Genomic DNA, 55,478 nt, shown 5'->3' with positions numbered 1-55,478 from the left:
CGCTGGCAGCCGGTGGGCTGCGATTGCTATCCCTACACCGCCAGCTCCTCCACGCTCGACCTGAAGCAGGTCACCAGCGATTTCGACATCATGGTGACCTGGTCCGAGCCGCACCCCGAGATGGGCGGGCGCCTGCTGGCCGATATCGCCGCCGAGTGGGAGCTAGGGCTCGAAGACGCCGCGCGCCGCCTGCAACCCGCCGGCGCGGTCTATCACTGCATGGAAGACGCGGACGTGGACCGCATCCTGAGCCATCCCGCCACGGTGGTGGGATCCGATGGCCTGCCCAACGATCCGCTGCCGCATCCGCGCCTGTGGGGCGCCTTTCCTCGCGTGCTGGGCCACTACGCCCGTGACCGCGAACTGTTCCCGCTGACGGTCGCGATCAACAAGATGACGGGCCTGTCGGCCGAGCGCTTCGGCCTGGCCGGGCGCGGCCTGGTGCGCGAAGGCTACTGGGCCGACCTGGTCCTGTTCGACGCCGCCACCATCCGCGACGCGGCCAGCTTCACCGATCCCATGCAGCCCGCCGAGGGCATCGCTTGCGTGTGGGTCAACGGCGAGCTGTCGTGGCAGCAGCGCAAGCCCACCGGCGCGCGGGCCGGCCGCTTCCTCGCGCGCACAAAGCCTGCCGGGGCCAGCGCGGCGCCGGCACAGTAACCACCTATTTCCCAATTTGCAATCTGCTTCAGGAGTCCCCATGGATATCAAACGATTTGGCGTCGAGGGCGGCGCCGGCACCGGCGGCCAGCACATGCCGTTTTCCCGTGCCGTGCAAGCCGACGGCTGGCTCTACGTGTCCGGCCAGGTGCCGATGGTGGCCGGCGAGGTGATCGACGGTGGCATCGTTGCGCAGACCCACCAGGCCATCAAGAACGTACTGGCCATCCTGGCCGAAGCCGGCTACGGCACCGAGCACATCGTGCGCTGCGGCGTGTGGCTGGACGATGCCCGCGACTTCGCGTCGTTCAACAAGATCTTCAAGGAATACTTCGGCGCCAACCCGCCCGCGCGCGCCTGCGTGCAATCGAGCATGGTGGTGGACTGCAAGGTCGAAGTGGACTGCATCGCCTACAAGAAGCCGGCTGCCTGATCCCGGGCCAGCCAGCCACGAAGACCTGAACCGGCCGCCGACAGCGCGGCCCTTTTCATAGCGGACGCGAGGGAGCCCCGCCGGAGTCCCGGCGGACCTCGCACAAAGGAGACAACATGGGCGCCGTAACCGGAACCACCCTTTTGCTTTACGCGTTGATCGCGGTGATCGCACTGGTCGTGCTGATCGCGAAATTCAAGCTCAATCCCTTTATCACCCTGGTAGTCGTCTCGGTACTGCTCGGCTTTGCCGTGGGCATGCCGATGGGCGACATCGTCAAATCGTTCGAGGCCGGCGTAGGTGGCACGCTCGGCCACATCGCGCTGGTGGTGGGCCTGGGCACCATGCTCGGCAAGATGATGGCGGAGTCCGGCGGCGCCGAGCGCATCGCGCGCACGCTGATCGACGCCTTCGGCGAGAAGAACGTGCACTGGGCCATGGTGACCATCGCCTTTATCGTCGGCCTGCCCGTGTTCTTCGAAGTGGGCTTCGTGCTGCTGGTGCCGATCGCCTTCAACGTGGCCAAGCGTACCGGCACCTCCATGGTGCTGGTGGGCATCCCGATGGTGGCCGGCCTTTCGGTGGTGCACGGCCTGATCCCCCCGCACCCCGCCGCGCTGCTGGCGGTCACCGCCTACAAGGCGGATATCGGCAAGACCATCCTGTACGCGCTGATCGTGGGCATTCCCACGGCGGCGATCGCTGGACCGCTGTTCGCCAAGCTGATGACGCGCTACGTGACGCTGCCGGATGTGAATCCGCTGGCCGCGCAGTTCACCGAGGAAGACGAACGCGTGCAGGCCTCGCATGAGCTGCCGGGCTTCGGCATCACGCTGTTCACCATCCTGCTGCCCGTGATCCTGATGCTGATCGGCAGCTGGGCCGACCTCATCACCACGCCCAAGAGCTTTGCCAACGACTTCCTCAAGCTGATCGGCAACTCGGTGATCGCGCTGCTGATCGCCGCGCTGGTGAGCTTCTACACCTTCGGCAAGCGCCGCGGCTTCACCCGGGAAAACATCCTGAAGTTCACCAACGAGTGCGTGGCGCCGACCGCCATCATCACGCTGGTGGTCGGCGCGGGCGGCGGCTTTGGCCGCGTGCTGCGCGACTCGGGCATCTCCAACGCCATCGTCGACGTAGCCACCGGCGCCCATGTGTCGGTGCTGCTGCTGGGCTGGCTGGTCGCCGTGCTGATCCGGATCGCCACCGGCTCCGCCACCGTGGCCATGACCACGGCTGCCGGCATCGTCGCGCCGATCGCCGCCAGCGTGCCCGGCACCCGGCCCGAGCTGCTGGTGCTGACCACCGGCGCCGGCTCGCTGATCCTCTCGCACGTGAACGACGGCGGCTTCTGGCTGGTCAAGGAGTACTTCAACATGACCGTGGCCCAGACCTTCAAGACCTGGTCGGTGTGCGAAACGCTCATCTCGGTGATCGCCCTGCTTCTGACCCTGGCGCTTGCCACGGTAGTCTGACCATCCGGGCAGGCTCGGACCGGGTGCCCGCACGGCGCCCGCCGAAAGGGAGGAGGCACATGCGGTGTCCCTCCCTTTTTTATGCTGCCGGCAATGTGCTATTGTGTGCACCGCAGCAAATCATCGGCGCCCTGCGTTTTTCCTGCCGCTGCCATAGACCGGGCATCACCCGTCGCGCTGACAAGGTGTCACAAATCTTTCATACTGGGAAGCAGGTCCGGGTTTCCCCCTAGCGCTAGAATCGAGCCCCAACCGGAGGAAAAGAGCCATGCCCAAGAAACTCAGGAAAACCGAGGACGCTGTCCCGGCCACCACGACCGCGCCGGGCCTGATCGCCCTGCTCGACCACATCGCCAATGCCACGGCGCAAGGCCAGCTCGATCCCGAGTTCGCCCGCAAGCTGGGCAAGCGCGTGCGCAAGGAAGCCGACGCGCTGATCGAAGACCAGGCGTACTCGAACGCCCACGGCACGCAGATCAGGGCCGCTCTTGCCACGCTGGAAGAAGCCGTATCGGATAGCGAAGGCGGGCTGCTGGGCAAAGCCGTCAAGCGCCTGCGCGATGCCGACAAGCGCGCCGCGGAATCCACCACCACCAAGTAGAACTGCCTCAGAAGCGCATCGTTGCCGAAAGCAGCAGCGTGCGCGGCTCGGCTTGCGCCAGCCCGCCGTAGGCGTCAACCGCCGCCCAGTCATGCTTGTCAAAGACATTGCGGACATTGAGGCGGAAGGTGGTTTGCTTGCGCGCCACGGTAGTCTGGTAGCGCGCACCGATGTCGACGCGGGTCCAGTGCGGGATACTTTGCGTATTGGCCTGGTCGACATATTGCCGTCCCGTGTAGGCCAGCGCACCGGCCAGCGTCAGGCCTGGCGCGAAGCCGGCATCCCATTCGGCGCCCAGGTTGGCTTGCAGCGTCGGCGCGCCTACAGCCGCGTTGCCGGCCGACTCGGGGCTACTGCCGCGAACAATCCTGGCATCGAGCACGGTAGCGCTGGCCAGCAGCCGCACTCCGGCAACCACCTCACCAACTAGCCCGAACTCCAGCCCGCGATTGCGCTGCTCGCCGTCCGCCGCGAACAGCGTCCCGGACATCTGACCGCTTGCCTTCGATATCTGGAATGCGCTGACGGTCGCCATCACCCCGCCCTGCTCGACCTTCACGCCGAACTCAAGCTGCCTTGACTTGTAAGGCGCGAATACCTCGCCAGCATTGCTGGCGCTGCCGGGGGCAGTGTCGCCCTTGCTCAACCCTTCCGCGCGGTTGGCATACAGCGTGACGTGTTGCCAGGGCTTCACCACCAGACCGAGCATTGGCGTCCAGGCGCCCTGGTCGTAGTGCGAAGCTATGGCGCCGCCGGCGCTGAAATTGTCGGTCGTGACCTGCTGATGGCGCAGCCCCAGCGTCAGCTGCACGCGCTTGTCCAGCACCGACAGCGTATCGGCCAGGGCCGCGCCGGACAGCCGCGTCTGGGAGACCTTCGGCACGCCGGCGGGCGCCGCGATGTACTGCACCGGCAGCGACACGGGCTGGTAGAGGTTGGTCAGCGAGGTGGTCGTGGCGTTGTTGAAGCTGCGCTCCAGCTGGTCCCGATAGTCGCTCACGAGCATGCTCAGGTGATGGCTCACCGCCCCGGTGTCGAAGCGGGCGCGCAGGCCCGTGTCCACGGTGGTGCGGGCTACGTTGAACCGGTAGTTCGAGTCCAGCACGGCAATATCGCCCGCCTCGTTGATGATGGTGGGCGTGATGGCAAAGAGCCTGGCCACCCGGGTACGGCCGCCGCCGCCGGCAATGAACCAGGTGAGCTTGTCGCCGATGTCATACTCCGCCCGCACCAGCAGGGACTGGTCGCGGATGCTGGAGTGTTCCCAGGGTTGCGAGACATTGCGCCGCCCGTTGGGCGCATCGGGTACGTTGATGCCGGACGCGATATGCAAGAGGCGCGATGGCGCTGCGACCCTCTCCTGCTGGCCAATGAAATCCAGCGTCGCGCGCAGGCGCTCGCCCTGGTAGTCCAGTGCCAGCGCGCCGGCACCGGCGCGGCGCGACTGGTTGTCCAGGTTGGTGTCGCCCGCCCGATAGTTGCCATTGAAGCGAATGCCGAACTGCCGCTGCGCGCCAAACCGCCGGCTTACGTCAAGGTTGCCGCCCAGCTGCGATGACGCGGCATAGTCGGCCGTGACCTGGGTCAGGTCGGGACCGGTCGCCCGCTTGGGCACGATATTGATGCCACCGCCGACACTGCCGCTGGGCGCCATGCCGATCAGCATGGCGGTCGGGCCCTTGATCAGTTCGACCCGTTCGATGTAGCCGGTCGATACCCGATAGTTGGAGGCCACGCCGTACATGCCGTCGAAGGCGATCTCGCCGAAGTTGCCATTGCCAACGGGAAACCCGCGGATCGTGAAGGCGTCCAGGATGCCGCCAGGCTGGCTGACATAGCGCACGGACGAATCAACGGCCACCATATCGCCCACCGTGCGCGCCTGCTGGTCCTCGATCGCCTTGGCGGTGTAGCTGGTGATGCTGAACGGCGCGTCCATGATGTCGATGTTGCCCAGCAGCCCAAGCCTCGCGCCGCGCGCGACCTGCTCGCCGGCGAGAGCCGGGGGCAGCTCGCTCGCAGCCGCTGCCGCCCCGAAGATCGTGACCGTGGGCAGCAACGGCGCGGCCTGGGCGCCGGAGACCGCCTGTGCCTTGCGCAATGCGTACCCGCCTCCCGGCACTTCCACCGCTTCCAGGCCGCTGCCCGCCAACAGCGCCCTCAACCCGTCCGGCACGGTATAGAGGCCATTCAGTCCCGGGCTTTGGGCGCTGCCGAGCAGTGCGGCATCATAGGAAAGATCGATGCCGCCGACACTGGCAAAGCGATTGAGGACCGCGTAAAGCGGGCCGGGCGCGATGGCGAACATCCGCGCCTGGCCCGTGCTCGCCATCAGGCTTACCACCGGGCTTACCACCGGGCTCGCCTGCGCGAGCACCGCATCCGGCGCAATGCCCAAACCCAGGGCCAGACAAGCGAAGGCGCTGCAAAGCGCGAGGCGTCGTGCGGCCAATGCTTAGAAATCCACGCTCATGGAAGCCATGAAGGTCCGCGGCGCGCCGAGCGAGATCGTGCCGTAGGATGCCACCCCGGACCAGTACTTCCGGTTGAACGCATTGAACAAACCGGCCCGGAACGTCGTGGACTTGCCGTACATCGATGTCTTGTAGCGCGCGCCGAGATCAACGGTTGTCCACGACGGCACCTGCTGCGTGTTCGCCTGGTTGACGTACTCGCTGCCCGTGTAGTTGACCGCGCTGGTCAGCGTCAGGCCCGGAACCCACGGCAGGTCCCACTCGCCGCCGAGGTTGGCCATGACGGTAGGCACGCCCACGGGGCGGTTGCCAAGTGTGGCTGCGCTGTTGGTCTTGGTCAGCTCGCCGTCAAGCAAGGTCAGCCCGCCGAGCAGGCGCACGCCCTTGTAGGGCTGCCCCGATACGGTCAGCTCCAGCCCCTGGTTGCGTTGCTCGCTGTCGATGGCATAGACCGTCCCGTACAACTGGCCGCTGGGCTTGGTCATGCGGAACGCGGCGAGCGTCGCCATCACCTTGCCCGAGTCGAGCTTGATGCCCACCTCCTGCTGCTTGGTCTTGTACGGCGCAAAGACCTGCCCCGCATTCGACGCGGTCGCCGGCGCGATGTCTCCCTTGCTCAGCCCTTCCACGTAGTTGGCATAGAGCGAGATGTTGCGCCAGGGCTTGAAGACGATGCCGGCCAGCGGCGTGACGGCGCTTTCGTCGTACGAAGCTGTCTTCGCGCCGGTGGCAGCATAGTTGCTCGACTTGACCTGCTGGTAGCGCAGGCCAAGGGTGAACTGCAGGCGGTCGTCCAGCACGCTCAAGGTATCGGCCAGCGACAGGCCCGACAGCGTGGAGTCGGACACCTTCGGCACGCTTTGCGGGGCGGCAATGTTCTGCGCCGGGCGGTCGGCCGGGGCGTAAATATTGGATGTGACAGGCGTGCCGGACACGTTGGCGCTGGCGAAACGGTCCATATACAGGTTGGCCTGCAGCGCCAGCGCGTGCTTGACCGGCCCGGTCTCGAACTTGCTCCTGACACCGGTATCGAAGCTCGAGCGGTTGACCTGGAACTTCCAATTCTGCACGGCCGACGAAGTCGCGCCGGCCGAATTCAGGATGGTTGGCGTCTGGTCGGACAAGCGCGCCACGTCCGAGCGGGTACCGCCGGCATCGGCAAACACCGTCACGTTGTCGGTGAGGTCGTATTCCGCGTGCAGCAGCGTCGACACATCGTTGGACTTCCACCAGCCCCAGGGCTGGCTGACATTGCGCCTGCCGTCCGGCGCCGACGGTACCTGCACGCCGGCTGTGATCAGGAAGGGACGCGTGGGAGCATCGACCCACTGGTATTGCTCGATCAGGTCGAGCGAGGCCCGCAGGCGCTCGCCGCGGTAGTCGAGCGACAGTGCCGCCACCTCGGCGCGTGACTTCTGGTTGTCGAGCGCCGTCGGTCCCTGCCGGTGTAGGCCGTTGAAGCGAATGCCCCACTCTCGGTCTTCGCCGAAACGGCGGCTCAGGTCCACCGCGCCGCCCACCTGCGCGTCGGACGCATAGTCGAGCGTGAAACGCGTCAGGTCCGTCGCCAGCGCGCGCTTGGGCACGACATTGACCACGCCGCCGACACCGCTGTTCGGCGACATGCCGTACAGCAAGGCGGCCGGCCCCTTCAGCACTTCGACCCGCTCCAGGTACTCGGTAAACAGATGGTAGTTCGGCGACACGCCGTACACGCCGTCGAATGCGATCTCGGACAGGTTGCCCTCATTGATCGGGAAGCCGCGAATATAGAAAGAGTCGGTCACGCCGCCAACCTGGCCCGTGAAGCGCGTGGACGGATCGCTGTTCAGTACTTCGGCCAGCGTGGTGGCCTGTTGGTCCTCCAGGCGCTGCGCGGTGTAGTTGGTGACGGCGAACGGCGTGTCCATGACGCTCTTGTTGCCCAGCAGCCCCAGGCGGCCACCGCGCGCCACCTGGCCGCCCGCGTAGGGTTGCGCAAGCTCACCCGGCGTCTCGGCGCCGGCGGTGACGGTTACCGCCGGCAGGGTCGGCGCGGCGTCCGCGGGGCCTGCCTGCGATTGTGCCCTCACGGCAAACGGCGCCACTGTTGCGCCCATGGCAAGGCAGACCATAGCGTGGTGCACGGCGAGCGCAAACGGCTTGGGTCGGGGTGGGCGCGCAGCGGCGATGACAGTGGCATAACGAGTTGCAGACATGATTCCTTTCTCCGGCAGCGTTTGTTTAATTTGAGTTCCTACGCTGTAGGCCGGTCGAGAATCGAAATCCCCTCAATCTTCCTGACATATTTTTTCGGACACGCCTGGCATGGAGTCAATGCCCTCCCGCCGGGCCAACCGAAACCCAGAAGCGCGTGCGATAGACCACGGTGATCGGCTGCGCCTGCATCAGGAAGCGCAGCACCCGATCGGTGTCGCGCACGTGATACGCGCCCGAGATACGCAAATCGGCCACGCGCGGATCGCAGGCGATGTGGCCGGTGCGGTAGCGCGACAGCTCGGCCAGCACGTCCGCCAGCCGCATGTCCTTGCCCGCGATGACGCCATCGGCCCAGCCGTCCGCCTCGAACGGCTGCGGCGGCGCCGGCATGCTGCCGGCCTTGGCGAGCCGCCAGGTCGTCCCCGCACGCGCTACGTCGGTCGCCCCGCACGCAGCCGGGTGCAGTTCCACGGCGCCCTCCTGCACGGTAACGCGGGCGCGTTCGTCCTCGATGCGCACCACAAAGCGCGTGCCCAACGCACGCAGGCTGCCAAACGGCGTCTGTACCCAGAACGGCCGCACCGCTGCGCTGCTGGCCGCGAAGCCAGCATCATGTCCCGTGGTCACCAGGATCTCCCCGCGCCGCAGCGTGACCAAACGGCGCTCAGTGCCCAGCGCGGTACTGATGGCGGTATCGGTGTTGAGCACGATGGTGCTGCCATCGGCCAGGCGCAGGGTGCGCTGCTCGCCGGTGGCCGTGCTCGCGTCGGCGACCAGGCGCTGCCATGGCGCCAGTTCGCGCACGCTTGCCGCCGTGGCCACCGAGATGCCGGCCAATGCCAGCACCTTGAGCACCTGCCTGCGCTTTAGCCCGCCCACGCCACGCCGGGCGTCGGCAGCTTGCAGGGTACGCAGCGCCAGTGCCGGCGGCATGCCGGAGAAATCGGTGCGCAGTGCCTGCACGCGTTGCCAGGCAACCGCGTGCAGCGGGTTGGCGTCGTGCCATTGGGCGAATGCCTTGCGCGTGCTGGCGCTGGCCTCGCCGAAGTCGAGCTTGACCATCCAATGGATGGCCTGGTCGACGATGCGCGCGGGGATCGGGGGTTGCGGCCCGGCCGTAGCCGTCGGCTCGCCTGGCCTGGCTGGATCACGCACGGGCATCAGCCACCGAAACGCAAGCTGTAGCAATGGCGCAGCGCCGCCGCGACATAGCGCTCGGCGGTAGCCAGCGACACGCCGAGGCGCTCCGCGATCTGCCGGCAGGTCAGCCCTTCGAGCTGGGCCCACAGGAATGCTTTGCGCACCTGCGGCTTCAGCGCATCCAGGATGCGGTCGATGGCGATCAGGGTTTCCAGGAAAAGCAGCCGGCTCTCGGGCGACGGCGCCTGCGGCGCGGGCAGTTGCGCCAGCGTCTCCAGCCAGGCCAGCTCCAGCTCCCGGCGGCGCCAGTGCTCGATGACAAGGCCGCGCGCGATCGTGCTCAGGTAGGTGCGCGGTTCCCTGATATCGCACGGCTCGCGATGAAGCAAGCGGAGAAACACATCCTGTGCCAGGTCGGCGGCGTCAAACGCGTTGCCAAGCTGACGCCGCAGCCAGCCCTGCAGCCAGCGATGGTGATCGCTGTAGAGGGCATGGACATGCTGCTGTGACTGCTGTAACGCGGATTCTGCGGCGGCCATCGCTTCCCTTGCGTAGTGAAGTGTCTGGCACGGCCAAACTTAAATGAGAATGGTTCGCATTATATGGCACGGAAAATGATTAGTGCAACCAACCGCACAGCCAGGCGCACATATTGCAACGCAGCATCTGACGTAGAATCGACGCGATAGCCCGGCAAAGCCATCTAGTCCCGACATACCCGCCATTCTTTGATGCTTAACGTGTTTTTATCTGCTCACGCCAGCCTGCAGGTGCTACTACCCGACGCCAGTTGACCTGCCCATGGACCTGCTTTTTTCCTTAGACCCGTTGCGCCGGCTGGTCACCACTTCGCTGCTGGTGGCCGCCTCGGTGCCCAGCCCGCAGGCACAGACCGCCCCCGAAGCATTCCCACAGCGGACCGTGCACCTCGTGGTCCCTTTCACGGCGGGCGGCACCACCGACATCATTGCCCGTGTCATTGCCGATAAGCTGCGCACCCGACTGGGCCAGCCCGTGGTAGTCGACAACCGGCCGGGTGCCTCCACGATGATCGCGGCGGAGCTGGTCGCCAAGGCGCCCGCCGACGGATACACGCTGCTACTCGCCAGTTCCACCACGTTCAGCATGCTCCCCGCGCTGCGCACCAGCCTGCCCATCCCGGCGGAAGGCGCCTGGGCGCCGATCGGCATCATCGCGCAGGCGCCGGTCATGCTCACCACCCGATCGGACTCCGGCATCAAGTCGTTCGCGGACATGCTGGCGCGAGCAAGCGCCCAACCGGGCACCGTCACCTACGGCACCACCGGCCCGGGCACCGCGCAGTACATTGTGGGCGCCATGATCGAGGCCGACCTGCATGCGGACATCACGCCCGTGTCATATCGCGGCAGCACGCAGATCCTCGCCGACGTCATTGGCGGGCAGATCGACCTGAGCCTCGACCCCATCGCCGTTGCCCAGCCTTACCTCGAGTCTGGCAAGTTGCGCCCGCTGGCGATCAGTGCCGGGGCGCGCTCCCCGCAGTATCCGGGCGTGCCAACCTTTGCCGAACTCGGCATCGCCATGCCCGGCAATGCATTCTGGTTCGGCATTGCCGCGCCGCGCGCCACGCCGCAAGCGGTGGTGGAGCGGCTGGAAAAGGAATTGCAGGGGGTGCTTCTGGACCCTTCCGTGGAGGCAGTCTTCCAGCGGCAGTCGATCTGGGTCATGCGCGGCAACGCGGAGGATTTCCGCCGGCGCGTGCAGGGCGAGATAACGCAATATCGTCGGCTCGCAAAGGACGGCAGGGTGAAGCTCGAATAGCAGAAGCCCCGGGTACCTGTTACCAGGTACCCGGGGCTCCCATGGCAGCTCGCCTTTCCCAACGCGTGGCTGCCGCCGGCGGCCGCCCTGCGTGACAGGGCGGCCAGGCTTGCATCGATTACGCCTTGACGGCTGCCAGCGCGGCGTTCAGCGTCTTGCTGGGGCGCATCACGATGTCCAGCTTGGCAAAGTCGGGCTTGTAGTAGCCGCCGATATCGGCTTCCTTGCCTTGCACGGCCGACAGCTCGCCAACGATGACCTGCTCGTTGTCGGCCAGTTGCTTGGCCAGCGGCGCGAACTGCGCTGCCAGGGCAGCATCGTCGGTCTGTGCCGCCAGTTCCTGGGCCCAGTACATGGCCAGGTAGAACTGGCTGCCGCGGTTGTCCAGCTGGCCGGTCTTGGGCGACGGGTTCTTGTTGTTGTCCAGCAGCTTGCCAGTGGCGGCGTCCAGCGTCTTGGCCAGGATCTTGGCCTTTTCGTTGCTGGTCTTGATGCCGAGTTCTTCCAGCGACACCGCCAGCGCCAGGAATTCACCCAGCGAATCCCAGCGCAGGTGGTTTTCTTCCACCAGTTGCTTGACGTGCTTAGGCGCCGAGCCGCCCGCGCCGGTTTCATACATGCCGCCGCCGGCCATCAGCGGGACGATGGAGAGCATCTTGGCGCTGGTGCCCAGTTCCATGATCGGGAACAGGTCGGTCAGGTAGTCGCGCAGGATGTTGCCGGTCACCGAGATGGTGTCCAGGCCGCGGATGACGCGTTCCAGCGTGTAACGCATGGCGCGCACTTGCGACATGATCTGGATGTCCAGGCCGGTGGTGTCGTGATCCTTCAGGTAGGTCTCGACCTTCTTGATCATCTCGGCTTCGTGCGGGCGGTACGGGTCCAGCCAGAAAATGGCCGGCATGCCGGAGTTGCGCGCGCGCGTGACGGCCAGCTTGACCCAGTCGCGGATCGGTGCGTCCTTGACCTGGCACATGCGCCAGATGTCGCCCTCTTCCACGTTCTGCACCAGCAGCACTTCGCCGGTGGCGATGTCAACGATGCGGGCTTCGCCGGCCTCGGGCACTTCAAAGGTCTTGTCGTGCGAGCCGTACTCCTCGGCTTGCTGCGCCATCAGGCCGACGTTGGGCACGGTGCCCATGGTGACCGGGTCGAAGTTGCCGTTGGTCTTGCAGAAGTTGATGATTTCCTGGTAGATGCGGGCAAACGTGCTCTCCGGGATCACGGCCTTGGTGTCCTTCGGACGGCCATCGGCGCCCCACATCTTGCCGCCAATGCGGATCATGGCCGGCATCGAGGCGTCCACGATCACGTCGTTGGGCGCGTGCAGGTTGGAGATGCCCTTGGCCGAATCCACCATCGCCAGCTCGGGACGGTGTTCGTGGCAAGCGTGCATGTCGCGGATGATTTCTTCGCGCTTGGAGCTCGGCAGGCTTTCCAGCTTGTCGTACAGGTTGACCAGGCCGTTGTTGACGTTCACGCCCAGTTCGTCGAACAGCTTGCTGTGCTTCTCGAAGGCTTCCTTGTAGAAAATCTTCACGGCGTGGCCGAACACGATGGGGTGCGAGACCTTCATCATGGTGGCCTTCACGTGCAGCGACAGCATCACGCCGGTCTTGCGCGCGTCTTCCATCTGTTCTTCGTAGAAGTCGCACAGCGCCTTCTTGCTCATGAACATGCTGTCGATGATCTCGCCGTCCAGCAGCGACACCTTCGGCTTGAGCACGATGGTCTTGCCGCTCTTGGTGACCAGCTCCATCTTGACATCGCGGGCGCGGTCCAGGGTCATGGACTTTTCGCCATGATAGAAGTCGCCGTGCTTCATGTGCGCCACGTGCGTGCGCGAAGCCATGCTCCACTCACCCATGCTGTGCGGGTTCTTGCGTGCGTAGTTCTTGACGGCAGCCGGCGCGCGGCGGTCCGAGTTGCCTTCGCGCAGGACCGGGTTCACGGCGCTGCCCAGGCACTTCGAATAGCGTTGGCGGATGGCCTTCTCGGCATCGGTCTTCGGGTCTTCCGGGAAATCGGGAACCTTGTAGCCCTTGGCCTGCAGTTCCTTGATCGCGCTGACCAGCTGGTGCACGGAGGCGCTGATGTTGGGCAGCTTGATGATGTTGGTGTCCGGCTGCAGGGTCAGTCGGCCCAGTTCGGCCAGGTTGTCGGGCACGCGTTGTGCCTCGGTCAGGAATTCGGGGAATTCGCCCAGGATACGGCCCGCCACCGAGATGTCGCTGGTCGTCACGTTGATGCCGGCCGGGGCGGTGAAGGTGCGGATGATGGGCAAAAAGGCACTGGTCGCCAGCAGCGGAGCTTCGTCGGTCAGCGTGTAGATGATGGTGGGTTGCTGGGTACTCATTGCTTATCTCAGGATCAAGAAATAGGTTGGAGAACGCCACCGGCTGGGTCACAGCCCGGCAGGAATGCCCGAATTTTGCCTGAATTTTCTCCAGGGGGGTCTGAACCGCACGGGGTTTTTGCTTCGCAATCGCAAAACGCAAGTTCTGCGTGGGGGCAAGGCTAGCGCTGCGTGGCGCGTGCAGGGGCGGACAGCGCGCCGGCATTTGCCCCCACGCCGCGCCCATCTGGCGGGCCAACGGGCTTAACTGCGCTTAAAGCCAGCTAACATGCACAAAACCGCTGCGCTAGTCCCAAAAACTGCGGAATGCGGCGGCAGCGATCACGGGGACCGTCAGCACCAGCGGAATGGCAAAGTACGGAACTTCGAGATCTACGCGCCACTTGTAGATAAGCCAGGCGATGCCGGCCGCGAGCGTAACCAGGCCCACGAGCGCCGCGAGAACGTTCAGTACCCTGTCGGACGGGCGCCTGCGCGTCCGTTCTTTGGTGGAAAGCGCTTTCATCCCAGCTCCAATGCAGATCGTGACGGGCATTTGTTCTATTTTGCTCTATTAAAGGCTACTCCGGCGCCCTGCGTAAGGGCGAGTCATGGCGGGCAGCATGGTGAGAGTCTTGGCGCTTTGTGGGCCGCATTGGCCGGATCATGGGCGCCTTAGGGCAAAATACCGCCTTGAGCGGCCCGGCCGGGCCCGAAGAACAAGATGCTGACGGGCGAGCCCGCCACTGCGCGCACCACGCCGTTGCCTGCCGGCAAGCGCCTGCGCTACGGCAGGGCGGGCCCAGTACAGCATCGCCAGGGGACAGCTCGTCCTTCAACAGAGCACATCTGGAGCCATTGATGACCGACTCGAACATGTCTTTCCTAGGCAGGATTTCCCTTGCCGTGGGCACGTTTTTCAACATCCTGGGCGACCGCGAGCTTGCCGCGGGCGTGCGGCGCCTGCGTGACGGCACGGGGCCTGGCGCAAGTCCAGCGCCCGCTGCACCCGTTCCTGCCCCCATGGCCGCGGCACCGGCCCCGAGCGCGCTGAAAGAAGCGAGCCCCGAGGCCGCGCTCCAGCTGCTGGGCCTGCTCCAGCGCGACGCGCGCTTCATCGATTTTGTCGAGGAAGACATCGCCGGCTATTCCGACACGGAAATCGGTGCCGCCGCCCGGCTGGTGCATGACGGTTGCCGCGCCGTGCTGCGCGAGCATTTCACCATCCGGCCGGTGCGCGAGGAAGCCGAGGGCAGCCGCGTAACGGTGCCCGACGGGTTCGATGCCACCGCCATCCGGCTGACCGGCAACGTGGTCGGCAGCGCGCCGTTCAACGGCAGCATCAGCCACCGTGGCTGGCGCGTGGCGGAAGTCCGCCTGCCCCGGCTGGCCGAGCGCCATGACGCCACCGTGATCGCCCCGGCCGAGGTCGAGCTATGAGCGACCCCCGCTACTCGATCGGCATCGACCTGGGCACGACGCATTGCGCCCTCTCCTACGTCGACCTCACCGCCAGTGACGGCGAGAAGACCACCCAGGGCGTCCTGCCCATCACACAGCTCACCGCACCAGGCGCGATCGAAGATTGCGACCTGCTGCCGTCGTTCTTGTACCTGCCGCATCCGAGCGAGCTGGCTCCGGGCGACCTGGCCTTGCCGTGGAACGCCGCGCGGGACTTCGCCGTGGGCGAGCTGGCGCGCAGCCGTGGCGCGGCCACGCCGATCCGGCTGGTATCGAGCGCGAAGAGCTGGCTTTGCCACCCCGGGGTAGACCGCCGCGCGGCGATCCTGCCGAACGACGCGCCGGCGGAAGTGCCGCGCGTGTCGCCGCTCGAGACTTCCGTGCGCTATCTCTCGCACCTGCGCGAAGCGTGGGACCACGCGCATCCCGACGCCCCGTTCGGTGAGCAGGACATCACCGTCACCATTCCCGCGTCGTTCGATCCGGCCGCGCGGGAACTGACGGCAGAAGCCGCCGAATCCGCGGGCTATGCCCGCATGACCCTGCTGGAGGAGCCTCAGGCCGCGCTCTATAGCTGGATTCAGAACAGCGGCGGCCAGTGGCGCAAAGAGGTCAAGGTGGGCGACATCATCCTGGTCGTCGACGTGGGTGGTGGCACCACCGATCTTTCGCTGATCGCCGTGATCGAGCGCGAGGGCAACCTGGAGCTGCACCGCGTCGCCGTCGGCGAGCACATCCTGCTGGGCGGCGACAACATGGACCTGGCGCTGGCCCACGTGGTGGCGCGCAAGCTCGCGGCCCAAGGCACGCAGGCCGACCCGTGGCAACTGCGCGCGCTCACCTATGCCTGCCGCAGCGCCAAGGAAACCCTGCTCAGCGACCCAACCACGGACGCGGTGCCGCTGGTCGTGCCGAGCCGCGGCTCCAAGCTCATCGGCGGCTCGATCCGCACGGAGCTGACCCGCGCCGAGCTCACCCAGATCATCCTGGAAGGCTTTTTCCCGCAGGTGGATGGCTCTGCCCGCCCGGTCAGCCGGGCACGCGCCGGGCTGACGCAACTGGGCCTGCCGTACGCGCAGGACCCGGCCATCACACGACATCTGGCGGCGTTCCTGGGCCGCCAGGTGGCAGCGCTGGCCGAGATGGAAGGCCTGGCAGGCAAGGCGGCGCCGGGCGCGACCTTCCTGCATCCCACGGCGGTGCTGTTCAACGGCGGCGTGTTCAAGTCCGCCCTGCTGGTCGAGCGCATCCTGCAGACGCTCAACGGCTGGCTCGCCGCGGAAGGCGCGGCCCCCGCGCGCCTGCTGGGGGGCGCCGACCTGGACCTGGCTGTCGCGCGTGGCGCCGCCTACTACGGCTACGTGCGCCGCGGCAAGGGCGTGCGCATTCGCGGCGGCACCGCGCGGGCCTACTACATTGCGGTGGAATCGGCGATGCCCGCCATCCCGGGCTTCGAGCCGCCCATCCAGGCGCTGTGCGTGGCGCCCTTCGGCATGGAGGAAGGCACCGAGGCGCCGTTGCCGGAGCAGGAATTCGGGCTCGTGGTCGGCGAACCCGTGCACTTCCGCTTCTTCGGCTCGTCGGTGCGCCGCCAGGACCAGGTAGGCACCCTGCTCGACTTCTGGGGGCCCGAAGACCTGCAAGAGCTCGATGAAATCCAGGCCACGCTGCCGTCCGAAGGCCGCACGCCTGGCGAAGTCGTGCCGGTGAAGCTGCATGCCCGCATCACGGAGGCCGGCACGCTGGAGCTGGAAGCCGTGCCCCGTGGCACAGGCGAGCGCTGGAAGGTCGAGTTCGACGTGCGCGGCAACGCGAATGCCTGAGTGCCATGCATGAAGCGGTATAGCGTCGGCATTGACCTGGGCACGAGCAACACGGTCGTCGCCTATGGCGAGGCAGGGTCGGAGGACATCCGCGTCTTCGACATCGATCAACTGGTGAGCCTGGGAGAGGTGGCCACGCGGCCACTCCTGCCGTCCGTGCGGTACCACGCGGCGCCGGGGGAGCTGAATGCCAGCGATCTGCAGTTGCCGTGGCAAGTTGCCAATGGGACGGATGGTGCCGATGGAGCCGCATCGGGCCATGTCGTGGTGGGCCGCCTTGCGCGCACGCTGGGCGCGCAAGTGCCCGGCAGGCTGGTCGCCAGCGCCAAAAGCTGGCTGTCGCATGCGTCGGTCGACCGCGTGGCGCCGATCCTGCCGTGGGGCGCCGCCGACGAAGTCGGCAAGGTGTCGCCGGTGGCGGCCAGCGCCAGCTACCTGGCGCATGTGCGCGCGGCATGGAACCACCGTTTCCCCGATGCGCGGCTCGAGGATCAGGACGTGGTGCTCACCGTGCCCGCCTCGTTCGATGAAGGCGCGCGCGCCCTCACGCTGGAAGCCGCGCGCATGGCCGGACTGCCCGCGCTGCGCATGCTGGAGGAGCCCCAGGCGGCCTTCTACGACTGGGTGTTCCATCATCGCGAAACGCTAGCGGCCGACCTGGCGCAAACGCGGCTGGTGTTGATCTGCGATGTCGGCGGCGGCACCACCGACCTGACCCTGATCAAGGTGGAGGTGCAGGACGGCCAGCCGCAATTGACCCGGATCGGGGTTGGCAATCACCTGATGCTCGGCGGCGACAACATGGACCTCGCCCTCGCGCATCTGGTCGAGTCGCGCATCGCCACGGCGCACTCGCGCTTGTCGGCGGGCAGCCTGTCGCAGTTGGTCGAGCGATGCCGTGCCGCCAAGGAGCAACTGCTCAGCGCGCAGGCGCCGGAGGCGGTCACGATCACGCTGCTCGGTTCGGGCTCCCGGCTGATCGGCGGCGCGCGCTCCGTCGAAGTCACCCGGCAGGAGATCGAGCAGATCATTGTCGAGGGGTTTTTCCCAGCCGTCTCGGCCGGCGAAAGACCGGGGCGCTCACGGGGCGGCATCGTCGAATTTGGCCTGCCCTATGCGGCCGACCCGGCGATCACCCGGCACGTTGCGGCCTTCCTGGGCCAGCACGCGGCCCAGTCGCGCATCGCGAACGCACAGGATGCAAGAGAAGCGCCAGACGACGCGCCACCGATGCCCGACACCTTGCTGCTCAACGGCGGCGTGTTCCGCGCCGAGGCGCTGACGGGGCGTTTGTCGAGCACGCTTGGCGCCTGGCGCCGAGCGCCCTTGCATGTGCTGCACAACGACAACCCCGACGTGGCGGTCGCCCGTGGCGCGGTGGCGTTCGCGCTTGCCCGCGCCGGGCATGCGCCGCGCATCGGCGGGGGCTCGCCGCGCAGCTATTTCCTCGTGCTGGACAACGGTGATGCCGCGCAGGCACAGCGCGGCATTTGCCTGTTGCCGCGCGGCACCGAAGACGGCCAGGAGATCCATCTCAAGGATCGCACCTTCTCCCTGCGCCTCGGGCATCCGGTACGCTTCCACCTGGTCTCCTCCGTCGCCGACACGCCCTATCAGCCGGGCGAACTGGCCGACCTCGCCAGCGGCGATTTCGTCCGCCTGCCGCCGATCGCCACCGTGGTGCAACCGCGCGGCGCCAGCGACGCGCGAGACACGCTGGTGCAACTCACCACATCGCTTACCGAAGTCGGCACGCTGGAGGTGCACTGCAGCGAGATCGCCAATCCTTCGCAGCGCTGGCTGCTCGAGTTCCAGTTGCGCGGCGATGCCCCGGCGGCAGACACGGCGACCCACGCGCCGCATCCCTCCCTGGCCCAGGCCGTCGAATGCATCGACCGTACCTTTGGCGCCCGCTCGCAAGACGTTGGCCCCAAGGAAGTCAAGCGGCTGCGCGCGCAACTGGAGCAACTGCTGGGCGCGCGCGACCAATGGGACAGCGCGCTGCTGCGCGCCCTGTTCGGCACGTTGTGGGAACGCGCGCGCCGCCGCCGCCGCACGGCAGACCATGAACGCCTCTGGCTCAACCTTGCCGGCTATTGCATGCGGCCTGGGTTCGGCTACCCGCTGGACGAGTGGCGCGCCGGGCAGCTCTGGTCATTGTTCGAGCAGGGCATCCAGTACGTCAACGAGAGCCAGATCTGGTCGGAATGGTGGACGCTGTGGCGCCGCACCGCCGGCGGCCTGGACGAAAGCGCGCAGTTGCGATTGCTGGACGACATCGCCTTCTACCTGCAGCCCCCCGGCACGGCGCGCTACAAGCGCCCCGCCGGCGCCGCCAAGGCCGGCTACGCCGACATGGTGCGGCTCGCGGGATCGCTGGAACGCGTGCCTGTCGAGCGCAAGATCGAAGTCGCCGAGTGGCTGCTCGCCCGGCTCAAGAAACCCTCGGAGAACCTTCAAAGCTGGTGGGCCGTGGGCCGCATCGGCGCGCGCCGGCCGTTCTACGGCAGCGCGCACAGCGTCGTGCCGCCAGAGGCTGGCTCGCAATGGCTGGAGGCGATTCTTGCGCTCGACTGGAAGAAGGTCGAGCCGGGCGCCTTCGCCGCCGTGCAGATTGCCCGCATGACGGGGGACCGGTCGCGGGACCTGCCGCTGGATATCCGCATGCGCGTGGTCAGCCGGCTCGAAGCCGTCAACGCGCCACGTAGCTGGATCGACATGGTGCGCACAACGGTGGAACTCGATGAGGCCGATGAAGGACGGGTCTTTGGCGAGTCGCTGCCAGCGGGGTTGACGCTGATCGTAGCCTGAGTGCGATCGCGGCGGGCCGGCAAATGACCTAGCCGACCTCCGCGAATCTTCGCAGCGACGCGAGATCCAGGATCTCGATGGACCCCCGCGTGCGCTGCACCAGGCCCTGCGCCTCGAAATCCCGGAGAATCTGGTTCACCGTTTGCCGCGAAACCGACAGCATCAAGCCGAGTTGCTCTTGCTGCACGTTGATCACCCGCTTGCTCAGGCCATGGCGCTCGCCATAGCCGCCGGCGATGGCCAGCAAGCGGCGCGCCAGCCTGACCGGCACAGGCATCAGCACCGACGACTCAATCGCTTCAAACGCCAGCCTGAGCTTTGGGGCCATCAGCAAGCCCACCGCTTTCCAGTGCACCGGATTTTCGTCGAGAAACCGCACCGCATCCTGCTGGTCGATATGCAGCAGCACCACGTCGGACTCGATCCAGGCATCGTGGGCGCGCGGCAAGGCGTCAAACAAGGCAACCTCGCCGAACCATTGCGGCGTTTCCGCAAAAGCCAGCAGTGCCTCCTTGCCATCGGCGGAGGAACTGGTCATGCGGATGGCGCCAGCCACCACAAAGTACAGGCCATCCGCCGGGTCCCCGTGCGCGAACAAGCGTTGGCCCGCAGCTAGCGACCTGACCTTGGCGTGCGCGACGATCCACCGTTGAAAATCAGCGGCAAGACCGGCGAACCATACGCTGGATCGCAGGGCAGCGAGGTGGTCTTCGGGGGTGGATGACTTTGACACAGCGCCAATCGTAGTCTTATGTCAGGAAGACGACATTGTAGTCCGCCATTCCCTGCAAAGATCGCTCATTGCGATCAGGGACCTGGATGAAAACCCTGGACACCCTGATAACCCCGCAAGCCCTGAAGACCCGAAGCACCGGCGACTTCGCCATCCCGGCAACAACCGCCGGCAACAAACCCGATAAGAGGAACGAGGCAATGGACGTAGCGACCTCCCCCGCTCTGTATAAGCGTGACTTTCCAGCCGCATTCCGTGCGATCCGCAAGCTGCTGGCAAACGGAGACGACACCACGCAAGTGTTTCTCATCATGCGCGCCCTCAACGGCCCGTCCGCGCCAAAGAACTACGCGCGGCTCCTGAGGACCACGAGCGGGCGGCGGCTGGCTTATCTTCGCGTCGAACTGACGGAGCGCTTCTCCGACCCGGCGTTCATCGCCAGCTTCGCACCCGGCACGCTCGGCGCCGCCTACCGCGCGTTCCTGGAGCAAACGGGCTACAGCGCCGCCGGACTTGCCGCGATTTCAAACCTCAACAGCGAGCCGCTGGTCGAGGATCCCTACGCCTGGTTCGGCAGGCGAACCCGTGACATCCACGACATCTGGCATGTGCTGACCGGCTACAAGGCCAACGAGAACATGGGCGAAGCAGCGCTGGTGGCGTTCAGCTACGCACAGACCGGCGCCCTCGGCTGGGCATTCATCGCCGTTGCTACCGCCTTGCAGAGCCTGCGCAAGACCGGCAACACCGCGTACTTGCGCGCCGTCGTCGAGGGCTATCGCCATGGACGCAAGGCGAAGTGGCTGATGGCCGAGGACTACGAGACGCTGCTGCATGAGCCGCTCGAGGCAGCGCGCGCGCGGCTGGGCATTCTCGAACCCGTGCTGTACCAGGCAGCCAGCAAGGCCGCGCAATGCCAGCCACAGGGCGCGGCTTCGCAATCGCTGTTTTCCGACTAAGCTCCGGGCGCTGCCTATGGGCCTGTGGGCCTGTGGGCACTCCTGCTGCGTTTCTGGCGAATTTCGTATTTTATCAATCGCATCGGGCGCATCCATCAAAATGGCATCCCGCATCCATCCGTAATTTCCGCAGCCGGGACCCAAAGCACTGTCCCTTGTCTATTGTCGATTGTGATTGCAGACGTTTGGCAGGCGCCAGTGGGAATGTTATGCTCCCCATACGCTTGCCGCCGTCGGCAGCAAGCGTCATTCAACGAACACAAGACTCCATAATCCATGGCTACCAAAGCAAATGCTGTCGTAAAGACCACCGCCAAGCCTGCCGCCAAGAAGGCGGCGCCGGCAAAGAAGGCGGCTCCGGCAAAGAAGGTCGCAGCGGCCGCGCCGGCGGTGAAACCCCTGAAGGACACGTTCAACAAGTCCAGCCTGGTGGCCCACCTGGTGGCCCAGACTGAACTGGATGCCAAGACGGTCAAGACCGTGCTGGTCCATCTGGAAAACACCATCCTGAGCGCGGTGCACAAGAAGGGCGCCGGCGAATTCACCCTGCCGGGCCTGTTCAAGGTCGTGGCAACCCAGGTTGCCGCCACCAAGAAGCGCTTCGGCAAGAACCCGTTCACCGGCGAAGACCAGTGGTTCGCTGCCAAGCCGGCGACCGTCAAGGTCAAGGTTCGCCCGATGAAGAAGCTGAAGGACGCCGCGCTGTAAGCTGAGCGGGCAAACAGAACGCAGCTGGAACAAAAGGGAGCCCGCGTGGCTCCCTTTTGCATTGCAGGTCAATACCCGATATCGAGCACACGCGATGAAGATCAGGTCCGAGTGGATTTTTGAGTGCGAGCCACGGCATGTCTGGCCGCACTTCCTTCATGCCCGCATGGATGCGTCGCGCCCGCTGCTGTTCTGGCTGGGCATTCCAAAGCCAATGAGCTGCCGCGTCCTGGAGGGCGTCGCGGCGGTCGGGAACACGCGGCAATGCACCACGGACCGGGGCACCATCGACCAGCGCATCCTGCAACTGGAGCCGGACCGGCTGCTGCAGTACCAGATGCAGGAAAGCACAGTCTGGTGCCGTGCCTGGGTCGGCAAGCTGATCGACACCTTCAGCCTTGAGCCGCTGGGCGATGGCAGGACACGGGTACGGCGCACGACCGAATTCGAAGCCAAGGGATTCCTGAAGGACATCAGGCTCGTCGGTCTCTGGGCGGCGCTGCGCCAGGCGCATGCTTATGCCGCGCGAAACTGGCAGCGGCTGGCACTGCAGAGCCTGCGCGAATCCGCCTGAGCACGCCATCCTCGCCAGGCCGCTCTCGCGGCCTGCCGGCCGGGCGACAAGCCCCGCCACTCAAGTTCCCACCTCGATAGCCGATATTCACCATAGTCCGCAGATGCGTTCGCGATAAACGGCGCGGCTGACAATAGAGCGAATCCAGGTCCTATGGGCCAGCATTTCGCCGCCTTATTATTTCCATTCAGGTAGAAGAAAATGAAGAATCTTGGAATTGGGGTACGCCTTGGCATTGGCTTTGGCGTGGTGCTGCTGCTGTCAACGCTCATGACCGTGTTCAGCATCCTGGGGCTGCAGGACGTGGCCAGCCACACGCACGACATGATGCAGCAGCCGCTGGCCAAGGAGCGCGTCGTCAGCGACTGGTATCGCCTGATGCATACGAGCGTGCGTCGCACCACCGCGGTGGCGCGCAGTGCCGACCCGAGCCTGGGCGCATTCTTCGCCGCCGAGACGAAGGGGTCGGTCGACGCCATCGCGGCGTTGCGCGACAAGATCGAGCCGATGCTGTCCTCCGACGCGGAGAAGGCGGCGTTCAAGACGATCCAGACCGTGCGCAAGCCGTACAACGACTCGCGCGACAAGATCACCAAGCTCAAGGAAGCCGGCCAGACCGACGAAGCCAACCAGGTGCTCGAGAGCGAGTTCGTGCCCGCCGGCAATGCCTACCTTGCCGAGATCCAGAAGCTGCTGGATATCCAGCGCGCCAGCATTGACCAGACCGCATTGGACATCAACGAGATCTACCTCTCCGCACGCAATCGCCTGATCGCGCTTGGCGTGCTGGTGCTGGCCATTGGCGTGGCGTTCTCGGTATGGCTGACCGCCGGCATCACCGCGCCGCTGCATCGCGCCGTGGGCTTCGCGCGCAAGGTGGCGTCTGGCGACCTGACCAGCCACATCCGCTCGGATAGCAAGGACGAGACTGGCCAGCTGCTGCGCGCCCTGGGCGACATGAATGGCAACATCCTGCGCATCGTGACCCAGGTGCGCACCGGCACCGAATCCATTGCGTCCGGCACGAGCCAGATCGCCGCAGGCAACACGGACCTGTCCCAGCGCACGGAAGAACAAGCGTCGTCACTGCAGGAAACGGCCTCCAGCATGGAGGAGCTGACCAGCATCGTCCGCCAGAACGCGGACAACGCCAAGCAGGCGAGCTCGCTCGCCGTCAACGCCTCCGAGATCGCGATCAAGGGCGGTGCGGTGGTTGGCCAGGTGGTCGACACCATGCAGGAGATCAACGGTGCTTCGCGCAAGGTGGTCGACATCATTGCCGTGATCGAGGGCATCGCCTTCCAGACCAACATCCTCGCCCTCAACGCCGCGGTGGAAGCCGCCCGCGCGGGCGAGCAAGGCCGGGGCTTTGCCGTGGTGGCCGGCGAGGTGCGCAGCCTGGCGCAGCGCAGCGCGACCGCCGCCAAGGAGATCAAGTCGCTGATCGGCGACTCGGTCGAGCGCGTGGAAAAGGGCTCGCAGCTGGTCACCAAGGCCGGCCAGACCATGGATGAGATCGTGGGCGCGGTAAAACGCGTGACCGACATCATGGGCGAGATCAGCGCCGCCTCGGCCGAGCAGAGCGCCGGCATCGAGCAGGTCAACCAGGCCGTCACCCAGATGGACACGGTGACGCAGCAGAACGCCGCGCTGGTGGAGCAAGCCGCGGCCGCAGCGGGATCGCTGGAAGAGCAGGCCCAGCGCCTGAAGGAAGCGGTATCCACGTTCCGCCTCGTGGCTGCCTGAACCGCCCGCCCCTCCTGGTCCTCCTATGGCGCGCCGCGAGCCGCTTGCCGGTCACGCCAGCGGAAAGGTGGCAACTGCCGTCGTCTTGTGAAGGACGACGGCATCGTACAGCGCCACCAGCGCTTCTTGAATGGCAGCGGCAATGGCCGGCGTCGATACCATGCCATCCTCATCCAGCCTGGCGCCCAGCAATGGCACGGTGATCGACGCCGGCTCGATAATGACGGCGGCCATCGTCTTCAAGGTCTCGCGCAGTGCCGCATCGGCATGGTGCGCGCGCGGCGATGCATTGAGCACGGCGACCGGCTTGAAGGCGAACGGCTCGTAACCCACCAGCCAGTCCAGTGCATTCTTGATCGTGCCGGTCACGCCGTGCGCGTACTCGGGGCTAGCGATCAGCAGCGCGTCCGCCTGCGCCACCTCGGCAAACAAGCGTGTCACGCTGGCATGCGGACAAGCCTCGTCGTCCGGGTTGAACAGCGGCAACGCCCCAAGACCGCTGAACACTGCAACCGACACATTCGCTGGCGCCAGCCGCGCGGCCGCGCGCAGCAGCGCGGAATTGATGGACACAGCCCGCAGGCTGCCGGATAGCGCAAGTACTTTCATCATTCCCGATTTGCACCGCATGGGTGGTGTCTGAGCCAGCGCGCATTCTATGCCGAATGCGCCTGGCTGCCCGCAGCCCTTTGCGCAAGCCCCGATTGCACCAAACCGCCCCGCCCCCTAAACTCCTGTGCCAGTGCCCCGCGCCAGCACCCGCCCGGCCCCTTTGCGGGACCAGAGCGCACTCGACCAGGAGACCATCGATGACCTTTGCCCCCTTGCTGCGTGCCCTCGCGGCTTGCAGCGTGCTTGCCATGGCGCCAACGCTTGCCCACGCCGCCGATCCCGTCAGGATCGGGCTGATCGCGCCCTTCTCGGGCAGCTTTGCCGACTATGGCAAGCAGATGGAAGGCGGCATCAAGGCGTTCCAGAAGCTCAATGGTGATACCGTGGCGGGGCGCAAGGTGCAGATCATCAGCAAGGACACCACGGGCCCGGCCCCGGATGTGGCCAAGCGGCTGGCACAGGAGCTGGTGGTGCGCGACAAGGTCGACGTGCTGGCCGGCTTCGGCCTCACGCCCGAGGCCCTGGCAGTGGCGCCGATTGCAGAGCAAGCCAGAAAGCCGATGGTGATCTTCAACGCGGCGTCGTCCTCGATCACCACCAAATCCGCGTATATCGCGCGGGTGTCGATGACCTTGCCGCAGATCTCGGCGCCGATGGCCACCTGGGCCATCAAGAACAAAGTGCGCAAGGTAGTGACGCTGGTGGCGGACTACGCGCCGGGGATCGACGCGGAGACCGCGTTCAAGACCAATTTCATCGGCGGCGGCGGACAGGTGGTCGAATCGATCCGGGTGCCGCTGCGCAACCCGGAGTTCGCGCCGTTCATCCAGCGCATCAAGGATGCCAAGCCGGAGGCGGTGTTTCTGTTCCTGCCCGCCGGCGAGCAAGGCGTGGCGTTCATGAAGGGCTTTCGCGAGCGCGGCCTGGCCGAGGCCGGCATCCGCGTGATCGCCACCGGCGACCTGACCGACGACCATGTGCTGCCGGCCATGGGCGACGCCACGCTGGGCGTGATCACGTCGTTCCATTACTCGATGGCGCACGATTCGCCCGAGAACAAGGCCTTCTTGAAAGCCTTTGCCGAAGCCAATCCCGGCGCCGGCCGGCCTAACTTCATGGCCGTGGCCGCCTATGACGGCATGCGCGCAATCTACGACGCGCTGAAGAAGACCGGCGGCGCGACCGACGGCGACAAGTTCGTCGCGGCGCTCAAGGGCATGAAGATCGTCAGCCCGCGCGGCCCGATCATGATCGACCCGGACACCCGCGATGTAGTCCAGACCGTCTATATCCGGCGTGTGGAGAAGGTTGGCGGCGAGCTCTACAACGTGGAGTTCGACAAGTTCGACAACGTCAAGGATCCGGGGAAGTAGGCCAGGCGGCGTGATGCGGCGAGTCTGCGTGCATCGCGCCTTCACGCTGCCGGAACTGCGATGGCGATGGCACGACACGGGCGGGCTGTCTGTGGGTCTCGCGGGACACGCCTGCCTCGCCATCGGGCTGCGCCGCTGCGCCCTGCACATCCCAGCCACGCTGCTCGTAGCATATCCACATCGCACGCTGCGGCACTTCGTTGAAATTGCTGTCGCTGGCGGCCAGCACCCGCGCCCAGACCTCGGGCGTGGAACTGCGCCAGACGCCGCACAGCAGGCGGCGAAAGCGCGGGGCGCGCGCGGCCTCCTGCTCGATGCGGCCGATGAAGGCCGGGCCGTGGTATTCGATCAGGTCTTCGAGCTCGCCTGCAGCGAGCGCGGCAAGGACACGGGGACTATCGGTGCGGGCCAGGACTTCCTGCACCAGCCGCCATAACCCTTCGGGGTCGTTGACGCCGAGCCAGTCGCAAGCCTGCCAGACCCAGAACGAGCGCACCTCGTGCCGGCCAATGGCCGGGTCGTAGCGGCTGTAACGCTGGATATAGGCGTTGACGAGCCGATTCTGCTCATGGGTTTCCATAGTTCCCCGTGACTACCCGCCTGCGAAAAATGGGCACTGCCGCTGGCCGAAGGCGGTGTTGCCGTCAACGGCCGCTGACGGCCACCAACGCTCGCCGCCTATCGCTTGCCGCCGGTTGACCATACCGGGGTTGGGCTCAGGCAACCGTCAGCAACCTGTCCAGATTGCCCTTGTCCGCCAGCAGCTCCGCGCTGGTCGACTCAAACACTACCTTGCCGCGATCGAGCACCATCGCGCGCCGCGTCATGCCAAGCGCCAGGCGAGCGTGCTGCTCCACCACGATCACAGCCATGCCGCCTTCCTCGATCAAGCGGCGGATCACATGCTGCAATTCCTGAACAATGATAGGCGCCAATCCCTCCATCGGCTCGTCGAGTAATAGCAGGGCCGGGTTTACCATGAGCGCCCGGCCAATTGCCAGCATCTGCTGCTCTCCCCCCGACAACTGGTTGCCCAGGTTTGCGCGCCGTTCCTGCAGCCGGGGAAAGACTTCGTAGACCCGAGCGACATTCCAGTGGCCCGGACGTGCCACCGCCGTCAGGTGTTCCTCCACGGTCAGGGACGGGAACATGCAGCGCTCCTGCGGCACCCATCCCAGGCCGGCGGCGGCGCGCTGATGCGCCGCCAGCCGCGCCAGGTCGCGCCCGCGCCAAGACAGGCTGCCGCGCCGCTGCCGGGTCAGGCCCATCAACGTCATCAGCAGCGTGCTCTTGCCCACCCCGTTGCGGCCCAGCAAGGCCAGGCTCTCGCCGGCATCCATCGCCAGGTCGATGCCGTCGAGCACGACGGCGTCGCCATAGCCCGCACTCAGCCCCTGCACCCGCAGCAGTTCAGTCATGGGCGGCCTCCCCGAGGTATACCTCCCTGACGCGGGGATCGGCGCCGATCTCGGCCGGCGTGCCCTCGGTCAGCACGCGGCCACCCACCAGCACCGTAATGCGCTCGGCAAAGCGAAATACCAGGTCCATGTCGTGCTCGATAAACAGGATGGTGATGTCGCGCGGCAAGCCGGCGATCACGCCGAACAGCTCTGCGCTCTCCCCGGCCGGGATGCCCGCCGCGGGTTCGTCCAGCAGCAGGATGGCGGGCCGGGTGGCCAGCGCCAGCGCGATTTCCACCAGACGCTGCTTGCCGTATGGCAGGCTGCGCGTCTCGGTATCGGCCTCGGCGTGCAGGCGCAGGCTGGCCAGCACCGCCATGGCCTCGTCGGCCAGTGCCCGCTGCGAAGCCACGGTGCGATGCCAGATCCGGGTGGCACCGCTGCGCTCGGCCACCGCCAGCACCACGGATTCGAGCACCGTCAGGCCGGGGAACAAGGTGTTGATCTGGAAGGTCCGGGTCATGCCGCGCCGCACCCGTGCGTGCTGGGGCAATTGCGTGATATCTTCGTCGCCCAGCCAGATCCTCCCGCTGCTGGCCGGCAAGGCCCCGGTAAGCAGGTTGATGAAGGTGGTCTTGCCCGCGCCGTTAGGCCCGATCAGCGCATGGCGGGCGCCCGGCGGAAACTGCAGGGAGATATCGCTGTTGGCGGCAAACCCGCCCCAGGACCTGGACAATCCCTCGGTACGCAGCAACCTGGTCATGGCCGCCCTCCTCCCGGCTTGCGGCGCATGGCACGGCGCAAGGCATCCAGCGCGCCCATCAGCCCGCCACGCGCAAACAGCACGATCACCACCAGCAGCAGGCCAATCCAGAACTGCCAGTACACCGGGTTGATGCCCGCCAGCACATCTTGCGCGACCATGAACACGGCCGCCCCGAGCAGTGCGCCGTACAGGCGGCCCGCGCCACCCAGCACCAGCATCACCAGCAGTTCCGCCGAACGCGGGAAGCCAAGCACGTCCATGCCGACGAACTGCGTCGTCTGCGCCAGCAGCCCACCGGCCACGCCGGCCAGCGCCGCCGCCACGGCGAACACCGCGCCCAGGCGGCGCGGCACGTCGACACCCAGCGCCGGCATGCGGCGCACGCCTTCGCGCATGCCGCGCAGCGACAGCCCGAAGGGCGAAGCCACCAGCCTGCGCACCAGCACGAACAACAGGAACGTCACCACCAGGCTGTAAAGGTAGGCGGTCTTGCCAAACAGGTCGAACTCGAACAGCCCGAGCAACGGCGCCATGGTGACGCCCGACAGGCCATCCACGCCGCCGGTCAGGAAGGCCGCCTTGTTGGCCGCCTCGAACAGCATCAGCCCGATGCCCAGCGTGACCATGAGCCGGGTCAGGTCGCCGCCGCGCACCACCAGGAAACTCGCCAGCCAACCCGCCAGGCCAGCCACCGCGCCGGCCGCGAGCAGGCCCGAGACCGGCTCGCCCCAGCCATGCGCGGCCAGCAGCCCGGCGGTGTAGGCGCCCAGGCCGAAGAAGGCCGCATGTCCCAGCGAGACGATCCCGGCGTAGCCCAGCAGCAAATCCAACGACAGCGCGAAGAGCCCGGTGATCAGCACCTGGCTGCCAAGGATCAGGTAGCCGGGCAAGAGGAAGAACACTGCCACCGGCACCAGCCAGAACACGATCTCGCCAACGCGCCAGCGCCCGTCGGGCAGATGGGTACGCCGCTCGATCGCGCGATTCGGCAGCTCGTCAACAGCGCTCATGCCCGCCTCCCGTAAAGGCCGGCTGGGAACAGCACCAGCAGCAGCACCATCAGCGCGTAGATGACAAAGGCGCCTACCGCCGGCACGTAATACTTGCCGGCCACATCGGCCACGCCAAGCAGCAGCGCCGCCACCAGCGGGCCGCGGATGGTGCCCGCGCCGCCCACCGCCACCACCAGCAGGAAATACACCATGTACTTGAGCGGGAACGACGGATCGAGCCCCAGCACGTCGATGCCCAGCCCGCCGCCCAGCCCGGCCAGCCCGGACCCAAGCGCGAAGGTCAGGCTGAATACCCGCTCCACGTTGATGCCCAGGCCGCGCGCCGCTTGCTGGTTGTCCACCGCCGCGCGCACCTGCGCGCCAAAGCGCGTGCGCGCCACCAGCCAGCCCAGCGCCGCGGTGATGACCACCACCACGCCGATCAGGAACAAGCGATAGGCGCCAAGGTCCAGGCCCGCCACGTGCACCTGGCCGAGCAGGAAGTCGGGCAGCGCCACCGGCTGCTGGCCCGGCCCGAACACGTAGGTGGCCCCCGCGATCGCCATGAAGGTCAGCCCGATCGAGAACAGCACCTGGTCGAGATGGCTGGCGCGGTACAGCCGCCGGTACAGGGTGCGCTCCAGCACCCAGCCCACCACCGCGGCCCCCACGAAGGCTAGCGGCAGCGTCGCCAGGAAGGGCACGCCGGCCCGGGTCATCAGGACCACCGCCACGTAGCCGCCGAACATGGCGAACGCGCCGTGGGCCAGGTTGACGAAATTCATCAGGCCCATGGTCACCGACAGCCCTACGCTGATCAGGAACAGCAGGCAGCCATAGGCCAGCCCGTCGAACAGCACGCCGAGAAAACTGGCGATCATCGTCGGCCCTCCCCCGGCCACGGTGGCGCGCAACCAAGCTTTGTCATGACATCTCCTGTATGGCGATCGGGACGGGCACTCAATCGCCCTCGAAGGTGGTGAATGGCAGCCCGACATAGTTTTCCGCGAGAGCCGCGGCGGCGGCGGGCGAAGCGGCAACGTATTCCAGCTCGGCTTGCTGCAGCCGCGCCATGAAGGGGGTCTGGTCGGCAAAGCGATGCAGCAACGCGGTCATCCACCAGGAAAAATGCTCGGCACGCCAGACCCGCCGCAGGCACGTGGCGGAGTATGCCGCCAGCAGGTCGTCGCGGCGCTCGCCATAGTGCGCGGCCAACGCGCGCGCCAGCGTGCGCACGTCGGCCACGGCCAGGTTCATGCCCTTGGCGCCGGTGGGCGGCACGATATGAGCGGCATCGCCGGCCAGGAACAGCCGGCCGTATTGCATGGGCTCCACCACGTGGCTGCGCATGGGCGTTACGCCCTTCTGCAGCACGGGGCCCTCGTTGAGCCGCCAGCCGTCGCCGGTCTCCAGGCGGGCGTGCAGTTCCTGCCAGATCCGCGCGTCGGGCCACTGGGCGAGATCCTCGTCGGGCCGGCATTGCAGGTAGAGCCGCGTGATCTGCGGCGAGCGCATCGAAAACAGCGCGAAGCCGCGCGCATGGCTGGCGTAGATCAGTTCCTGCGCGGCGGGCGCGGCCTCGGCCAGGATGCCCAGCCACGCAAACGGATAGCGCCGCTCGAACACCTGCAGCGCAGCCGGCGGAATTGCCTCGCGCGAGACCCCATGAAAGCCATCGCAGCCGGCGATGAAATCGCAATGCAGCGTGTGGCGCTTGCCGCCGTGGGTGAACGTGACGCTGGGCTTGCTGCTGTCAACGCCATGCAGGGCCACGCCGCTGGCCTCGAACAAGATGGGCGCGCCATCCGCCAAGCGCGCGGCGATCAGGTCCTTGACCACTTCGTGCTGGCCATACACGGTAATGGCGCGGCCGCCGGTTGGCCCGGACAGGTCGATGTGGTGCCGGACCCCGTCGAACAACAGGTCGATGCCATGGTGGCGCAGGCCCTGGCGCTGCAGGCGCTCGCCCACGCCGGATGCCACCAGCAGGTCGACGGTCCCCTGCTCCAGCACGCCCGCCCGGATGCGTCCTTCCACATGCTGGCGGCTGCGGTCCTCGATGACCACGGCATCGACACCGGCGCGGCGCAGCAGATGGCCCAGCAGCAGGCCTGCCGGCCCGGCGCCGATGATCGCGACCTGGGTGCGCATCGTGGTCTCCCGTCCCCCGTTTTTCGTTGCCTGCGTGGCCCGCCGGATGGGCCGTGGCGGCAGCGCCCGGCCTCTGGTGCTGGGCATTGTCAGACGCGCCACTTCATTTTGCAATCGGGGGTTCTTGCGATACGGCGCAGGCGGCTGCCAGGAATGCGGCGACGCTCAGGGCGGGAGGATCGCCACGTACGCCAGGCCAGCGGACAGCGTCAGGCACAGGGGAGAATAGACCCGCGTATCCAGCCAGGCAAACGAAGAGCCGGTGATGCGCTTGAAGAAGCCAACCAGCCGAAAATCGCCCACTGCCCTGGCCAGCATGGCCAGCGCGACCAGGCCGATGGCCCATTGCAGGACCGGCCCGGTGCAAGGCGCCGTGGCCAGCCCGGCGCGCGCGCCCACCATCAGGGCCACCACCGCCAGGCCGACGGCAACCAGCAGCGTGCCCGTGCGCGAGGGCGTGAAGGCGGGCACCATCGCGCTCGCCGTTGCCGGTGGCGCAATGTCGCCGGCGGCTACCTTGCGCGGCACACGGGGAACAGCGGCATCCTTTGCCAGGCGCCCGCCCAGCGCCCAGTAGACATGCACACCGGCAAGCAAGAAGTAGGTGCAGGCGACCAGCAGAGCGACCATGGCGGCAGGTTTCCTATCTGTGAGAATATGATCCGGATCGAGGCAACAGCTTAAGCTAGCCGGGCCGCTGCGCGGCGCGCAGTGACTAAATGCCGCAGCCCCGGCCGCCAGGTTCCGGGCCCACCAGCAAGGAGATCGTCATGTCATCCGATAGACGCAGTTTTCTTGGCCACGGCGCGCGCCTTGCCGCCGCACTTAGCCTGTCCTGCGGCGCCTGGCCCGCCAGCACGCTCGCGGCGCCGCCCGCTGCCGGGCCATTGCGCCGGGCACTGCCCGGCGGCCACGAAACCCTGCCGGTGATCGGCATGGGCACGGCCAATACCTTCAACGTGGGAACCGAACGCGCCGAACGCGCCCCGCTGGCCGAGGTCCTGGCCTTGCTGCTGCAAACGTCCGGCCCGGTGATCGACACCGCGCCCAGCTATGGCAGCGCGCAAGGCGTCACCGGCGAGCTGCTGCGCGACGCCAATGCCCGCAGCAAAGTCTTCCTGGCCACCAAGATATCCAGCCCGGCCGGCGGCGCGGCGCAGGCGCAATGGACACAGTCGCTGCGCGACCTGCATAGCGATACCGTGGATCTGCTACAGGTCCACAACCTGATCGACTGGCGCGACAACCTGCGCTTTGCGCGCCAACTGAAGGATCAGGGCAAGACGCGCTATGTCGGCATCACCCACTACCGCGAGGACGCGCATGAGGCGCTGGCGCAGATCGTGCGCAGCGAACGCCTGGATTTTGTGCAGCTGAACTATTCCCTGGCCGAGCGCAATGCCGAACGCGCGCTGCTGCCGCTGTGCCAGGAGCGCGGCGTGGCCGTGCTGGTCAATCGCCCGTTCCAGGACGGGCGCCTGTTCCGCGCAGTCAAGGACCGGCCGCTGCCGCCCTGGGCCGGCGAGATCGACTGCGCGTCCTGGGGCCAGATCTTCCTGAAATTCATTGTCAGCCACCCCGCGGTGACGGCAGCGATCCCAGCCACCTCCAAGCCCCGCAACATGCAGGACAACCTTGGCGCGGGCCTTGGCCGCATGCCCGATGCGCGCCAGCGCGAGCGCATTGCCGCGCTGCTGGCCGCCTGAACCCATCATGGCAGACCCCATAAACTCCGCGGACCCCAGGCAGGCCACCCGGCACGGGCTTGGCATCCAGCCCGGTGAAGGCAACGCCGTCGCGGCTGGCTTTCTGTTCTTCTTCTGCCTGTTCGCCAGCTACTTCATGCTGCGCCCGGTGCGAGAGACCATGGGCATTGCCGGCGGCGTGCAAAACCTGCAATGGCTGTTCACCGCCACCTTCGTGGTCATGCTGGTGGCCATTCCCTTCTATGGCTTGTGCAGCGCGCGGCTGCCCCGCCGGCGTTTCGTGCCCTGGGTCTATGCGTTCTTTATTGCCAACCTGCTGGGTTTTGCCGTGGCCACGCGTGGCGCGCCGGACAACATCTGGCTGGCGCGCGTGTTTTACGTCTGGCTATCGGTGTTCAACCTGTTCGTGGTGTCGGTGGCGTGGAGCCTGATGGCGGACGTGTTCCGCCCCGGCCAGGCGCGCCGGCTGTTCGGCCTGCTGGCCGCCGGCGCCAGCGCGGGCGGCCTGGCTGGCCCGCTGCTGGGCGGCTGGCTGGTGACGCGCATCGGCCTGACCGGGCTGATGGTGCTGTCGGCCGCGCTGCTCGCGGCCACGCTGCCCGGCGTGGGCTACCTGTTCGGCTGGCGCAAGCGCGCCGGCGCGGGCGTGCCGGTGACGGACGATCCGGTGCCGGCGCAAGACCCGGCCCGACCCATCGGAGGCGGGCTCTGGGCAGGGCTGACGCTGGTGGCGCGGTCCCGTTACCTGCTTGGCATCAGTCTGTTCGTGATCCTGCTGGCCACGGCCAGTACTTTCCTCTACTTCGAGCAGGCCAGGCTGATGGCGCAGACCTTTCCCAGCCGCACGCAGCAGACGCAGGTGTTCAGCGCCATCGATGCCATCGTGCAGGCGCTGACCATCCTGGTGCAGGTGCTCCTGTCGGGGCGCATCGCCAGGCGCTATGGCGTGACCTCCCTGCTCACGGCGGTGCCGCTGGCGGTGGCGGCTGGCTTCCTGGTGCTGGCGCTGTGGCCCACCTTCGGCGTGCTGGCCGGGGTGATGATCCTGCGCCGCGTGGGGGAATACGCCTTGCTGCGCCCGGGGCGGGAGATGCTGTTTACCGTGGTGGATGCCGAGACCAAGTACAAGGCGAAGAATGTGATCGACACCGCCGTCTATCGCGCCGGCGATGCCGTGAGTGCCTGGTTCAAGACCGCCATCGATGCGCTTTCCGGCCACCCGGCCGTGGTGGCGTTCACCGGCGCCGCGCTGGCGCTGGGATGGGCGTGGCTGGGATGGTGGCTTGGCCGGCAGCATGAAGGCCAGGCCGGGAACGCGCCGGCGGCGGCCCGCGTCGGGATGACGCCGGTGCCGCGTGATGGCAGCGGCGCTTAAGTAGCGCTAGTTGATGCAGGGAGCTACAAACACGATACGCGAATCAGGCTTTGTCCTACACCGCATCCACCGTCACAGTGCGGATAATTGTGACTGTTGTGACGGATTATTTTTTGAGGAGTACTGATGAAACCCGGAATTCCAAGCCTCAAGGCAGTCGCGCTGGCAGCCGCCCTTGCCCTGGGCGGCATCGCCCACGCCCAGCTTGCACCGCCCCAGCCGCAGCAGCCACAGGGCGAGCGGGCCACGGCAACGCCCATGCCGGCCCAGCCTGCGCGCCACAAGAAGCATAAGCACAAGCACCATCACAAGAAGGCGCCGCCGCCGGCCGCCCCGGGCGCAGACGCCGCGCCGCCGCCTCCGGCCCCGCAATCGCCCCCGCCGCCGCCGCGTCCCGCCCCCTGATCGGCGTGATCACGGTGGTATTGGCGTTACATCTGCTAACCGCGCCAATCTATTCCGCAGACGCCTGCCCCTTAAGATGACGTCATGGTCAGCCGCCCCCGCTGGCCGTCTCAAGGAGTCAGTCATGCGCAACACCCATCGTGCCACCCGCGCCATCGGCGCGGGCCTCATCGCCGCCGCGCTGCTGGCCGCAGGACCTGCCTCTGCACGCGACCGCTACCACGATGGCGGCTACCACGGCGGTGGCGGTTCCGCCGGCGCAGTAGCACTGGCCATCGGCGCCTTGGTCGGGCTGGCAGTCGTCGGTACCGCCGTGGCCAGCCAGCCGGTCGTGGTAGCCGCGCCGCCCCAGCCGGCATATGGCCCCCCGCCGGGATACTGCTATCGGGATTACGATCGCGCGTACGTGCCATGCGCGCCGCAGCCGGCGCCCTATTACTATCAGCAGGCGCCGCAGCCGCAATACCAGGGGTACCAGGGGTATCAAGGGTACTGAGCGCGGTTACCCCCAAGCACCGCACCAATCCCCCATCGTCACCATCTCCCGGATCGCCTGCCCGGTGCGTAGCCGGCCGAAGCCATCATTGATGCCTTCGAGCCCGAGCGTGCCGGTCAGCATACGGTCCACCGGCAGCTTGCCCTGGCGGCATGGCGCGATCTACGCGCGAGGCGCCCGCCGTCAGCGCGCCCAGCACGGCCCGCTTCATCGGCAGCTCGCACAGTACCACCGGGACCAGGGCCACAGGGCCCCTTGGCAAAGCATCGAATTTTCATTCAATGAAAATCTATAGCCTTTGTTTGACCTGCAAACCGGCTAATGCATAAGATCACCAAAAAGAAATTTCATTAAACGAAATGCTGTGGCGCACCCGCGCACACGGCAAAACCACCGGGCACTGCCGTCACGGCAGCGCCTGCGAGGAGACAACGATGCACCGACGTGCCACCCTGCGCCTGGCGGCCATGGCCTGTGCCGCCCTGTGCGCCCAGCTTGCGCTGCCGGCGCGCGCAGCGGACAACTACCCCGCCAAGCCGCTGCGGCTGGTGGTGCCTTTCACCCCCGGTGGCACCACCGACATCCTCGCGCGCCTGGTGGCGCAGAAACTGGGCGAGGCGCTGGGACAAACCGTGGTGGTGGACAACCGGCCCGGCGCCGGCGGCAACATCGGCGCCGAGGCCGTGGCCAAGGCCGCCCCGGACGGCTACACGCTGCTGATGGGCACGCTCGGCACCCAGGTCACCAACCAGTTCATCTATGCGCGCATGCCTTACGACTCGGCCAAGGACTTCGCGCCGGTGACGCTGGTCGCCAACTCGCCCAATGTGCTGCTGACCAATGCCACGCTGCCGGTCAAATCCGTGGCCGAACTCATCGCGCTGGCCAGGCAGCGGCCCGGCGGCCTCAACTACGCCTCCACCAGTACCGGCGGCTCGCCGCACCTGTCCGGCGAATTGCTCGACAGCATGGCCGGCGTGAAGATGCAACACGTGCCGTACAAGGGCGCGGCGCCCGCCATGACCGACCTGCTGGCGGGCCAGGTCAACCTCATGTTCGACAACCTGCCCTCGGCGCTGGCGCAAATCCAGGCCGGCAAGGTGCGCGCGCTGGCGGTGACCAGCCCTCAGCGTTCTCCCATCCTGCCGGATGTGCCCACCGTGGCGGAATCCGGCCTGCCCGGCTACGTGGTGAACTCGTGGTTCGGCCTGCTGGCCCCGGCCGGCACGCCACCCGCGCTGGTGGCGCGCCTGCAGCAAGCGGTGGCCAAGGTGCTGGCCACGCCCGAGGTCAAGCAGCGCATCGAGCAGCTTGGCGCGGTGCCCGGCGGCGACTCGCCTGCCGCCTTTGCCGCGGTGATCCGCGCCGATACCGAGAAATGGGCGCGCGTGATCAAGAGCGCAGGCATCCAGGCCCAGTAAGCCCAAGATTCCACGCAAAACGACAAACCAAGGATCCCGTCATGGCAACCAAGACCCTGCGCATTGGCTCAGGCTCCGGCTGGTGGGGCGACCGCGTCGAACCCGCGGCCCTGAGCGCGCAGCACGGCAAGCTCGATTTCCTCTGCTTCGAAACCATGGCCGAGGCCACCGTCTGCGCCGCGCAGGTGCGAAAACGCCGCGACCCCGCCTTCGAAGGCTACGACACCTACCTCGACGAGCGCATGCGCGCCGTGCTGCCGCACTGCATCGCCAACGGCACGCGCATCGTGAGCAACCAGGGCTGGATCAATCCGCTGGGCGCGGCGCGGCGCATCGCGCAGCTGTGCGCAGAGCTCGGCCTGCCCGGCGTGAAGATCGCGGCGATCACCACCACCGACCTGACCGGCACCATCTGCGACCAGCAACTGGAGATCCTGGAGACCGGCGCGCCCATCGCCACCCTGCGCGGCTCGCTGATCTCGGCCGAGCCATATGAGGGTGCGGAGCCGATCGTGCGCGCGCTGCAAGCCGGCGCGCAAATCGTGGTGACGGGCCGCGTGGCCGATCCCTCCCTGTTTCTCGCGCCGATGATGCATGCGTTCGGATGGCAGCCTGAAGATACCGAGCTGCTCGCGCGCGGCAGCGCCATCGGCCATTTGCTGGAATGCGGCGCACAGGTGACCGGCGGCTATTTTGGCGACCCGGGCTACAAGGACGTGCCCGAGCCGTGGAACCTCGCCTTCCCGATTGCCGAGGTGGACGCGAGCGGCACGGCCGTGATTTCCAAGGTGGCAGGCACCGGCGGCCGCATCGACCTGCAGACCGTCAAGGAGCAGATGTTCTACGAGGTGCACGACCCGCGCCGCTACATCACGCCGGACGTGGTGGTGGACTTCACCACGGCGCAGCTGGAGCAGGTTGCGCCCGACCAGGTGCGCGTGAGCGGCATCAGCGGATCGCCGCGCACGCCCACGCTCAAGGTCTCGCTTGGTTGCACGGAGGGCTTTATCGGCGAGGACATGTTCTTCTACGCCGGCCCCGGCTGCCTGGAAAAAGCGCAGCTGGCCAAGACCATCCTGGCGCACCGGTTCCAGCTGGCCGGGCTGGACGCGCAAGCGCTGCGCATCGACTTCCTCGGCGTCAACGCCATCCACGGCGAGGCCTCCCCGGCGCCGGCCTGTGAGCCCAACGAGATCGCCGTGCGCGTGGCCGCGCGCACCCTCACCCGCGCGCAAGCCGCCAAGGTCGGCCGCGAGATCGACAGCATGGCCGTGTGCGGCCTGGCCTCCACCGGCAAGCGCGTGCCGCACCAGGAGCGCACGCGCGAGATCATCGGCGTGTGGTCGGCCTTGGTGCCGCGCGCGCAGGTCAGTTCCGAGATCCATTTCCTTTGATCCATTTCCTTTGATCCGCTGCGAGGCACATCCCATGAAAGTTCTGCTAAGGCGCGTGGCACATACGCGGTCCGGCGACAAGGGCGATATCTCGAACACCTCGGTGATCGCCTACGACGCCGCGTTCTACCCGTATCTCAAGGCGCAACTCACCGCCCAAGCCTTCAAGAGCCTGTATGGCGGCGTGGTCGCCGGCAAGGTCGAGCGCTTCGAAGCCGATGGCTTGCAAGTGCTCAACTTCGTCGCGCATGGCGCACTGGGAGGCGGCGTGTCGCGCAGCCTGGCGCTGGACAACTACGGCAAGGCGCTAGGCAGCGCGGTGCTGCGATTCGAGGTGGAGGTGCCGCAGGCCTTGGCCCCGTTGTTGCGCGGACCGGCGTAGGCCGGCCTCTCCGGCTGGGTTCCTTGAAAAACTTGCGATCCGCAACTATTATGGTTGCGATACGCAACCAATGGAACCACCATGGATATCGTCGAGCCCCTGCCCGAGTCGCGTGATGCCACGATCGCCGCGCTCAGGGTGTTCTCCAGAAAGCTGGTCCGCGAGCTCGGCTTCATGCGGACCACGCTGGCCGATAGCCAGCTTGCGCCCTCCGCGGTGCACGCCATCATCGAGATCGGGCTGGCGCCGGGGCTGCAGGCGCGGGATCTGGCCAGTATCCTGCGGCTGGACAAGTCCAATACAAGCCGGCAGCTCGCCAAGCTCGAATCGTTGGGTCTCGTCGTCCGCACGGCCGCGACCGATGATGCTCGCTCGTCCCATCTGAACCTGACCGACGCCGGCAGGCACTTGCACCACCAGATCGATGGCTTTGCCACGGAACAGGTCTCCAGCGCATTGCGGCGGCTGACCCCGGCCGACCAGCAAGCGCTGGTCCGGTCCCTGTCGATCTATGCGGATGCGCTTGCCGCGGACAACGCGCAAAAGACCACCGGGGACGATGCCGGCGCGGGCAGCGGGATCCAGGAAGGCTACCGGCCGGGCTGCATCGGCGACATCGCCAGCCTGCATGCCCGCTTCTATTCGCAACTGGTGGGCTTCGGCAGCTTCTTCGAAAACAAGGTGGCCACCGAGCTGGCTGGTTTCGCGACCAGCCTGCCATCGCCGGACAGGCAACTGTGGCTGTGCCTGGAAGGCGGCCGGTCGCTGGCCAGCATCGCCATCGATGGCGAACCGGACGGGATTGCCCACCTGCGCTGGTTTATCGTCGACAACGCCTTGCGCGGCACCGGCGTCGGACGCCAGTTGCTGGAACGCGCGCTGGATTTCGCGGATGCACGCTACAGGCAAACCTACCTGTGGACGTTCAAGGGCCTCGACGCGGCGCGCCATCTCTATGAGTCCCACGGGTTTCAACTTGCGCAGGAGGCGCCAGGCGAGCAATGGGGGGCTGCCGTGACGGAGCAGCGCTTTGTGCGCAATGCCGCCAAGCGATGAGCTTGATGTCCGACCATTGCCGCAGCGATGCTGAGCGGCCGGCTTACCAGCTTACTCGCGCCCGGCCAGCTCCAGCGCAAACACAATGCGCTGCAGCCACTTTGCGGCCTGAACATCCATGTGGCCAAAGTGGCAGCCAAAATGATGGTGCGCCTCATCGCCGCGCCAGGCCTTTCGATGCCGCACCACCTGTAATGCCAGGTTCAGCCCGCCCAGCTCGCCAAGGTCCAGATGGCATTCAGCGATCCAGGTCCCGACCGGCAAGCGCTGCGGGCCGACACTGCGGGAGCGCAAGCCCACGCCGGACACCGACACGTCGGCGACTTCCATCTCCACGAGCTGGCCGTCGCTTAACAGGACCTGGCAGCGGCACTGTTTTTCCTCGTGCGGGCGGACGCGGAAATGCCTGCGGCGCGGGACTTGATAGATCCCGGTTGGGTAAGGGACGAGAAACGCCGGTCCGCCGTCGAAACGGGTGACGGCGGCAGAAGCGATGCGAAACTGGAACGTGATGTCGCCCATCGACGCCGAAGCCGCCATATCGCTGGCGTTCAGGATTGCCTCCAGCTCCACGCCATTGCGGCACCACGCGAGCACGCAGGTGTCTTTGGATGGATCGATAAACAGAAAGCTCGAAGCCACCCGGCACTGCTGCGCAGGATGGAGATGGAGCCGGATGCGCTTGCGAACCAGATCCTGCAGGATCTCAAGTACCTGGTCCGGATCGCTGATCCGCTCGACATCGCCGTTTGCCGCCGATGGAAACGGCAAGGACGTGCCTATGGCTGCCGAAGCCATGGTGATGGTGCCGGGTGGCCCAGGAGCATTGCCGCGCGCGCGCTACGATTCATCGCAACTAACTCATTCAAGACATTGGATATTGGATCGGACAACGCTGCGCGCATCCAGCTTCGAGGCTGCACTTTCCCGCTTTGTAACATTCTTTTATTCGTTTACTCGTTTGCATGCCGACGGCTCTAACGGCATTGCGAGCACGTTCTTTAGGCATCCGTCGCGCTCTCGCCCGGACTAAAGATTGGCAGATTCCTGCCGTTAGGCAACGTTTAGCAGCCATGCTTGCGGCCGCCTTTGCCTGTCAGCCACACCAGCCCATGAATAGACTTGATCCCGCTTCGATAGACCCGCCGTCACCGGATGGATACCAGCACGCGCTTGCGGATGAGATCCACGACATGCTGGATGTCCTGGCTACGCAGGAGCGCTACCTCGACTTGCGCTTGCCGGATGGGCGCACCTTGCGCTCGCGGGTATTGTTCGTGGATGTCGCAGCGCGCCAGTTTACGCTTGAGGGATGCGAGAACGAATCTGACAACCAGGCGGTATTGGCCAGCGCACAGAGCGAGCTTTCGACCGTGCTCGACGATGTCTCGGTCACGCTTGCCCTGGGCGCCGCGAAGCGCTGCGTGTTCGCCGGTGCTACCGCATTCGCCGTGCCGCTCCCGGAGATGCTGTCCCAGGTGCAGCGGCGGCGCGACTACCGGGCAGAGACGCTGGACTACAACTACACGTTCGAGGCCCCGTTGCCTGACGGCACCGCACTCGTCCTGGACATTGCCGACTTATCGGCTTCCGGCGTGGGATTGCGCTCGCGCACGCCAGGGACAACTGCACTGGCCGTCGGGGCGGTGCTCCCCAGAGGCATCCTCAGCTTTGGCTCGCTGGCCAGGCTCGAAGTCAGCGTGCGCGTGGTGCGTTACCAACTGGTGAATACAGCCGATGATGTGGTACACCACTACGGCTGCGAATTCGTCGCGTTCGATCAGGCTGCCTTGCTCGCCTGAGCCCCCCTCCCGGAGCCATCCATGTACCACTCACATCGCGTCTTCGGCGCCCTGCTGCTTTCGATGTTCTCGCTGACGGCAACGGCGCGCGACTCCCTGTGCACGAAGGACGAACAAGTTGCGTTCTCCTGCACCGTCAAGGGCAACAAGCTTGTATCACTCTGCGCCTCGCCGGACCTGTCCAAAACCAAGGGGTATGTGCAGTACCGCTTTGGCAAGAAGGGCGCCGTCGAACTGGCGTACCCGAAACTCACGGATGATCCGCGCAAGCACTTCCGCTGGGGTGTCACGGCTTACTCAGGCGGCGGCACCGATTACTTCAGGTTCTCCAACGGCGGCTACGACTATGTAGTCTATGCTGGCAGCGGCAAGGGCTGGGAGAAGGAAGGGCTGGTCGTGGAGAAAGACCAGAAGCGCATCGCCAGCCTGCCTTGTCGCGATGGCGGGCTGGGTCCCGATAACTGGGCGGTGATGTATTCCGCAGGCTTGCCGGAACTGGACCAGGGCAAGCCGGCGGAACAGTTCGACATGCCTTGAGGCACGCCGGCGCAGAGACGCGCCGCGCAGACGCACTATTGCACTATTGCACTATTGCACTATTGCACTATTGCACTAGTCTCCCAGCGCCCGGCGCGCCCATGCGCCCGTGATACGCCGCGCCTCCTCCTTTAGCCGGCGCGCCATCTTCGCCTCGCGAGACAAGATCCGCTCGCTCAGTGCCGCCACGCTCAACGCGCCCAGCGGGCGGCCCTCGTAGTCAAGCAGCGGCACGGCGATGCCGCCCATCTTGTCGACCACCCAATCCAGGAACAAGGCATAGCCGCGCGCACGGGCGGCCTCGATCTGCTCGCCGATCACCTCGGCAGTGAGGCGCGGGTAACGCGCGCGCTGCGCCTTGCCAAGCCGGGTCCGCGCGGTGCGCTCGGCTTCCGGCATCCAGGCGAGCACCGCCAGGCTGCCTGCGCCCACCCCGAGCGGGCGGCGTGTGCCGATCTCGACATAGTTGGCGCGGATCGGGAATGTGCCCAGCTCGATATCCGCCACCACCGATTCGCCCCGGCTGGCCAGCGTCAGCACGGCGGTATCCTCGAACTCCTCCACCAGCCGCTCCAGGCTCGGCCGCGCCAGCGCGCGCAGGTCGACCCGGCGCTGGGCCACGTCAGCCAGCTGGAATATCTCCGGGCCAATGCCAAAGCGCCGGCTGGCATCGCGAGTGACAAAGCCTTCGGCCACCAGCAACTCCAGCAGGCGCGACGCGGTGGCCGGGTCCAGCCCGGTGGCGCGCGCCACGTCGGACAGGCGACGCACTTGCGGGTCGGACAGGGCACGCAGGATCCAGAGGGCGCGTTGCACTGGCGAGGCGCGGGAGGTGCGCTCGGCGTCGTGACTCATGTCCGCTCCTTGCGGGTGGTGGGCGAGGCGGACAGGCAATACGGCAAGGACATTGAGCGTGGGCGGCGGCGCGTGGGTGGAACCGGCATTTAAGCCGTAGCCGCCGCCCCGGTCAACCAACCCGGCCGGCCAACCCCCGTTTTTGGCCAAACAGGGGGCGCCCAGGGCCAAATCCGCCGCTTCGGGCGTCCATGGCCAGCCGGATCGACGTATAGTCTCTGCTGACGAAAGACGCCGCGCCCGGGCTTGTACCGCGCGGCGCGGACTTGCGTCCCCAGACATCGGGCCGGCGCCCTGGCTGCCAGCCACTACCAAGGAAAACCATCATGAAGACCAAAGCCGCCATCGCCTGGAAAGCCGGCGCCCCGCTGACCGTGGAAGAAGTGGACCTGGACGGCCCGCGCGCTGGCGAAGTGCTGGTGGAGATCAAGGCCACGGGTATTTGCCATACCGACTACTACACACTGTCGGGCGCCGACCCGGAGGGCATCTTCCCGGCCATCCTGGGCCACGAAGGCGCCGGCATCGTCACCGACGTGGGCCCGGGCGTGACCTCGCTCAAGCCGGGCGACCACGTGATCCCCCTCTACACGCCGGAATGCCGCCAGTGCAAATTCTGCCTGTCGCGCAAGACCAACCTTTGCCAGGCCATTCGCTCGACCCAGGGCAAGGGCCTGATGCCCGACGGTACCTCGCGCTTTTCCATCGATGGCAAGCCGATCTTCCATTACATGGGCACCTCCACCTTTGCCAACCACATCGTGGTGCCGGAAATCGCGCTGGCCAAGATCCGCCCGGACGCGCCATTCGACAAGGTTTGCTACATCGGCTGCGGCGTGACCACCGGTGTGGGCGCGGTGCTGTTTACCGCCAAGGTGGAAGCCGGTGCCAACGTGGTGGTATTCGGCCTCGGCGGCATCGGCCTGAACGTGATCCAGGCGGCCAAGATGGTGGGCGCGGACAAGATCATCGGCGTGGACCTGAACCCGGGCCGCGAAGCCATGGCACGCAAGTTCGGCATGACGCATTTCATCAACCCGAACGAAGTCGAGAACGTGGTGGACCATATCGTGCAACTGACCGATGGCGGCGCCGACTACTCCTTCGAGTGCATCGGCAACACCAAGGTCATGCGCCAGGCGCTGGAGTGCTGTCACAAGGGCTGGGGCAAGTCCATCATCATCGGCGTGGCCGAGGCCGGCGCGGAAATCTCCACCCGGCCGTTCCAGCTGGTGACCGGGCGCGAATGGAAGGGATCGGCCTTCGGCGGCGCGCGCGGGCGCACCGATGTGCCCAAGATCGTCGACTGGTACATGGAGGGCAAGCTCAACATCGACGACCTGATCACCCACACCCTGCCGCTGGAGCGCATCAACGAGGGCTTCGACCTGATGAAGCGCGGCGAGTCGATCCGCTCGGTCGTGCTGTACTGAGGCCGGCCATGCTCGAGCTTCTCTCCGAGCACGGCTGCTTCGGCGGCGTGCAGCGCTTCTATCGCCATGCATCGGCCACCATCGGCCTGCCGATGCGGTTCTCGGTGTTCCTGCCCGCGCAGGCGCTGGTCCAGCCCGAACAGCGCCTGCCCGCGCTCTTCTACCTGGCCGGCCTGACCTGTACCGAGGAAACCTTCATGGTCAAGGCCGGGGCCCAGCGCTATGCGGCCGAGCACGGCCTGATCCTGGTGGCGCCGGATACCAGCCCGCGCGACACCGGCATTGCTGGCGAGGCCGAGTCGTGGGATTTCGGTGTGGGGGCGGGCTTCTACCTGGACGCCACGCAGGCGCCGTGGAGCCAGTACTGGCGCATGGAAAGCTACGTGACGCAGGAGCTGTTCGACCTGGTCACCACGGTGCTGCCCGCCGATGCGCAGCGCGTTGGCATCTTCGGCCATTCGATGGGCGGGCACGGCGCGCTGGTGCTGGCGCAGCGTCACCCCGGGCGCTTCCGCTCCGTGTCGGCGTTCGCGCCAATCGCCGCGCCCACGCGTTGCCCCTGGGGCGAGAAAGCGTTCAGCCGCTACCTGGGCGAGGATCGCGCCAGCTGGGAACAGTACGATGCCTCGGCGCTGATGGCGCGCCAGGCAAAGGCACCCTTCCCCCGCGGCATCCTGGTCGACCAGGGCCTGGCCGACAAATTCCTCGCCGAGCAGTTGTATCCGGAGGTCTTCGAAGCCGCGTGCGCCGCCATCGGGCAGCCGCTGCTGCTGCGCCGGCACGAGGGCTACGACCACGGCTACTACTTCATCTCCACCTTGATGGAGAACCATATCCGGCACCACGCGGCGCAGCTCTGAAGTGCGCCGCCGGCAGGGGCGCGGCAAGCTGCCGCTCCCCTGCACGCACGAGCCATGTCGACATCGATCCGCGGCGCCGATGGCAACGTACTGACCCAACACGACAATGCCTGGATCGTGACGCGTGTGCAGCAGCGCTGGGGCATTGACCTGCGTTCCTACTCAAAACAAAAAGCCAACCACAGCCGCTCGTCCGGGCCTGGCCTGGCCTGGCCTGGCCTGGCCTGGCGGTACCCATACCATGAGCAACCTGTCCGCCATCGAACTCAAGGCCTTCGTGCCCGCCCGCGATTTCGCGCTCTCCAAGCAGTTCTACCAGGACCTGGGTTTCGTCATGCCGTGGAGCGACGACAGCCTGGCCTACCTGCATCACGGATCGTGCAGCTTCATGCTGCAGAATTTCTACGTCCGGGACCTGGCCGAGAACCTGATGATGCACCTGCTGGTGGAGGACGTCGGGGCCTGGTGGGACAAGGTCAACGCGCAGGACCTCGCCGGGCGCTACGGCGTAAGGCTGGTGCCGCCGCAGGACCAGCCGTCGAAGATGCGGGATTTCGTGCTGCTGGACCCATCCGGGGTGCTGTGGCGTATCGGGCAGAACCTGGAGTAGAACCGCTTCGCTTTGGGCAGGCGGCGCCGCTTGGTAATACGTTGAAACAAGCTGGTGGCCGCTGAAACGGAATCCGTCGGGCGCCGCGTTGCCCGCCGGCACGCCATGCTGCTAGCATCCCCCGGGAACGCGACAACCCCGAAGGACATCACGATGCTCCGCAGCGCCCGCACTTTCCGCCTGATTCCCGTGGCTGCCACGTTGCTGCTCTCCTGCGCCGCCTTTGCGCAAGGCTCGCCCGCCGGCGGCGACGAAGCCATGAACGCGATCCAGAGCAACTTCGCGCGCATGACGCCTTCGCCGCGCACGGTGGACAGCATCAACCAGGAGTTGCGGCAGAACCACGCCGCGCCGGTCGGGACCAGCGGGCGTGGCGGCGGCCGCGGCCGGGGTCGCCAGCGCTCGCAAGACAGCACGCAGAACGGCATCGGCGGCACGGGCGCCGCCGATACGCCGGCGAGCCAGGATCCGGGCCTTCACGCCAATGCGCCCGCCGCGGCCGCATCGCCTGCCACAGGCAATCAGTAACCCTGCGCTATGGCTGCACGGCCCCAAACCGCTCGCGATACTCGCGCGGCGTGATACCTAGCTGGCGCAGGAACGCGCGCCGCAGCCCTTCATCCGACCCGAAGCCCGTGCGCGCCGCAATGGCCTTGAGCGGCAGCTCACCCTGCTCCAGCAGCCGCCGCGCCCCTTCGATGCGCGCCGACTCGATGAACGCCATCGGGCTGGCACCCGCCTCCCGCGCAAACACGCGCCGGAAATTGCGCTCGCTCATCGCCACCCGCCCCGCCATTTCCTCCAGCGTGAAATCGTGCGCCAGGTCGGACAGGATCCAGTCCTGCACCCCGCGAATGCCGGCATGGCTGGTCGCCTGGCTGGCCAGGTGCAGGCTGTACTGCGATTGCCCGCCCGGGCGCTTGAGGTAGACCACCAGCTCGCGTGCCAGGTATAGGGCCAGGTCCCGGCCAAGATCCTCTTCCACCACGGCCAGCGCCAGGTCGATGCCGGCGGTCACCCCGGCGGACGTCCACAGGTTGCCCTGGCGGATGAAGATGGCATCCGCATCCACCTCCACGGCCGGAAAGCGCTGGCGCAGCAGCGTGGCCACGCTCCAGTGCGTGGTGGCGCGGCGCCCGTCCAGCACGCCCGCCGCCGCCAGGAAGAAGGTGCCCGAACACAGCGCAATCAATCGTCCGATGCGTGGCGCCACGGCGCGCGCCCACGGCACGATGCCCTCGGCGTCTCCCATGGCCCGCTCAATGTCGCGCGCGCCGACGATCACCGCGATATCCGGCAGCAGCACGGGATCGAGCCGCGCCGTGGCCTCCAGCGTCATCAGCGTGTCCGAGCGCACCGGGCCGGCCTCCAGCGCCACCACCCGCGTGGCATAGGCCGGTGGCTGCCCGAGCTGGGCCAGCCGCACATTGGCGTAGTCGAACACCGTCATCGGGCCGATCGCCTCCATGGCCTTGAAACCGGGGTACACCACGATATCCACCCGCCTTGGGGCGGCGACTGCCTGCGCTTGCATCGATCTGACCGGAGTGGAAAGCGGCGATCTTAACCCAGCGGGCCATCGGCCACCGCCTCGGTACAAGCATATGCAGCGGCCGCATTAGTCGCTGGGCGTGCAAGCTTGTGCCAACAAATTCGTTCTATTGCAGTGAACCTGTTCTTAGCATGGTGCATATCGTCCACATCCCACCACATCGGGCATACCGCCGCCTAACGAGGAGTGTCATGCATCAAGAGCCAGAGCAACCGTTGGCCGACCACCGTCCCGCGTCCGCGGACAACCCGCGCAGCACCGCCACCCTGAACCGCCGCGGCTGGCTACAGGCAGCCGGCACGCTGGCCGTGGCCAGCGGCATCGCACCCTTTGTCTGGACGTCCCGGGCCAGCGCCGCGGGGCAGCTCAAGCCGATCAAACTGGCCTGGAACGCCAGCGGCGTGTGCCTGGCGCCGGTCGCCGCGGCGGTGAAGGAAGGCATCTTCCGCAACCATGGGCTGGAGGTGGAGCTGATCAACTTCGGCGGCTCCACCGACCAGTTGCTGGAAGCCATTGCGACCAAGAAGGCGGATGCGGGCGTGGGCATGGCGCTGCGCTGGCTCAAGCCGCTGGAACAGGGTTTTGACGTGAAGCTGACCGCCGCCACCCACGGCGGCTGCATGCGGCTGCTCACCCTGCGCAATTCCGGCGTGACCGACCTGAAGAGCCTCAAGGGCAAGACGGTGGCGGTCAGCGACATGGCCAGCCCGGCCAAGAATTTCTTCTCCATCCTGCTGGCCAAGCGCGGCATCGACCCGGTGCGCGACGTGCAGTGGCGCCAATACCCGGCGGACCTGCTCGGCATCGCGCTGGAAAAGGGCGAGGCCCAGGCCGCCGCCGATGGCGATCCGCGCACCTACCTGCTGCGCAAGGAACGCAGCCTGGTCGAGGTGGCCACCAACCTGTCGGATGAATACGCCAACCGCTCCTGCTGCGTGCTGGGGATTCGCGGCAGCCTGCTGCGCGAGGACAAGCCGGCCGCCGCCGCGCTCACGCACGCCGTGCTGCAGGCGCAGGACTGGACGGTAGCCCACCCGGAAGAAACCGCCCGGCATTTTGCCGAGTTCGCCAAGGTGCCGCAGGCCGATGTGGTGGCCATGCTCAAGAGCCACACCCACGGCCACCATCCGGTCGGCGCGGACCTGAAGAAGGAACTGGCGCAATACACGGACGAGCTCAAGCTGGTGTCGGTCATCCGGCCGGGCACCGACTCCAACAAATTCGCGGAGCGCATCTATGCCAACGTTCTCGGCTGAAGGGCAACACGGTGCGCATGGCTTGCAGGATGCGCACGATGATTTCCTGGCCGTGCCCGCGCCCGCCGTGCCGCGCGTCTGGCTGGGTGGCGCGCTGGCCGCGGCGGCCTGGCTGAGCGTGGCGGCCATCGTCAAGTTCTGGCCAGAGCCGGAGGATTGGCCGCTGACCCATGAGACCGCCTCGCTGTTCGCGGGCATTGCCGTGGTGCTGCTGGTGCTGGCCTTCGTGCAGCACCGGCTGGGCGGCATTGGCGCCTCGTTGCGCCGCGCAGGGCCATGGCTGCTGGTGCTGGCGGTGCTGACCTTCATCTGGGAAGTGGTGACCGCCAAGCTCGGGCTGCTGCCGCGCCCCTTCTTCGCGCCGCCGCAGGCGCTTGTCGAAGTCTTTGTCGAAGACTATGCACGGCTGGCGGAGGCGGTGGCGCATTCGTTGCGCCTGCTGGCCACCGGCTACCTGCTGGGTGCGCTGGCGGGCTTCCTGACTGGCGTGTCCATCGGCTGGTCGACCCGCGCGGGCTACTGGGTCCATCCGGTGCTGCGCCTGCTGGGCCCGCTGCCGGCCACGGCCTGGCTGCCGATCGTGTTCTTCGCCTTTCCCAGCAGCGCCAGCGCCGCGACCTTCCTGGTGGCGCTGGCCACTTGGTTCCCGGTCACGGTGCTGACCTGGTCAGGCGTGGCGGCGGTCGACCCGGCGTACTACGACGTGGCGCGCACGCTCGGCGCCAAGGAGCGCTTCCTGGTGCTCAAGGTGGCGGTGCCCGCGGCGCTGCCCAGCGTGTTCGTTGGCTTGTTCATGGGCCTTGGCGCGTCGTTCTCCGTGCTGGTGGTGGCCGAGATGCTGGGCGTCAAGTCCGGGCTGGGCTGGTATCTGCAATGGGCCCAGGGCTGGGCCGCCTACGCCAGCATGTACGGCGCGCTGCTGGTCATGGCGATCATCTTCTCGGGGCTTATCACGCTGCTGTTCCGCTCACGGGATCGCCTGCTGGCATGGCAAAAAGGAGTGGTCAAATGGTAAGCGCCGTGCTCGACAAACCCGCCCAGGCCCAACCTGCGCAAGCCGCCACCGGCAGGGACAGCGCCAGCAACGGCGTGCGCCTGACGATCGACCAGGTGAGCCACCATTTCACGCTGCGCGACCAGGTATTGCCGGTGCTCAGCCGCGTCAGCCTGACGGCCGAGCCGGGCGAATTCGTGGCCCTGCTCGGCCCCAGCGGCTGCGGCAAGTCCACCCTGCTGCGGCTCGTTGCCGGGCTGGAGCCGCCGCGGCGCGGCACGCTGGCAGTGGATGGCGTGCCGATCGGCGGGCCGGACCCGAGCCGGGTGGTGGTGTTCCAGGACCCGACGCTGTACCCGTGGCGCACCGTCTGGGACAACGCCGCACTGGGCCTGGAGGCGCGCGGCTTGCTCGGCAGCCAGCGCGAGCGCGTGGACGATGCGCTGGCGCGCGTCGGCCTGACCGAGTTCGCGCGGGCCTATCCGCGCCAGCTGTCCGGCGGCATGGCGCAACGCGCCGCGCTGGCGCGCGCGCTGGTCAACGAGCCACGCTTGCTGATCCTCGACGAACCGCTGGGCAAGCTCGATTCCCTCACGCGCCTGAGCATGCAGGGCGAACTGGTTTCGCTATGGCAGCGCTCGCGCTTTACCGCGCTGCTGGTCACCCACGACGTGGAAGAAGCACTGCTGCTGGCAACCCGCGTGATCGTGTTCAGCGAACGCCCCGCCCGCATCACGGCGGAAATCAAGATCGATCGCGACTACCCGCGCCACCGCGACGATCCCGAGCTGATCCGGCTGCGCCGCGAGATCCTGGGCCTGCTGGGGCTGGGCCAGGGATGGTAAGCCATGCCCGATGAACTCTGGCATCTGAACGGCACCGGGTGGCTGGGCCCGCATGCGGTGCAAGGGCGCAACCCAGCGCGCGCCCTGCCCCGCATCCCGCCGGCAGCGCTGCGTGCTGCGCGCCGCGCGGCAGGCACCATAGCACTGGCCGCCGGTGCCATGGCCATGCCACTTTGGCTGTTCACGGGTGCACCCTGGCAAGCACAACCGGCCGAGCCCGGCCCACTGCTCCTGCAGGCCCGGACGCGCGGCGAGCTGGTGGTGGGCGTGCACGCTTATCCGCGCCCCACGCCACCGGGCCGGCCCCTGATCGCGGAGCCCGACCCGGGCGAGGCCGCACTGGCCGCCGAGCTCGGCCGCGCGCTGGGCGTACCGGTGCGGCTGCGCCATCTGCCCGTTGCGAGCTTCGGCAACGGTGCCAATACGGATATCGACCTCGCCTTCGGCGCGCCGCAGGACGCCGCACGTCCGCGCGCGGCTGCCGTGCCGGCACCGGCCACGCCGCGCGGCACCTTGCTGACGCTGCGCTACACGCCGGTCAGCCGGCTCGACGCCCTCAATGGCAAGACGGCCTGCGTGAGCGCGGGCAGCCCCTTCCAACCCGCGCTGGCGCGCGCCGGCGCCGTGCTGCGCAGCTATCCCTCCGCGCTGCAGGCACTGCTGGCGTTCCGCCGCGGCGAGTGCGCGGCGGTGGCGGAAGACGCCACGCTGGTCGCCCGGGTGATGCGCTTGCCCGAGTGGCGTTTCTTTACCGCGGCGCCGCTGGTGCTCGACGGCGAGGGCGCGGCGTTGGCGCTGCGCCAGCCGGACGCGCAATCCGCCCGCTACCTGGCGCAATGGCTGGCGCGCTGGCAGCGCGACGGGCGCCTTGCACGGCTGCGCGACGCGGCCGCCGGCGACGCCGCTTTCAACATGATGCTGGTGGAGAGCGGGCTGATTTGCCACTAAGCCCCCGCCAAGCAACACCAAAGACAAAACAGCACAAGCACACGACAGGAGCAACCATGAGCTTGCAGTCCACCGGCACCACCAGCCGGCAGCGGATTTCCCAGTGGCATCGCGAGAACGGCTTTGCCTCAGCCGAGCCGGCCACGCCACTGCCCGACGCGGCCCGCACGCTTGCCTCCGACGAAGCACTGCGTGCCTTGTCCGAACGCTTTGCCGCGCGTGCCGCCGCCCATGACCGCGATGGCAGCTTCGCCTTCGAGAACATCGCCGAGCTCCACCAGCTCGGCCTGCTCGCGCTGACCGTGCCGCGCGCGCTTGGCGGTGCCGGGGCGGGACTCGCCGACGTCCGCCGCATCGTCCATCACGTTGCCGCCGGAGATCCGTCTACCGCGCTGGTGCTGGTGATGCAGATCCTTGGCCACCGCAACCTGGCGCAGGACACGCAATGGCCGGCGCCCGTGCGGGAGCAGGTGCAGCGCAGCGCGGTGGAGCAAGGCGCGCTGATCAACTCGCTGCGCGTGGAGCCCGAGCTGGGGTCTCCCGCGCGCGGCGGCCTGCCGGCCACGGTGGCGTGCCGGCACGGCGATGGCTGGCGCTTGTCCGGCCACAAGATCTACTCCACCGGCATCCCGGCCCTGAGCTGGCTGGCCGTATGGGGACGCACCGATGAGCCGGTCCCGCGCACCGGCGTGTTCCTGGTGCCGCGCGATGCGCCCGGCATCACCGTGGTGCCCACCTGGGACCACCTCGGCATGCGCGCCACCGGCAGCCACGACGTGGTCTTCGACAACACGCCGCTGCCCGCCGCCTACGCGGTCGACCTGCGCCTGCCCGCCGCCTGGGGCGAGCGCTACGACCCGGCCTGGGCCGTGTGGACGTCGACCCTGCTCGGCACGCTTTATGACGCCGTGGCGCGCAGCGCCCGCGACTGGTTCGTGGCATGGCTCAACCTGCGCGCCCCTGGCAGCCTGGGCGCGCCGCTGGCCACCTTGCCGCGCTTCCAGGAAGCGGTGGGCCGCATCGACGCCTGGCTGCTGGCCAACCGCATCCTGCTGGAGCGCTTCAGCGCGGATGCCGATGCCGGCGCACCGGCCAGCGCCAGCGACAGCAACCTGCTCAAGCTCAACGTGACCGACAACGCCATCGCCGCCGTCGAGCTCGCGCTCAGGCACGCCGGCAACCCCGCCCTGTCGCGCGGCAACCCGCTTGAGCGCCACTACCGTAACGTGCTCTGCAGCCGCATCCACACGCCGCAGAACGACGCGATCCTGGCCGGCGCCGGCGCGCAGGCCCTGCACGCGGCGGCCGACATCGCAACCCACGCCGCGGCAGCCACACCGCCCGGCACCCAAGCCTGAGGCCATCATGACCCGACCCGATTCCCAGCCGCGCCGCATCGCCATCGTCGGCGGCGGCATGGCCGGCACCCTGAGCGCCATCCGCCTGCTGCGCGACAGCAGCGCCCCGCTTGCCATCCACCTGTTCGAGCCGCGCGCCGAGCCGGGGCGCGGCCTGGCCTACAGCACGCAGGACCCGGCCCACTACCTGAACGGGCCCGCGCTGAACTTCAGTCTTTATCCCGAAGCGCTGGAGGACTTCTCGCAATGGCTGGTGCGCCACGGGCATGCCAGCGCAGCCGAGGCCGACAATGCCTTCGCCCCGCGCAGCGTCTATGGCGACTACCTGCGAGACACCCTGGCGCGCGCCCTGGCCGGGGCCGCCGGACGCGTCACGCTGGAGCATGTACGCACGGAAATCACCGACGTGACCATCGGCGTGCCGCACCGCGTGCGCGGCGCCGACGGCCGCGCATGGGACGCCGACCACATCGTTCTGGCCACCGGCGTGCAGCAGGCACGGCCAGCGCTGGCACAAGACGACACACTGGAAACCGACGGCCGCTACATCCCGGATCCCTGGCAACCCGATGCACTGGCCCGGCTCGCAAGCGCGCGCGATATCGCCTTGATCGGCACCAGCCTGACCATGCTCGACGTGGTTGCCACGCTGGAGCGGCTCGGTTTCACCGGCACCTACCACGCGTTCTCGCGGCGCGCGCTGGTGCCCTGGCTGCGCCACAACGCCGGCCCCTGCGACGACTTCCTCGCCGCTGCCGGACCCGAAGCGCTCGCCGCGCCCACCGCCCGCAGCGTGGTCCGCTGGGTGCGCCACCAGCGCGACAAGCTGGCCACCCAGGGCCTCGACTGGCAGAGCGTGCCGCCCGCGCTGCGCACCTACATCGCCCCGCTGTGGGCAGCCGCCAGCGTGCCGGAGCGCCAACGCTTCCTGCGCCACGTGCGCCCCTTCTGGGACAACCTGCTGCATCGCGCGGCACCGCCCACGCACGCGGTCTTCGAGGCAGTGCGTGCGCAGGGCCGCCTGCATGTGCACGCCGCCCGCGTCACCGCGCTCGAAGCCGTGGCCGGCAAGAATGAAGTGAATAACGCCAACGGCTGGCAACGCGGCCCCGCAGGCAAGGCGGAGAAACACGTCCGGGTGGCTCTGCACCTCTCCCGCGAACTGCAAGCCCCGGCCACGGTGGACGCCGCCATCAACTGCACCGGCGCGGAATACGGCTGGCACGCCGGCAACACCCGGCCGCTGGTGCGCAGCCTGCTGGCGCGCGGCCTGGTCCGGCCAGCGGCAGCCGGCTCCGGCCTGGACGGCGACGCGCACGGCCGCGTATTCGATCGCGGCGGCCGCCTCGTGCCGGGCCTCAGCGCACTGGGCGCGCCGCTGCGCGGGGCGCTGTGGGAATCCGGCACCATCATCGACGTGCGCAACCAGGCGGCAGCGCTGGCGGCGCGGCTGGTGGAGGAACTCGGACTAACGGCCGAGATCGAGGCGCAGGCAGCCTAGCAGGCTGGTGGGCTGGCATCCGGCCAAAGGGCAGGCGCACCCTGAAAGCGGCAACGCTTGCCAAGCGCACCCGCCGTTGGCATATAATCTCGCCCGGGCGCCGGCAGGGCGCCCGCTCCCGCAAAAGCCAGCGCACCTGCCTGCCCGTACCGTACGGCGCCGAGCGATCCAGCCCGGCACCGCCAGTTCGTTGCAAGAACCACACCGTTGACCTTTTTTGCCGCCGCGGGAAACGGCATTGCAAAGGACATGACATGTGGCTCACAACGCTCAACACACCAGCTCGCGCCCCCAATAGCGACTTCCTGCGCCGCCATGCACGCAGGCTGCTGCGCCAGCTCCACGCCGAACAAGCCATGCAGGCGCTACCGGTAATCCGGCGCATCCACCGCGCGCAGGTACGCATGCAAAGCGTCGCGGAACTCTACCGGCTGCGCCACACCCTGCAGCTCAAGCATTGCCTGCAACTGCTGGCGGCCGAACTGGGCTACGCCAGCTGGTCCGCATGCAAACGCGACATCGACGGCCGGCCCGCCAGGGTACTGGACCGCTACCGCCTTGACCTTGGACAGTTCGGCGACTACCAGCAACTCTGGTTCGCCGACCGGCAAGGCGCCCAGGCATGGCAAGTCTCCAACGGCGGTTACGTGGTGGCGTATGGCGAGCAAGCGGCGGTACTGCTGACGGGCAACGCCATGCCGGCGATGCGCGACTGACCGGGGGGCCGTATGGGGCGCCTCGGGGCACCTCCGGGCACCTCGGCGCCTACTTCGCCGCCGGGCGCCTTGCCAGCTGACGGTAGCGCGTCAGCGCCCATAGCGGGAAGTAGGCGGTGTAGCCGTGGTACTTCAGGTAGTAGATGCGGGGGAAGCCCGGCGCATTGTGCGACGGATGCTGCCAAAGGCCGCTGCCAGCCTGGCAGTCCAGCAGGTAAGCAATGCCCCTGCGCACTGCGGGCGTATCCACCTCGCCCACGGCGAAGAGGGCCAGCAACGCCCAGGCGGTGCTGTTGGGCGTGCTCTCGCCCCCATTGGTGCCGGCCAGCGAGCCATCGAAGTAGCTATCGTTGGTCTCGCCCCATCCACCGTCGGCATGCTGGCAGCGTAGCAGCCAGTCGACTGCCTTGCGGATATAGGGCTGGCGCACGTCCTCGCCCACCAGCGCCAGGCCCGCCAGCACGCTCCAGGTGCCATAGATATAGTTGCTGCCCCAGCGTCCCCACCAGGCGCCGTCGGCGCGTTGCGTGCGGCGCAGATAGGCCACGCAGCGCTCGACGGCGTCGGCGTGCGCTTCGCGGTTTCCGCTCAGGCCGATGCATAGCAGCACACGCCCGGAAACGTCCTCGGTGGGCGGATCCAGCAGGGCGCCGTGGTCGGCGAAGGGGATGCGGTTCAGGTAATCGCGATCGCAATTGGCATCGAAGGCGCCAAAGCCGCCATTGCGCGATTGCAGGCCTACCA

The 55,478-nt window shown here is 67.2% G+C and carries 53 protein-coding genes and 1 pseudogene (2 of these 54 cut by a window edge); 34 read left to right on the top strand and 20 right to left on the bottom strand.

Translation table 11 applies throughout. The features are described from left to right. From AC1RQK_RS01610 to AC1RQK_RS01595, 4 genes are all read left to right on the top strand, one after another. Positions 1-660, top strand: the final stretch of a protein-coding gene (locus tag AC1RQK_RS01610; RefSeq protein WP_492370844.1) for an N-acyl-D-amino-acid deacylase family protein. It extends 834 nt beyond the left edge of the window; 660 of the gene's 1,494 nt are visible here — the last part of the coding sequence; its start codon lies beyond the left edge, outside the window; its stop codon occupies positions 658-660. Between the two features lie 40 nt (positions 661-700). After that, positions 701-1,093 carry a RidA family protein gene (locus tag AC1RQK_RS01605; protein ID WP_006163400.1) on the top strand — a complete coding sequence of 131 codons (393 nt, stop codon included), beginning with the start codon at positions 701-703 and terminating at the stop codon, positions 1,091-1,093. Between the two features lie 116 nt (positions 1,094-1,209). Beyond that, entirely contained in the window at positions 1,210-2,571 is a 1,362-nt protein-coding gene (locus AC1RQK_RS01600) for a GntP family permease (protein ID WP_174423583.1), read from the top strand. A gap of 268 nt (positions 2,572-2,839) precedes the next feature. Further along, positions 2,840-3,172, top strand: a complete 333-nt coding sequence (locus AC1RQK_RS01595; protein WP_416052496.1) for a hypothetical protein — start codon at positions 2,840-2,842, stop codon at positions 3,170-3,172. Positions 3,173-3,179: 7 nt separating this feature from the next. Here the strand turns inward: AC1RQK_RS01595 and AC1RQK_RS01590 are convergent, their stop codons facing one another. The 4 genes from AC1RQK_RS01590 to AC1RQK_RS01575 form a co-directional block, all read right to left on the bottom strand. Next, a complete protein-coding gene (locus tag AC1RQK_RS01590; protein ID WP_492807294.1) occupies positions 3,180-5,624 on the bottom strand; it encodes a TonB-dependent siderophore receptor in 2,445 nt (814 codons plus the stop codon). Between the two features lie 3 nt (positions 5,625-5,627). Next, a complete protein-coding gene (locus tag AC1RQK_RS01585) occupies positions 5,628-7,844 on the bottom strand; it encodes a TonB-dependent receptor (RefSeq protein ID WP_492807292.1) in 2,217 nt (738 codons plus the stop codon). Between the two features lie 115 nt (positions 7,845-7,959). Then, a complete protein-coding gene (locus AC1RQK_RS01580) occupies positions 7,960-9,006 on the bottom strand; it encodes a FecR domain-containing protein (protein ID WP_492807291.1) in 1,047 nt (348 codons plus the stop codon). Beyond that, positions 9,006-9,524, bottom strand: coding sequence for a sigma-70 family RNA polymerase sigma factor (locus AC1RQK_RS01575; protein WP_492370848.1), 519 nt, complete (start codon positions 9,522-9,524; stop codon positions 9,006-9,008). Before AC1RQK_RS01575 ends, AC1RQK_RS01580 begins: the two co-directional genes overlap by 1 nt. A gap of 262 nt (positions 9,525-9,786) precedes the next feature. Here AC1RQK_RS01575 and AC1RQK_RS01570 point away from each other — a divergent pair, with 262 nt between their 5' ends. After that, positions 9,787-10,788: a Bug family tripartite tricarboxylate transporter substrate binding protein gene (locus AC1RQK_RS01570; protein ID WP_492807288.1), complete on the top strand. Its 1,002-nt coding sequence runs from the start codon at positions 9,787-9,789 to the stop codon at positions 10,786-10,788. A 118-nt stretch (positions 10,789-10,906) separates the two neighbouring features. Here AC1RQK_RS01570 and AC1RQK_RS01565 read toward each other — a convergent pair whose 3' ends face one another. Beyond that, on the bottom strand, positions 10,907-13,144 hold the full coding sequence (locus tag AC1RQK_RS01565) for an NADP-dependent isocitrate dehydrogenase (RefSeq protein ID WP_492807287.1): 2,238 nt from the start codon (positions 13,142-13,144) through the stop codon (positions 10,907-10,909). 286 nt (positions 13,145-13,430) lie between these two features. Then, positions 13,431-13,649: a hypothetical protein gene (locus tag AC1RQK_RS01560; RefSeq protein ID WP_492370850.1), complete on the bottom strand. Its 219-nt coding sequence runs from the start codon at positions 13,647-13,649 to the stop codon at positions 13,431-13,433. A gap of 335 nt (positions 13,650-13,984) precedes the next feature. On the opposite strand from AC1RQK_RS01560, the gene AC1RQK_RS01555 reads away from it, so the two are divergent. Genes AC1RQK_RS01555 through AC1RQK_RS01545 form a run of 3 tightly spaced genes read left to right on the top strand, consistent with a single transcriptional unit; the run spans position 13,985 to position 19,218 of the window. Next, positions 13,985-14,563 (top strand): DUF2760 domain-containing protein, encoded by a 579-nt coding sequence (locus AC1RQK_RS01555; protein ID WP_492370851.1) that lies wholly within the window; start codon positions 13,985-13,987, stop codon positions 14,561-14,563. Then, the gene (locus AC1RQK_RS01550) at positions 14,560-16,407 is read left to right on the top strand and encodes an Hsp70 family protein (protein ID WP_492807284.1); all 1,848 of its coding nucleotides are present in this window, start codon (positions 14,560-14,562) and stop codon (positions 16,405-16,407) included. The genes AC1RQK_RS01555 and AC1RQK_RS01550 overlap by 4 nt, the downstream gene beginning before the upstream one ends. Before the next feature lie 9 nt (positions 16,408-16,416). Continuing rightward, positions 16,417-19,218 (top strand): Hsp70 family protein, encoded by a 2,802-nt coding sequence (locus AC1RQK_RS01545; protein WP_492807282.1) that lies wholly within the window; start codon positions 16,417-16,419, stop codon positions 19,216-19,218. A 28-nt stretch (positions 19,219-19,246) separates the two neighbouring features. Here AC1RQK_RS01545 and AC1RQK_RS01540 read toward each other — a convergent pair whose 3' ends face one another. Further along, positions 19,247-19,951: a Crp/Fnr family transcriptional regulator gene (locus AC1RQK_RS01540; RefSeq protein ID WP_492370854.1), complete on the bottom strand. Its 705-nt coding sequence runs from the start codon at positions 19,949-19,951 to the stop codon at positions 19,247-19,249. 200 nt (positions 19,952-20,151) lie between these two features. Here AC1RQK_RS01540 and AC1RQK_RS01535 point away from each other — a divergent pair, with 200 nt between their 5' ends. From AC1RQK_RS01535 to AC1RQK_RS01520, 4 genes are all read left to right on the top strand, one after another. After that, the gene (locus tag AC1RQK_RS01535) at positions 20,152-20,910 is read left to right on the top strand and encodes a Coq4 family protein (protein WP_492370960.1); all 759 of its coding nucleotides are present in this window, start codon (positions 20,152-20,154) and stop codon (positions 20,908-20,910) included. Positions 20,911-21,186: 276 nt separating this feature from the next. Further along, complete coding sequence (locus AC1RQK_RS01530; RefSeq protein ID WP_043354992.1) at positions 21,187-21,618, top strand: HU family DNA-binding protein; 432 nt, start codon at positions 21,187-21,189, stop codon at positions 21,616-21,618. Positions 21,619-21,712: 94 nt separating this feature from the next. Then, positions 21,713-22,192 (top strand): SRPBCC family protein, encoded by a 480-nt coding sequence (locus AC1RQK_RS01525; protein ID WP_492370855.1) that lies wholly within the window; start codon positions 21,713-21,715, stop codon positions 22,190-22,192. A gap of 201 nt (positions 22,193-22,393) precedes the next feature. After that, entirely contained in the window at positions 22,394-23,938 is a 1,545-nt protein-coding gene (locus AC1RQK_RS01520; protein WP_253930815.1) for a methyl-accepting chemotaxis protein, read from the top strand. A gap of 51 nt (positions 23,939-23,989) precedes the next feature. Here the strand turns inward: AC1RQK_RS01520 and AC1RQK_RS01515 are convergent, their stop codons facing one another. After that, complete coding sequence (locus AC1RQK_RS01515; RefSeq protein WP_492370856.1) at positions 23,990-24,550, bottom strand: NADPH-dependent FMN reductase; 561 nt, start codon at positions 24,548-24,550, stop codon at positions 23,990-23,992. Between the two features lie 197 nt (positions 24,551-24,747). Between AC1RQK_RS01515 and AC1RQK_RS01510 the strand changes: the two genes are divergently transcribed. Beyond that, positions 24,748-25,923, top strand: a complete 1,176-nt coding sequence (locus AC1RQK_RS01510) for an ABC transporter substrate-binding protein (protein WP_492370857.1) — start codon at positions 24,748-24,750, stop codon at positions 25,921-25,923. On the opposite strand, the gene AC1RQK_RS01505 is transcribed toward AC1RQK_RS01510, so the two are convergent. The 8 genes and pseudogenes from AC1RQK_RS01505 to AC1RQK_RS01470 form a co-directional block, all read right to left on the bottom strand. After that, positions 25,904-26,503 (bottom strand): DUF6869 domain-containing protein, encoded by a 600-nt coding sequence (locus tag AC1RQK_RS01505; protein ID WP_492370858.1) that lies wholly within the window; start codon positions 26,501-26,503, stop codon positions 25,904-25,906. The genes AC1RQK_RS01510 and AC1RQK_RS01505 overlap by 20 nt on opposite strands. Before the next feature lie 136 nt (positions 26,504-26,639). Then, positions 26,640-27,341, bottom strand: a complete 702-nt coding sequence (locus tag AC1RQK_RS01500; protein ID WP_492807279.1) for an ABC transporter ATP-binding protein — start codon at positions 27,339-27,341, stop codon at positions 26,640-26,642. Then, positions 27,334-27,417, bottom strand: a complete 84-nt coding sequence (locus tag AC1RQK_RS01495; protein WP_416053253.1) for an ABC transporter ATP-binding protein C-terminal domain-containing protein — start codon at positions 27,415-27,417, stop codon at positions 27,334-27,336. Before AC1RQK_RS01495 ends, AC1RQK_RS01500 begins: the two co-directional genes overlap by 8 nt. A 156-nt stretch (positions 27,418-27,573) precedes the next feature. Beyond that, positions 27,574-28,086: pseudogene (locus tag AC1RQK_RS01490) on the bottom strand (ABC transporter ATP-binding protein); the annotation flags it as partial. Next, a complete protein-coding gene (locus tag AC1RQK_RS01485; RefSeq protein ID WP_492370860.1) occupies positions 28,083-29,099 on the bottom strand; it encodes a branched-chain amino acid ABC transporter permease in 1,017 nt (338 codons plus the stop codon). The gene AC1RQK_RS01485 and the pseudogene AC1RQK_RS01490, both read right to left, overlap by 4 nt. Then, a complete protein-coding gene (locus AC1RQK_RS01480) occupies positions 29,096-29,962 on the bottom strand; it encodes a branched-chain amino acid ABC transporter permease (RefSeq protein ID WP_492370861.1) in 867 nt (288 codons plus the stop codon). Before AC1RQK_RS01480 ends, AC1RQK_RS01485 begins: the two co-directional genes overlap by 4 nt. 79 nt (positions 29,963-30,041) lie before the next feature. Continuing rightward, positions 30,042-31,232 (bottom strand): 4-hydroxybenzoate 3-monooxygenase, encoded by a 1,191-nt coding sequence (gene pobA, locus AC1RQK_RS01475; RefSeq protein WP_492370862.1) that lies wholly within the window; start codon positions 31,230-31,232, stop codon positions 30,042-30,044. Between the two features lie 165 nt (positions 31,233-31,397). Beyond that, a complete protein-coding gene (locus AC1RQK_RS01470) occupies positions 31,398-31,862 on the bottom strand; it encodes a DUF3995 domain-containing protein (protein WP_492370863.1) in 465 nt (154 codons plus the stop codon). A 140-nt stretch (positions 31,863-32,002) separates the two neighbouring features. Between AC1RQK_RS01470 and AC1RQK_RS01465 the strand changes: the two genes are divergently transcribed. The 8 genes from AC1RQK_RS01465 to AC1RQK_RS01430 all read left to right on the top strand — a co-directional run bounded on the left by AC1RQK_RS01465 (position 32,003) and on the right by AC1RQK_RS01430 (position 39,467). Continuing rightward, positions 32,003-32,938, top strand: a complete 936-nt coding sequence (locus tag AC1RQK_RS01465) for an aldo/keto reductase (protein ID WP_492807277.1) — start codon at positions 32,003-32,005, stop codon at positions 32,936-32,938. A gap of 7 nt (positions 32,939-32,945) precedes the next feature. After that, positions 32,946-34,313 (top strand): NTP/NDP exchange transporter, encoded by a 1,368-nt coding sequence (locus tag AC1RQK_RS01460; protein WP_492370865.1) that lies wholly within the window; start codon positions 32,946-32,948, stop codon positions 34,311-34,313. A gap of 126 nt (positions 34,314-34,439) precedes the next feature. Next, entirely contained in the window at positions 34,440-34,718 is a 279-nt protein-coding gene (locus AC1RQK_RS01455; RefSeq protein ID WP_492370866.1) for a hypothetical protein, read from the top strand. A gap of 124 nt (positions 34,719-34,842) precedes the next feature. Then, positions 34,843-35,214 carry a mechanosensitive ion channel protein MscS gene (locus AC1RQK_RS01450; protein ID WP_492370867.1) on the top strand — a complete coding sequence of 124 codons (372 nt, stop codon included), beginning with the start codon at positions 34,843-34,845 and terminating at the stop codon, positions 35,212-35,214. A gap of 434 nt (positions 35,215-35,648) precedes the next feature. After that, positions 35,649-36,635: a Bug family tripartite tricarboxylate transporter substrate binding protein gene (locus tag AC1RQK_RS01445; protein ID WP_492370868.1), complete on the top strand. Its 987-nt coding sequence runs from the start codon at positions 35,649-35,651 to the stop codon at positions 36,633-36,635. 41 nt (positions 36,636-36,676) lie between these two features. Further along, positions 36,677-38,029 carry an acyclic terpene utilization AtuA family protein gene (locus AC1RQK_RS01440; protein ID WP_492370869.1) on the top strand — a complete coding sequence of 451 codons (1,353 nt, stop codon included), beginning with the start codon at positions 36,677-36,679 and terminating at the stop codon, positions 38,027-38,029. Positions 38,030-38,063: 34 nt separating this feature from the next. Continuing rightward, positions 38,064-38,411 (top strand): AtuA-related protein, encoded by a 348-nt coding sequence (locus AC1RQK_RS01435; protein ID WP_492370870.1) that lies wholly within the window; start codon positions 38,064-38,066, stop codon positions 38,409-38,411. An 81-nt stretch (positions 38,412-38,492) separates the two neighbouring features. Further along, complete coding sequence (locus tag AC1RQK_RS01430; RefSeq protein WP_492807274.1) at positions 38,493-39,467, top strand: bifunctional helix-turn-helix transcriptional regulator/GNAT family N-acetyltransferase; 975 nt, start codon at positions 38,493-38,495, stop codon at positions 39,465-39,467. 51 nt (positions 39,468-39,518) lie between these two features. Here the strand turns inward: AC1RQK_RS01430 and AC1RQK_RS01425 are convergent, their stop codons facing one another. Further along, complete coding sequence (locus AC1RQK_RS01425) at positions 39,519-40,265, bottom strand: flagellar brake protein (RefSeq protein WP_492370871.1); 747 nt, start codon at positions 40,263-40,265, stop codon at positions 39,519-39,521. Between the two features lie 314 nt (positions 40,266-40,579). Between AC1RQK_RS01425 and AC1RQK_RS01420 the strand changes: the two genes are divergently transcribed. Further along, on the top strand, positions 40,580-41,269 hold the full coding sequence (locus tag AC1RQK_RS01420) for a flagellar brake protein (RefSeq protein ID WP_492370872.1): 690 nt from the start codon (positions 40,580-40,582) through the stop codon (positions 41,267-41,269). 21 nt (positions 41,270-41,290) lie between these two features. Beyond that, positions 41,291-41,806: a hypothetical protein gene (locus tag AC1RQK_RS01415; protein ID WP_492370873.1), complete on the top strand. Its 516-nt coding sequence runs from the start codon at positions 41,291-41,293 to the stop codon at positions 41,804-41,806. Between the two features lie 75 nt (positions 41,807-41,881). Here the strand turns inward: AC1RQK_RS01415 and AC1RQK_RS01410 are convergent, their stop codons facing one another. After that, entirely contained in the window at positions 41,882-42,661 is a 780-nt protein-coding gene (locus tag AC1RQK_RS01410; RefSeq protein ID WP_492807271.1) for an IclR family transcriptional regulator, read from the bottom strand. A 326-nt stretch (positions 42,662-42,987) separates the two neighbouring features. Between AC1RQK_RS01410 and AC1RQK_RS01405 the strand changes: the two genes are divergently transcribed. The 4 genes from AC1RQK_RS01405 (at position 42,988) to AC1RQK_RS01390 (ending at position 46,092) form a co-directional block, all read left to right on the top strand. Then, complete coding sequence (locus tag AC1RQK_RS01405; RefSeq protein WP_253930794.1) at positions 42,988-44,094, top strand: S-(hydroxymethyl)glutathione dehydrogenase/class III alcohol dehydrogenase; 1,107 nt, start codon at positions 42,988-42,990, stop codon at positions 44,092-44,094. A gap of 8 nt (positions 44,095-44,102) precedes the next feature. Next, positions 44,103-44,954: an S-formylglutathione hydrolase gene (gene fghA, locus AC1RQK_RS01400; protein WP_492370875.1), complete on the top strand. Its 852-nt coding sequence runs from the start codon at positions 44,103-44,105 to the stop codon at positions 44,952-44,954. Positions 44,955-45,195: 241 nt separating this feature from the next. Beyond that, positions 45,196-45,564, top strand: a complete 369-nt coding sequence (locus AC1RQK_RS01395) for a VOC family protein (protein ID WP_492807268.1) — start codon at positions 45,196-45,198, stop codon at positions 45,562-45,564. 153 nt (positions 45,565-45,717) lie between these two features. Further along, a complete protein-coding gene (locus tag AC1RQK_RS01390; RefSeq protein WP_492370877.1) occupies positions 45,718-46,092 on the top strand; it encodes a hypothetical protein in 375 nt (124 codons plus the stop codon). Between the two features lie 7 nt (positions 46,093-46,099). On the opposite strand, the gene AC1RQK_RS01385 is transcribed toward AC1RQK_RS01390, so the two are convergent. Beyond that, positions 46,100-47,098 carry a GlxA family transcriptional regulator gene (locus tag AC1RQK_RS01385; protein WP_253930791.1) on the bottom strand — a complete coding sequence of 333 codons (999 nt, stop codon included), beginning with the start codon at positions 47,096-47,098 and terminating at the stop codon, positions 46,100-46,102. A 209-nt stretch (positions 47,099-47,307) separates the two neighbouring features. Between AC1RQK_RS01385 and AC1RQK_RS01380 the strand changes: the two genes are divergently transcribed. From AC1RQK_RS01380 to AC1RQK_RS01350, 7 genes are all read left to right on the top strand, one after another. Beyond that, entirely contained in the window at positions 47,308-48,372 is a 1,065-nt protein-coding gene (locus AC1RQK_RS01380) for an ABC transporter substrate-binding protein (RefSeq protein ID WP_492370878.1), read from the top strand. Beyond that, positions 48,353-49,387: an ABC transporter permease gene (locus AC1RQK_RS01375; RefSeq protein WP_416052455.1), complete on the top strand. Its 1,035-nt coding sequence runs from the start codon at positions 48,353-48,355 to the stop codon at positions 49,385-49,387. Before AC1RQK_RS01380 ends, AC1RQK_RS01375 begins: the two co-directional genes overlap by 20 nt. Continuing rightward, positions 49,381-50,211, top strand: a complete 831-nt coding sequence (locus AC1RQK_RS01370; RefSeq protein WP_416052454.1) for an ABC transporter ATP-binding protein — start codon at positions 49,381-49,383, stop codon at positions 50,209-50,211. The genes AC1RQK_RS01375 and AC1RQK_RS01370 overlap by 7 nt, the downstream gene beginning before the upstream one ends. 3 nt (positions 50,212-50,214) lie before the next feature. Then, entirely contained in the window at positions 50,215-51,159 is a 945-nt protein-coding gene (locus tag AC1RQK_RS01365; protein ID WP_492807265.1) for a substrate-binding periplasmic protein, read from the top strand. A gap of 56 nt (positions 51,160-51,215) precedes the next feature. Continuing rightward, positions 51,216-52,517 (top strand): acyl-CoA dehydrogenase family protein, encoded by a 1,302-nt coding sequence (locus AC1RQK_RS01360; RefSeq protein WP_492807264.1) that lies wholly within the window; start codon positions 51,216-51,218, stop codon positions 52,515-52,517. A 7-nt stretch (positions 52,518-52,524) separates the two neighbouring features. After that, complete coding sequence (locus AC1RQK_RS01355; protein WP_492807263.1) at positions 52,525-54,018, top strand: FAD/NAD(P)-binding protein; 1,494 nt, start codon at positions 52,525-52,527, stop codon at positions 54,016-54,018. 254 nt (positions 54,019-54,272) lie between these two features. Then, positions 54,273-54,734 carry a hypothetical protein gene (locus AC1RQK_RS01350; protein ID WP_492807261.1) on the top strand — a complete coding sequence of 154 codons (462 nt, stop codon included), beginning with the start codon at positions 54,273-54,275 and terminating at the stop codon, positions 54,732-54,734. 49 nt (positions 54,735-54,783) lie between these two features. Here AC1RQK_RS01350 and shc read toward each other — a convergent pair whose 3' ends face one another. Further along, positions 54,784-55,478, bottom strand: partial view of a squalene--hopene cyclase gene (gene shc, locus AC1RQK_RS01345; protein WP_492807259.1) — the end only. Its footprint extends 1,351 nt past the window's final position; the window shows 695 of its 2,046 coding nt (coding positions 1,352-2,046); its start codon lies beyond the right edge, outside the window — the gene reads right to left on this strand; its stop codon occupies positions 54,784-54,786.

This window comes from Cupriavidus sp. GW822-FHT02D05 (assembly GCF_058802485.1).
Note: the sequence above shows the minus strand (reverse complement) of the source record. Positions and strands in the feature narration are given on the sequence as shown.

Excerpts from the sequence above, each read along its gene's own strand:
- AC1RQK_RS01370 (WP_416052454.1), top strand. The coding sequence starts at position 49,381 with ATGGTAAGCGCCGTGCTCGACAAACCCGCCCAGGCCCAACCTGCGCAA.
- AC1RQK_RS01505 (WP_492370858.1), bottom strand. The coding sequence starts at position 26,503 with ATGGAAACCCATGAGCAGAATCGGCTCGTCAACGCCTATATCCAGCGT.
- AC1RQK_RS01535 (WP_492370960.1), top strand. The coding sequence starts at position 20,152 with ATGGACGTAGCGACCTCCCCCGCTCTGTATAAGCGTGACTTTCCAGCC.
- AC1RQK_RS01580 (WP_492807291.1), bottom strand. The coding sequence starts at position 9,006 with ATGCCCGTGCGTGATCCAGCCAGGCCAGGCGAGCCGACGGCTACGGCC.
- AC1RQK_RS01460 (WP_492370865.1), top strand. The coding sequence starts at position 32,946 with ATGGCAGACCCCATAAACTCCGCGGACCCCAGGCAGGCCACCCGGCAC.
- AC1RQK_RS01520 (WP_253930815.1), top strand. The coding sequence starts at position 22,394 with ATGAAGAATCTTGGAATTGGGGTACGCCTTGGCATTGGCTTTGGCGTG.
- AC1RQK_RS01355 (WP_492807263.1), top strand. The coding sequence starts at position 52,525 with ATGACCCGACCCGATTCCCAGCCGCGCCGCATCGCCATCGTCGGCGGC.
- AC1RQK_RS01530 (WP_043354992.1), top strand. The coding sequence starts at position 21,187 with ATGGCTACCAAAGCAAATGCTGTCGTAAAGACCACCGCCAAGCCTGCC.
- AC1RQK_RS01480 (WP_492370861.1), bottom strand. The coding sequence starts at position 29,962 with ATGATCGCCAGTTTTCTCGGCGTGCTGTTCGACGGGCTGGCCTATGGC.
- AC1RQK_RS01545 (WP_492807282.1), top strand. The coding sequence starts at position 16,417 with ATGAAGCGGTATAGCGTCGGCATTGACCTGGGCACGAGCAACACGGTC.
- AC1RQK_RS01420 (WP_492370872.1), top strand. The coding sequence starts at position 40,580 with ATGAATAGACTTGATCCCGCTTCGATAGACCCGCCGTCACCGGATGGA.
- AC1RQK_RS01595 (WP_416052496.1), top strand. The coding sequence starts at position 2,840 with ATGCCCAAGAAACTCAGGAAAACCGAGGACGCTGTCCCGGCCACCACG.
- AC1RQK_RS01430 (WP_492807274.1), top strand. The coding sequence starts at position 38,493 with ATGGATATCGTCGAGCCCCTGCCCGAGTCGCGTGATGCCACGATCGCC.
- AC1RQK_RS01485 (WP_492370860.1), bottom strand. The coding sequence starts at position 29,099 with ATGAGCGCTGTTGACGAGCTGCCGAATCGCGCGATCGAGCGGCGTACC.
- AC1RQK_RS01360 (WP_492807264.1), top strand. The coding sequence starts at position 51,216 with ATGAGCTTGCAGTCCACCGGCACCACCAGCCGGCAGCGGATTTCCCAG.
- AC1RQK_RS01585 (WP_492807292.1), bottom strand. The coding sequence starts at position 7,844 with ATGTCTGCAACTCGTTATGCCACTGTCATCGCCGCTGCGCGCCCACCC.
- AC1RQK_RS01515 (WP_492370856.1), bottom strand. The coding sequence starts at position 24,550 with ATGATGAAAGTACTTGCGCTATCCGGCAGCCTGCGGGCTGTGTCCATC.
- AC1RQK_RS01565 (WP_492807287.1), bottom strand. The coding sequence starts at position 13,144 with ATGAGTACCCAGCAACCCACCATCATCTACACGCTGACCGACGAAGCT.
- AC1RQK_RS01605 (WP_006163400.1), top strand. The coding sequence starts at position 701 with ATGGATATCAAACGATTTGGCGTCGAGGGCGGCGCCGGCACCGGCGGC.
- AC1RQK_RS01445 (WP_492370868.1), top strand. The coding sequence starts at position 35,649 with ATGCACCGACGTGCCACCCTGCGCCTGGCGGCCATGGCCTGTGCCGCC.
- AC1RQK_RS01550 (WP_492807284.1), top strand. The coding sequence starts at position 14,560 with ATGAGCGACCCCCGCTACTCGATCGGCATCGACCTGGGCACGACGCAT.
- AC1RQK_RS01405 (WP_253930794.1), top strand. The coding sequence starts at position 42,988 with ATGAAGACCAAAGCCGCCATCGCCTGGAAAGCCGGCGCCCCGCTGACC.
- AC1RQK_RS01560 (WP_492370850.1), bottom strand. The coding sequence starts at position 13,649 with ATGAAAGCGCTTTCCACCAAAGAACGGACGCGCAGGCGCCCGTCCGAC.
- AC1RQK_RS01395 (WP_492807268.1), top strand. The coding sequence starts at position 45,196 with ATGAGCAACCTGTCCGCCATCGAACTCAAGGCCTTCGTGCCCGCCCGC.
- AC1RQK_RS01525 (WP_492370855.1), top strand. The coding sequence starts at position 21,713 with ATGAAGATCAGGTCCGAGTGGATTTTTGAGTGCGAGCCACGGCATGTC.
- AC1RQK_RS01440 (WP_492370869.1), top strand. The coding sequence starts at position 36,677 with ATGGCAACCAAGACCCTGCGCATTGGCTCAGGCTCCGGCTGGTGGGGC.
- AC1RQK_RS01600 (WP_174423583.1), top strand. The coding sequence starts at position 1,210 with ATGGGCGCCGTAACCGGAACCACCCTTTTGCTTTACGCGTTGATCGCG.
- AC1RQK_RS01425 (WP_492370871.1), bottom strand. The coding sequence starts at position 40,265 with ATGGCTTCGGCAGCCATAGGCACGTCCTTGCCGTTTCCATCGGCGGCA.
- AC1RQK_RS01570 (WP_492807288.1), top strand. The coding sequence starts at position 9,787 with ATGGACCTGCTTTTTTCCTTAGACCCGTTGCGCCGGCTGGTCACCACT.
- AC1RQK_RS01470 (WP_492370863.1), bottom strand. The coding sequence starts at position 31,862 with ATGGTCGCTCTGCTGGTCGCCTGCACCTACTTCTTGCTTGCCGGTGTG.
- AC1RQK_RS01465 (WP_492807277.1), top strand. The coding sequence starts at position 32,003 with ATGTCATCCGATAGACGCAGTTTTCTTGGCCACGGCGCGCGCCTTGCC.
- pobA (WP_492370862.1), bottom strand. The coding sequence starts at position 31,232 with ATGCGCACCCAGGTCGCGATCATCGGCGCCGGGCCGGCAGGCCTGCTG.
- AC1RQK_RS01450 (WP_492370867.1), top strand. The coding sequence starts at position 34,843 with ATGCGCAACACCCATCGTGCCACCCGCGCCATCGGCGCGGGCCTCATC.
- AC1RQK_RS01350 (WP_492807261.1), top strand. The coding sequence starts at position 54,273 with ATGTGGCTCACAACGCTCAACACACCAGCTCGCGCCCCCAATAGCGAC.
- AC1RQK_RS01385 (WP_253930791.1), bottom strand. The coding sequence starts at position 47,098 with ATGCAAGCGCAGGCAGTCGCCGCCCCAAGGCGGGTGGATATCGTGGTG.
- AC1RQK_RS01510 (WP_492370857.1), top strand. The coding sequence starts at position 24,748 with ATGACCTTTGCCCCCTTGCTGCGTGCCCTCGCGGCTTGCAGCGTGCTT.
- AC1RQK_RS01390 (WP_492370877.1), top strand. The coding sequence starts at position 45,718 with ATGCTCCGCAGCGCCCGCACTTTCCGCCTGATTCCCGTGGCTGCCACG.
- AC1RQK_RS01365 (WP_492807265.1), top strand. The coding sequence starts at position 50,215 with ATGCCCGATGAACTCTGGCATCTGAACGGCACCGGGTGGCTGGGCCCG.
- AC1RQK_RS01410 (WP_492807271.1), bottom strand. The coding sequence starts at position 42,661 with ATGAGTCACGACGCCGAGCGCACCTCCCGCGCCTCGCCAGTGCAACGC.
- AC1RQK_RS01500 (WP_492807279.1), bottom strand. The coding sequence starts at position 27,341 with ATGACTGAACTGCTGCGGGTGCAGGGGCTGAGTGCGGGCTATGGCGAC.
- AC1RQK_RS01380 (WP_492370878.1), top strand. The coding sequence starts at position 47,308 with ATGCATCAAGAGCCAGAGCAACCGTTGGCCGACCACCGTCCCGCGTCC.
- AC1RQK_RS01435 (WP_492370870.1), top strand. The coding sequence starts at position 38,064 with ATGAAAGTTCTGCTAAGGCGCGTGGCACATACGCGGTCCGGCGACAAG.
- AC1RQK_RS01575 (WP_492370848.1), bottom strand. The coding sequence starts at position 9,524 with ATGGCCGCCGCAGAATCCGCGTTACAGCAGTCACAGCAGCATGTCCAT.
- AC1RQK_RS01415 (WP_492370873.1), top strand. The coding sequence starts at position 41,291 with ATGTACCACTCACATCGCGTCTTCGGCGCCCTGCTGCTTTCGATGTTC.
- AC1RQK_RS01555 (WP_492370851.1), top strand. The coding sequence starts at position 13,985 with ATGACCGACTCGAACATGTCTTTCCTAGGCAGGATTTCCCTTGCCGTG.
- AC1RQK_RS01375 (WP_416052455.1), top strand. The coding sequence starts at position 48,353 with ATGCCAACGTTCTCGGCTGAAGGGCAACACGGTGCGCATGGCTTGCAG.
- fghA (WP_492370875.1), top strand. The coding sequence starts at position 44,103 with ATGCTCGAGCTTCTCTCCGAGCACGGCTGCTTCGGCGGCGTGCAGCGC.
- AC1RQK_RS01455 (WP_492370866.1), top strand. The coding sequence starts at position 34,440 with ATGAAACCCGGAATTCCAAGCCTCAAGGCAGTCGCGCTGGCAGCCGCC.